The 57,671-nt window shown below is 44.0% G+C and carries 56 protein-coding genes (2 of these 56 running past the window's edge); 14 read left to right on the top strand and 42 right to left on the bottom strand.

Going from position 1 to position 57,671, the window contains the following annotated elements:
• The 7 genes from PPIS_RS21070 to PPIS_RS21040 all read right to left on the bottom strand — a co-directional run.
• Positions 1 to 66 carry the 5' end (the start) of a helix-turn-helix domain-containing protein gene (locus PPIS_RS21070; protein WP_019647302.1) on the bottom strand. It extends 207 nt beyond the left edge of the window, so the window shows 66 of its 273 coding nt (coding positions 1–66); its start codon is at positions 64 to 66; the stop codon falls past the left edge of the window.
• 237 nt (positions 67 to 303) lie between these two features.
• The gene (locus PPIS_RS21065; RefSeq protein WP_010370051.1) at positions 304 to 765 is read right to left on the bottom strand and encodes an NUDIX hydrolase; all 462 of its coding nucleotides are present in this window, start codon (positions 763 to 765) and stop codon (positions 304 to 306) included.
• Positions 766 to 842: 77 nt separating this feature from the next.
• Positions 843 to 1,910, bottom strand: a complete 1,068-nt coding sequence (locus PPIS_RS21060) for a hemin-degrading factor (RefSeq protein ID WP_010370053.1) — start codon at positions 1,908 to 1,910, stop codon at positions 843 to 845.
• A gap of 9 nt (positions 1,911 to 1,919) precedes the next feature.
• Positions 1,920 to 4,037: a TonB-dependent receptor domain-containing protein gene (locus tag PPIS_RS21055; protein ID WP_010370056.1), complete on the bottom strand. Its 2,118-nt coding sequence runs from the start codon at positions 4,035 to 4,037 to the stop codon at positions 1,920 to 1,922.
• Between the two features lie 164 nt (positions 4,038 to 4,201).
• On the bottom strand, positions 4,202 to 4,609 hold the full coding sequence (locus PPIS_RS21050) for a biopolymer transporter ExbD (RefSeq protein ID WP_010370058.1): 408 nt from the start codon (positions 4,607 to 4,609) through the stop codon (positions 4,202 to 4,204).
• On the bottom strand, positions 4,602 to 5,105 hold the full coding sequence (locus PPIS_RS21045; RefSeq protein ID WP_010370061.1) for a MotA/TolQ/ExbB proton channel family protein: 504 nt from the start codon (positions 5,103 to 5,105) through the stop codon (positions 4,602 to 4,604). Before PPIS_RS21045 ends, PPIS_RS21050 begins: the two co-directional genes overlap by 8 nt.
• A 14-nt stretch (positions 5,106 to 5,119) precedes the next feature.
• Positions 5,120 to 5,860, bottom strand: coding sequence for an energy transducer TonB (locus PPIS_RS21040; protein ID WP_010370064.1), 741 nt, complete (start codon positions 5,858 to 5,860; stop codon positions 5,120 to 5,122).
• Between the two features lie 63 nt (positions 5,861 to 5,923).
• Between PPIS_RS21040 and PPIS_RS21035 the strand changes: the two genes are divergently transcribed.
• Genes PPIS_RS21035 through PPIS_RS21025 form a run of 3 tightly spaced genes read left to right on the top strand, consistent with a single transcriptional unit; the run spans position 5,924 to position 8,704 of the window.
• Positions 5,924 to 6,841: a heme/hemin ABC transporter substrate-binding protein gene (locus tag PPIS_RS21035; protein WP_010370067.1), complete on the top strand. Its 918-nt coding sequence runs from the start codon at positions 5,924 to 5,926 to the stop codon at positions 6,839 to 6,841.
• Positions 6,841 to 7,896, top strand: coding sequence for a FecCD family ABC transporter permease (locus tag PPIS_RS21030; protein ID WP_010370070.1), 1,056 nt, complete (start codon positions 6,841 to 6,843; stop codon positions 7,894 to 7,896). The genes PPIS_RS21035 and PPIS_RS21030 overlap by 1 nt, the downstream gene beginning before the upstream one ends.
• 1 nt (position 7,897) lies before the next feature.
• Positions 7,898 to 8,704, top strand: coding sequence for a heme ABC transporter ATP-binding protein (locus PPIS_RS21025; RefSeq protein WP_010370073.1), 807 nt, complete (start codon positions 7,898 to 7,900; stop codon positions 8,702 to 8,704).
• Positions 8,705 to 8,811: 107 nt separating this feature from the next.
• Here PPIS_RS21025 and PPIS_RS21020 read toward each other — a convergent pair whose 3' ends face one another.
• From PPIS_RS21020 to PPIS_RS20990, 6 genes are all read right to left on the bottom strand, one after another.
• Positions 8,812 to 9,942 (bottom strand): MFS transporter, encoded by a 1,131-nt coding sequence (locus PPIS_RS21020; protein ID WP_010370075.1) that lies wholly within the window; start codon positions 9,940 to 9,942, stop codon positions 8,812 to 8,814.
• 519 nt (positions 9,943 to 10,461) lie between these two features.
• A complete protein-coding gene (locus PPIS_RS21015) occupies positions 10,462 to 11,121 on the bottom strand; it encodes a YoaK family protein (RefSeq protein WP_010370079.1) in 660 nt (219 codons plus the stop codon).
• Complete coding sequence (locus tag PPIS_RS21010; protein WP_010370080.1) at positions 11,118 to 11,534, bottom strand: VOC family protein; 417 nt, start codon at positions 11,532 to 11,534, stop codon at positions 11,118 to 11,120. Before PPIS_RS21010 ends, PPIS_RS21015 begins: the two co-directional genes overlap by 4 nt.
• Positions 11,531 to 11,971 (bottom strand): DUF2214 family protein, encoded by a 441-nt coding sequence (locus tag PPIS_RS21005; protein ID WP_010370082.1) that lies wholly within the window; start codon positions 11,969 to 11,971, stop codon positions 11,531 to 11,533. Before PPIS_RS21005 ends, PPIS_RS21010 begins: the two co-directional genes overlap by 4 nt.
• A 20-nt stretch (positions 11,972 to 11,991) precedes the next feature.
• Entirely contained in the window at positions 11,992 to 12,402 is a 411-nt protein-coding gene (locus PPIS_RS21000; RefSeq protein WP_010370086.1) for a nucleotide triphosphate diphosphatase NUDT15, read from the bottom strand.
• Positions 12,403 to 12,951: 549 nt separating this feature from the next.
• On the bottom strand, positions 12,952 to 13,944 hold the full coding sequence (locus PPIS_RS20990) for an LLM class flavin-dependent oxidoreductase (protein WP_010370091.1): 993 nt from the start codon (positions 13,942 to 13,944) through the stop codon (positions 12,952 to 12,954).
• 288 nt (positions 13,945 to 14,232) lie between these two features.
• Between PPIS_RS20990 and PPIS_RS20985 the strand changes: the two genes are divergently transcribed.
• Positions 14,233 to 14,697: a hypothetical protein gene (locus PPIS_RS20985; protein WP_010370094.1), complete on the top strand. Its 465-nt coding sequence runs from the start codon at positions 14,233 to 14,235 to the stop codon at positions 14,695 to 14,697.
• 27 nt (positions 14,698 to 14,724) lie between these two features.
• Positions 14,725 to 15,588 (top strand): LysR family transcriptional regulator, encoded by an 864-nt coding sequence (locus PPIS_RS20980; protein WP_010370098.1) that lies wholly within the window; start codon positions 14,725 to 14,727, stop codon positions 15,586 to 15,588.
• Between the two features lie 32 nt (positions 15,589 to 15,620).
• Here PPIS_RS20980 and PPIS_RS20975 read toward each other — a convergent pair whose 3' ends face one another.
• The 4 genes from PPIS_RS20975 to PPIS_RS20960 all read right to left on the bottom strand — a co-directional run bounded on the left by PPIS_RS20975 (position 15,621) and on the right by PPIS_RS20960 (position 18,292).
• Complete coding sequence (locus PPIS_RS20975; RefSeq protein ID WP_010370100.1) at positions 15,621 to 16,106, bottom strand: GNAT family N-acetyltransferase; 486 nt, start codon at positions 16,104 to 16,106, stop codon at positions 15,621 to 15,623.
• 140 nt (positions 16,107 to 16,246) lie between these two features.
• Positions 16,247 to 16,927 carry an RDD family protein gene (locus PPIS_RS20970; RefSeq protein WP_010370103.1) on the bottom strand — a complete coding sequence of 227 codons (681 nt, stop codon included), beginning with the start codon at positions 16,925 to 16,927 and terminating at the stop codon, positions 16,247 to 16,249.
• Between the two features lie 210 nt (positions 16,928 to 17,137).
• On the bottom strand, positions 17,138 to 17,434 hold the full coding sequence (locus PPIS_RS20965) for a DUF7674 family protein (RefSeq protein ID WP_010370106.1): 297 nt from the start codon (positions 17,432 to 17,434) through the stop codon (positions 17,138 to 17,140).
• 48 nt (positions 17,435 to 17,482) lie between these two features.
• Complete coding sequence (locus tag PPIS_RS20960) at positions 17,483 to 18,292, bottom strand: sulfite exporter TauE/SafE family protein (RefSeq protein WP_010370109.1); 810 nt, start codon at positions 18,290 to 18,292, stop codon at positions 17,483 to 17,485.
• A 465-nt stretch (positions 18,293 to 18,757) separates the two neighbouring features.
• Between PPIS_RS20960 and PPIS_RS20955 the strand changes: the two genes are divergently transcribed.
• From PPIS_RS20955 to PPIS_RS20945, 3 genes are all read left to right on the top strand, one after another.
• Complete coding sequence (locus PPIS_RS20955; RefSeq protein WP_010370111.1) at positions 18,758 to 19,735, top strand: DUF1852 domain-containing protein; 978 nt, start codon at positions 18,758 to 18,760, stop codon at positions 19,733 to 19,735.
• Positions 19,736 to 19,763: 28 nt separating this feature from the next.
• Entirely contained in the window at positions 19,764 to 20,804 is a 1,041-nt protein-coding gene (locus tag PPIS_RS20950) for a methionine synthase (RefSeq protein ID WP_010370114.1), read from the top strand.
• A 323-nt stretch (positions 20,805 to 21,127) separates the two neighbouring features.
• A complete protein-coding gene (locus tag PPIS_RS20945; protein WP_010370118.1) occupies positions 21,128 to 23,161 on the top strand; it encodes a S9 family peptidase in 2,034 nt (677 codons plus the stop codon).
• A 145-nt stretch (positions 23,162 to 23,306) separates the two neighbouring features.
• On the opposite strand, the gene PPIS_RS20940 is transcribed toward PPIS_RS20945, so the two are convergent.
• Both PPIS_RS20940 and PPIS_RS20935 read right to left on the bottom strand, forming a co-directional pair.
• Positions 23,307 to 25,343, bottom strand: a complete 2,037-nt coding sequence (locus PPIS_RS20940) for a serine hydrolase domain-containing protein (RefSeq protein WP_010370119.1) — start codon at positions 25,341 to 25,343, stop codon at positions 23,307 to 23,309.
• Between the two features lie 113 nt (positions 25,344 to 25,456).
• A complete protein-coding gene (locus PPIS_RS20935; RefSeq protein ID WP_010370122.1) occupies positions 25,457 to 26,002 on the bottom strand; it encodes a DUF4410 domain-containing protein in 546 nt (181 codons plus the stop codon).
• 308 nt (positions 26,003 to 26,310) lie between these two features.
• On the opposite strand from PPIS_RS20935, the gene PPIS_RS20930 reads away from it, so the two are divergent.
• Both PPIS_RS20930 and PPIS_RS20925 read left to right on the top strand, forming a co-directional pair.
• The gene (locus tag PPIS_RS20930; RefSeq protein WP_010370126.1) at positions 26,311 to 27,138 is read left to right on the top strand and encodes an AraC family transcriptional regulator; all 828 of its coding nucleotides are present in this window, start codon (positions 26,311 to 26,313) and stop codon (positions 27,136 to 27,138) included.
• 37 nt (positions 27,139 to 27,175) lie between these two features.
• On the top strand, positions 27,176 to 27,784 hold the full coding sequence (locus PPIS_RS20925) for a LysE family translocator (RefSeq protein ID WP_010370128.1): 609 nt from the start codon (positions 27,176 to 27,178) through the stop codon (positions 27,782 to 27,784).
• Positions 27,785 to 27,896: 112 nt separating this feature from the next.
• Here the strand turns inward: PPIS_RS20925 and PPIS_RS20920 are convergent, their stop codons facing one another.
• The 15 genes from PPIS_RS20920 to PPIS_RS20850 all read right to left on the bottom strand — a co-directional run bounded on the left by PPIS_RS20920 (position 27,897) and on the right by PPIS_RS20850 (position 41,762).
• On the bottom strand, positions 27,897 to 29,411 hold the full coding sequence (locus tag PPIS_RS20920) for a hypothetical protein (RefSeq protein ID WP_010370131.1): 1,515 nt from the start codon (positions 29,409 to 29,411) through the stop codon (positions 27,897 to 27,899).
• A 493-nt stretch (positions 29,412 to 29,904) separates the two neighbouring features.
• Positions 29,905 to 31,161 (bottom strand): sensor histidine kinase, encoded by a 1,257-nt coding sequence (locus PPIS_RS20915; RefSeq protein ID WP_010370135.1) that lies wholly within the window; start codon positions 31,159 to 31,161, stop codon positions 29,905 to 29,907.
• A gap of 13 nt (positions 31,162 to 31,174) precedes the next feature.
• The gene (locus PPIS_RS20910) at positions 31,175 to 32,557 is read right to left on the bottom strand and encodes a sigma-54-dependent transcriptional regulator (protein ID WP_010370138.1); all 1,383 of its coding nucleotides are present in this window, start codon (positions 32,555 to 32,557) and stop codon (positions 31,175 to 31,177) included.
• Positions 32,558 to 32,561: 4 nt separating this feature from the next.
• Positions 32,562 to 34,958 (bottom strand): ABC transporter permease, encoded by a 2,397-nt coding sequence (locus PPIS_RS20905; protein ID WP_010370142.1) that lies wholly within the window; start codon positions 34,956 to 34,958, stop codon positions 32,562 to 32,564.
• A gap of 1 nt (position 34,959) precedes the next feature.
• Positions 34,960 to 35,676 (bottom strand): ABC transporter ATP-binding protein, encoded by a 717-nt coding sequence (locus PPIS_RS20900; RefSeq protein WP_010370144.1) that lies wholly within the window; start codon positions 35,674 to 35,676, stop codon positions 34,960 to 34,962.
• A 12-nt stretch (positions 35,677 to 35,688) separates the two neighbouring features.
• Positions 35,689 to 36,939 (bottom strand): efflux RND transporter periplasmic adaptor subunit, encoded by a 1,251-nt coding sequence (locus tag PPIS_RS20895; protein WP_010370147.1) that lies wholly within the window; start codon positions 36,937 to 36,939, stop codon positions 35,689 to 35,691.
• A 137-nt stretch (positions 36,940 to 37,076) separates the two neighbouring features.
• Complete coding sequence (locus PPIS_RS20890) at positions 37,077 to 37,529, bottom strand: hypothetical protein (protein ID WP_010370151.1); 453 nt, start codon at positions 37,527 to 37,529, stop codon at positions 37,077 to 37,079.
• A 25-nt stretch (positions 37,530 to 37,554) separates the two neighbouring features.
• Positions 37,555 to 38,139, bottom strand: coding sequence for a glutathione S-transferase N-terminal domain-containing protein (locus tag PPIS_RS20885; protein WP_010370154.1), 585 nt, complete (start codon positions 38,137 to 38,139; stop codon positions 37,555 to 37,557).
• Positions 38,140 to 38,343 carry a DUF1289 domain-containing protein gene (locus tag PPIS_RS20880; protein ID WP_010370156.1) on the bottom strand — a complete coding sequence of 68 codons (204 nt, stop codon included), beginning with the start codon at positions 38,341 to 38,343 and terminating at the stop codon, positions 38,140 to 38,142.
• A gap of 20 nt (positions 38,344 to 38,363) precedes the next feature.
• The gene (locus PPIS_RS20875; protein WP_010370157.1) at positions 38,364 to 38,648 is read right to left on the bottom strand and encodes a hypothetical protein; all 285 of its coding nucleotides are present in this window, start codon (positions 38,646 to 38,648) and stop codon (positions 38,364 to 38,366) included.
• Between the two features lie 71 nt (positions 38,649 to 38,719).
• On the bottom strand, positions 38,720 to 38,887 hold the full coding sequence (locus PPIS_RS20870; protein ID WP_010370159.1) for an I78 family peptidase inhibitor: 168 nt from the start codon (positions 38,885 to 38,887) through the stop codon (positions 38,720 to 38,722).
• Positions 38,888 to 38,911: 24 nt separating this feature from the next.
• Complete coding sequence (locus PPIS_RS20865) at positions 38,912 to 39,358, bottom strand: methyltransferase family protein (protein ID WP_010370161.1); 447 nt, start codon at positions 39,356 to 39,358, stop codon at positions 38,912 to 38,914.
• A 70-nt stretch (positions 39,359 to 39,428) separates the two neighbouring features.
• Positions 39,429 to 40,028 carry a Crp/Fnr family transcriptional regulator gene (locus PPIS_RS20860; RefSeq protein WP_010370164.1) on the bottom strand — a complete coding sequence of 200 codons (600 nt, stop codon included), beginning with the start codon at positions 40,026 to 40,028 and terminating at the stop codon, positions 39,429 to 39,431.
• Entirely contained in the window at positions 40,028 to 40,471 is a 444-nt protein-coding gene (locus tag PPIS_RS20855) for a GNAT family N-acetyltransferase (RefSeq protein ID WP_010370166.1), read from the bottom strand. The genes PPIS_RS20860 and PPIS_RS20855 overlap by 1 nt, the downstream gene beginning before the upstream one ends.
• A 1-nt stretch (position 40,472) precedes the next feature.
• Positions 40,473 to 41,762 carry an SAM-dependent methyltransferase gene (locus tag PPIS_RS20850; protein WP_010370168.1) on the bottom strand — a complete coding sequence of 430 codons (1,290 nt, stop codon included), beginning with the start codon at positions 41,760 to 41,762 and terminating at the stop codon, positions 40,473 to 40,475.
• Between the two features lie 339 nt (positions 41,763 to 42,101).
• Between PPIS_RS20850 and PPIS_RS20845 the strand changes: the two genes are divergently transcribed.
• The 3 genes from PPIS_RS20845 to PPIS_RS20835 all read left to right on the top strand — a co-directional run bounded on the left by PPIS_RS20845 (position 42,102) and on the right by PPIS_RS20835 (position 48,744).
• Positions 42,102 to 45,605 carry a S8 family serine peptidase gene (locus PPIS_RS20845; protein WP_010370170.1) on the top strand — a complete coding sequence of 1,168 codons (3,504 nt, stop codon included), beginning with the start codon at positions 42,102 to 42,104 and terminating at the stop codon, positions 45,603 to 45,605.
• Positions 45,606 to 45,951: 346 nt separating this feature from the next.
• Entirely contained in the window at positions 45,952 to 46,965 is a 1,014-nt protein-coding gene (gene adhP, locus PPIS_RS20840; RefSeq protein WP_010370173.1) for an alcohol dehydrogenase AdhP, read from the top strand.
• Positions 46,966 to 47,142: 177 nt separating this feature from the next.
• Positions 47,143 to 48,744, top strand: a complete 1,602-nt coding sequence (locus tag PPIS_RS20835; RefSeq protein ID WP_010370176.1) for a sensor histidine kinase — start codon at positions 47,143 to 47,145, stop codon at positions 48,742 to 48,744.
• A 5-nt stretch (positions 48,745 to 48,749) separates the two neighbouring features.
• Here the strand turns inward: PPIS_RS20835 and PPIS_RS20830 are convergent, their stop codons facing one another.
• The 8 genes from PPIS_RS20830 to PPIS_RS20795 all read right to left on the bottom strand — a co-directional run bounded on the left by PPIS_RS20830 (position 48,750) and on the right by PPIS_RS20795 (position 57,174).
• The gene (locus PPIS_RS20830; protein ID WP_010370178.1) at positions 48,750 to 49,097 is read right to left on the bottom strand and encodes a hypothetical protein; all 348 of its coding nucleotides are present in this window, start codon (positions 49,095 to 49,097) and stop codon (positions 48,750 to 48,752) included.
• A gap of 24 nt (positions 49,098 to 49,121) precedes the next feature.
• Entirely contained in the window at positions 49,122 to 49,727 is a 606-nt protein-coding gene (locus PPIS_RS20825; RefSeq protein ID WP_248694128.1) for a GNAT family N-acetyltransferase, read from the bottom strand.
• Positions 49,728 to 49,811: 84 nt separating this feature from the next.
• Positions 49,812 to 50,411: a LysE family translocator gene (locus PPIS_RS20820; RefSeq protein WP_248694129.1), complete on the bottom strand. Its 600-nt coding sequence runs from the start codon at positions 50,409 to 50,411 to the stop codon at positions 49,812 to 49,814.
• A gap of 148 nt (positions 50,412 to 50,559) precedes the next feature.
• Entirely contained in the window at positions 50,560 to 51,735 is a 1,176-nt protein-coding gene (gene prpF / locus PPIS_RS20815; RefSeq protein ID WP_010370187.1) for a 2-methylaconitate cis-trans isomerase PrpF, read from the bottom strand.
• Between the two features lie 2 nt (positions 51,736 to 51,737).
• Complete coding sequence (acnD, locus tag PPIS_RS20810; RefSeq protein WP_010370190.1) at positions 51,738 to 54,332, bottom strand: Fe/S-dependent 2-methylisocitrate dehydratase AcnD; 2,595 nt, start codon at positions 54,330 to 54,332, stop codon at positions 51,738 to 51,740.
• Between the two features lie 74 nt (positions 54,333 to 54,406).
• Entirely contained in the window at positions 54,407 to 55,528 is a 1,122-nt protein-coding gene (prpC, locus tag PPIS_RS20805) for a bifunctional 2-methylcitrate synthase/citrate synthase (RefSeq protein ID WP_010370193.1), read from the bottom strand.
• 78 nt (positions 55,529 to 55,606) lie between these two features.
• Positions 55,607 to 56,485, bottom strand: coding sequence for a methylisocitrate lyase (gene prpB / locus PPIS_RS20800; protein ID WP_010370196.1), 879 nt, complete (start codon positions 56,483 to 56,485; stop codon positions 55,607 to 55,609).
• 14 nt (positions 56,486 to 56,499) lie between these two features.
• Positions 56,500 to 57,174 carry a GntR family transcriptional regulator gene (locus PPIS_RS20795; protein ID WP_010370199.1) on the bottom strand — a complete coding sequence of 225 codons (675 nt, stop codon included), beginning with the start codon at positions 57,172 to 57,174 and terminating at the stop codon, positions 56,500 to 56,502.
• 267 nt (positions 57,175 to 57,441) lie between these two features.
• Between PPIS_RS20795 and PPIS_RS20790 the strand changes: the two genes are divergently transcribed.
• Positions 57,442 to 57,671, top strand: partial view of a substrate-binding periplasmic protein gene (locus PPIS_RS20790; protein ID WP_010370201.1) — the start only. Its footprint extends 490 nt past the window's final position; the window shows 230 of its 720 coding nt (coding positions 1–230); the start codon lies at positions 57,442 to 57,444; the stop codon falls past the right edge of the window.

The following is a 57,671-nucleotide window of genomic DNA, read 5'->3' as shown; positions in this document are numbered from 1 at the left end:
TTTCCGAGCGGATTTGATAAACTCTTTGAGTTCCATCTGCATATCATAAGATGATTTTTTTGCCATTATGATAGCAGAAATTAAAGCAAGACTGACATCCTTCGGATATAGAAAAAGAGGTAGTGAGGCATGTTTCCCAATGTGCCAACTATTGAGAAAAAGGCGATTGAACTCTAGAGCATTAACATAAGTTAACAGTGACCTCCACCGTTATTTGTTCGCGTTAAAACCTATTCACGTAATGACTTAAACAGTACAAATACTTTAACCCACCTCTTGGTTAAAACATTTTAAAAAAGCAAGTTAAGATAGTTTTTCAGGTTTTTTATCGGTTAGCTCTCGAAGCAATTGTGGCAACCACTCAGGCTTAAATTGCGCTGGATTTACCTGCGTCATTGCGTTAAGGCTCCACCACTGCCATTGTTGAATTGTATCTTTTTCTTCTTCAGTCCAACGTGCCGCAAAGACCTCGTCGTTACTTGAGCATCGAATAAGATAGTACTTCTCTTGCCAAACCGCAGGGATGGAGCGAGCAACTGCATAAATAGCTTCACGCTCTTTCACTACGGGGCCTATTTCTTGCTCCAACCCTGTTTCTTCATAGAGCTCTCTAGCAGCGGCATCTAGGTAAGTCTCATTGCCTTGTAATTCGCCACCAGGCGTTGCCCAGAATGCTTCATGGTGATGTTCATCCTGATACTGAAATAGCAATAACTCTTGCTTTTCATTGACGATAATTAGTCTTGCACATTGTCTTTCTTTCATTATGTCTTTCTAGTACCTAGCGAGTAAAAATAAAAAAGCCCTGTGAGCAGGGCTTTGCTACTAACACGGTAAACTTATTACGCTGCAGCTTGTCCTTTATGGATCAATCGCTCACAGAGGGCTTGCCACTCGCTAGTTTGCTTTTTGCCTTCAATGCGGCGGCCAAATAGCGTTAATACCGTTTCGCGATTGGCATCAAAAAACTCAATAGAGGTGACCACCGTATTGCCGTTATCCGTGGGTTTTCTGACCACGAACGCGCGGGTCAAATCGTCTGCTTTTATATGTAGGTTAAACTCAGGATCTAAGACGTTAAACCAAGGGCCAACTTGCTTGAGGTTTTCAACCTTTCCAGAGAAGATCTGTACCGCACCTGGGTTGCCAACGAATACCATGATCTCTTGCTTAAACGTTTTTGCTTGTTGAAAAATATCAGCAAGGTCAAAGCTCTGTAGCTCAAAGCTCCATGGTGAGCCGACGAGCTCAAGGGCCTGCAAGCGTTCAAAGTTGTATGTCTCTAAAAGCTTTGGAAAATGATGGACATCTTCAAGCTCACTCCACTGACTCCTAAAGTTATCTAGTTGCTCAGCGCTCGGCGAGGTAATTACAGGCTCCACAAGTTCAAATGGCTTAACGCTAAAAGAGCGCTGTGATGTTAGTTGATAGCGCGCTTTAATATTCACCAGTTCATTAAAGTCCGACTCAGTCGTGGTGTAAACCTTATGTACCGCACGGCCATTTTCATCAAAAAACTGCAAGCTCGTATGACTTTCGGTTTCAACTAAAAATACGCTTTGCCAACGATACAAAAATAGCCGTAAGTCGATACCACCGGGATTGATTGCTATACCACTTAGTTTGCCATTATTGTCTGAAACATAGAGCTTTTCGTATAATCCTTTAATTTCATTGACCACGCTGCCGTTACGCGTCAACGCCATCACTTTACCGAGCTTTTTCAGGCTCTTGAGGATATCGGCAAGCTGCGTTTCATCTAAGCGCGTTACTGTGGCAGTCACCGCTTCTTCAAGTTGGGCATTCAATAATTCGGCCTCACTCACGCCCAGTTGCATTGCAGCATCAACGGGCCGTGTCCTTGGCTCACCCGCTAACAAGGTTTTATAGTCTTGAATTAATTGCTTCATGATCTCTCCTTAAAAACGCCAGCTGATCTGGGTTTTAATGTTGCGGCCAAAACCGTAATCGCCTATTCCACCACCGGTACCAGCCATCAGTTTGTATTCTTTGTTAAAAACATTATCGACAGCAACTCTTAGATTAAAGGCAGCATTAATATCCCAACTCGCATATAAATCAGTCAGGGTGTAGCTTTTTTGTGTTTGCGTTGAGTATTGCCTTGTTGCACTGTCCATCACCTGCACATCACGATCGCCACGCCTGACTATTTGCGTACCAACTTGAACGGCTTGATCAAATAACGAGGCACCTAAATCTAAAGCCATTTTGTCTGCAGGCAAATACCATAAAGGCTTGTTGTCTTGATCTTTGCCGTCTATGTCACTGTAAGAAAAGTTGCTGTAAAAGCGTGGTGTTGCAAAGTTTACTTCCAGCTCAATGCCATCTCTATCATTGCTAGCGCGATTCGCATAACGTGGTGCAGGTACGGGGTTGGTCACATTACTGGTGACCGACGTGATTTCATCGTCTACCGAGATATCAAAGTAGATAAAACGCGCAGTTAATGTGTCATTGTCAGTGAGTATGTTATTTGCCTGATAGGTCACGCCAACTTCGGTGTTGTTGCTATATTCTACGTCTAACGCTAATCCTGGCTGTCTGCCACCGTATTGATCGTATAACTCGTCAATGAGTGGCGCACGGAAACCTTCTTGGCGGTTTGCAAACACAGCCCACTGTGGTGTCAGTTGGTAATTTACACTCAAAGCACCCGCCCAATCACTGTGTGTCACTTTACTATCTAATGCTGCAAACGCCTGTTGAAATTTAGCTGTTGGTGAGGTGCTATAACGTTCATAGCGAAGCCCTGCGATCACAGTAAGTTGCTGCCAAGTAAATTCATCTTGGATATACACACCGGAGCGCTTTTGCGTACCACCCGGTTGGGATGTCATCTCAGCGGTGGTTGGAGTCGGACCGTATTGCTCACAAGCATAGGTCTCGTAGTTAAGTTTTAAGCATGGTAATGCTGTCTTTTCACCAATACGCTCTTTGTCGGTATATTGCACACCATAGGTCAAAGTATGTGAGTCCAATACGCTGGTATTCATTACATCCAGAGTGGTGATGTTGTATTCATAGTTTGATTCAATACCGATGTAGTCCTCAAGCATGCCGACACCATCAGATTCAGCCACTTGACTGCTGGTATAACCGGCCTTAGCGCTGAGGTTCAGGTAGGGATTATTTGCAGGGTTTAGTTCATAACTCAGATTAGTAACGGACTGCTCTACCTCACGGTACACCGTCCCCCATGCGCCCGGATCTGTTGTATTAAACTCGGTTCGCTGGTTATCTGTGGTCTCGGTGTAACTTGCCCCCACAATGGCATCATCACTTAAGAAGTATTCCCCTTTTAACAGAACAGAGCTGTTTTCAATTGCCGAGTTATCCAAAGTTTCATCGTTAGACAACTCCCAATCATCGCTATCGCGCTTTACAACACCAGCAAGTAGGTCAAGCGAATCATTCGGCCTTGCAAACGCGATCACTGAGGCATTCTTTTGAGCGTTGTTGCTGTCATAACCAAGTTTAATTTTAGCACCAGCGACTTCACCATCCTGTAAAAAATCAGCGGCGTCTTTTAGCTCAAACTGAACAACACCGCCGAGCGCACCACCGCCATGAAGCACAGTGCTCGTGCCTCGTTTAATGCTTATTGAGCGATATAATTCAGGATCAGTGAACAGGCTACCCATGCGATATTTTTCAAATGTTTGCAGCATACCATCAATCGTCACCATCACGTCTTCCGCGTCGCTAAAGCCACGAATATTGAACTTATGCCCAGCCGCTCTTGGCCCACCACTGGCAGAAACATTGGGAATGGTATCTAAAGTCTCAAATACACTGCTATCTAATTTGCGCTCTATTTGCTCCGACGAAATAACATTCACCGCTTGTGATGATTGCAATGCGGTTTTTGCTGTACGCGTTGCCGTTACAGTCACTGCATCTAAGTCTGTTTTTACCACTGTCGACTGAGAGCCATCGTTATTTGAAGAAGATGCGGCTTGTACCCAGGTGGCAGAAGTGGCAAGCGCGATAAAAAGAGTTAATTTAGATAAACGCATAAGAATACTCCGAGTGTCGTTATTTTTTACACGCACTTCAACTTTGCCCCTGATCTTCCCTAGTGTTCTAACATAGAGCCGGCCTTTAGTAGACAGGCTCCCCAAGATGAAATGCGATTGTCGTGGCGCAATATAACACACATAAATCTAAATGGTAATTGTTTTTATTCGCCTTTAACAATTAAATTTGCTACTTGAATATTGAGCGTACTAAGCTGTGCAAAAAGTGATACCAGTGCTTCACTGGGTACTTGTTTATCCACGGCGATATAAATCACCTCTGACTTGTCTAAATGGCCAAGCGCTTGTATCAGCGTGTTTTCCGCGCTAAACGGCTGCTCGTCTAAGGCATAGGCTATTTGACCATGATTGAACATGACACTTACAACCTTAGGTGTTTTTTCCAGCACAACCTCGCCATTTTTTCCCGCTGTTGGTAAGTTGACCTCCAAGACGTTGAGTTTTACGGCCACACTGAGCAGCAAAAATACAAGGACGATAAAAAGTACATCAAGTAACGCGGTTAAATCAGCGCCTAGGTGCTGTGGCTTGGGTGCCGGCAGCTCAAGCATTATCCGCCTCCACCAAGGTAAATTGGGTATTCATATAAAGCACAAGCTCGCTTTGAAACCGCTCAACCATCGCTTGCAAAACACCATAAATAAGTAAACATGGCATGGCTATCGCCAGTCCCGCCATGGTTGAGTACATGGCTTCCCATAATCCATCCGCTAATAACGCGGGCGTCACCGCTTGCTGAGTTTCGGCAATGGTTTTAAACATCAAGACCAACCCCCAGACGGTGCCAAAGAGTCCCATTAATGGGCTTAGCGTGCCGATAATGCTTAAGATCACTAACCGCTTACGCCACTCAAAAACATACCCTTGTAACCGCAAAGCGCCAACTGCTTTGCTACGAAAAAAATGGGGTTTACGCTTGATTTCATGAACGGTAAACCAAGCGCGGCTAAGCACCCAAAGCCGCTCAATGATCACCGCAAGCGCAATAACCGACAAACATAAAAATGGCCATTGCATTGGGCCAAGTTGGGAAAACCAAGACTGCATCGTAGTATTACTCTCTAAGAAAGGGAAAATTTAATGGGTACGGTAAATAAGGCTTTTACAGCATTACCGTTTTGGATAACTGGATGAAACTGCCATTGCTCAACGTTCTTGCGAGCAGCCACGTCCAAAGATTGATGACCGCTACTTTTAACCAAAGTTAAATTCACGATTTCACCTTTTTGATCCAGCTCAATTTCAAAAATTGTCACGCCTTCAAGTCCTCTTCGCTTGGCACGCAGTGGGTAGCTAAGCGCAGGTCTTGGTGCTTTGAATAAAGGTAAAGCATCTAATTTAACAGGAGAGTCATCGGTACTATTTGCTTCACTGAGATGCCTAGCTGAGGCCATTTGCGCCACCTCTTGCCGCGACGTATTTTCTCGTGTTGAGGTAGGCGCTGCCGCTTCGATAGTTTTTTTATTCTCAGTCTCTATGGCTTTGTTAAGCTTTTTAGGTTGTGGCTGTTCATTGGCCTGTTGCTTGGGTTTGGGTACAGGCTTGGCTTTCTGCTCTTGCTTCTGTGGTTTTTTAAGTAGGTGCGTAGTGCCATTAAAATCAGATGGCGCTTGCTCTGCTTCCACTTTTTGAGGCGGCTCTTGGGAAGGTTGCGCCGCAAACGAAATCATGAGTGGTTTGGTGACTTTACTCACTTCATTTGCAGCAACGCCTGAGTGCCACACCAGTGCTGAGCTTGCAGGAAATAACCACCACAAGCCATGCAGCAGAGCGGAGACTGTGATGCAGATAATTAATTTCATATTGATAAAAGCAAATGATAACTGTTATTATTCGCAATAAATACTAACAAGTTTGGATTTGTAATGAAAGCTCAAATTACGACACTGCTAACTTCTAGTTTGCTACTACTCACTTCTGTTCTTCAACCTACCTATGCTAATCAAGGTGCCAAAAATATCGTGGTTTCTGGTGGCTCTATCACAGAGATTATTTATGCACTTGGCGAGGAAAATCGTATTGTTGGCGTAGACAGTACTAGCGTCTTCCCTGTTGCTGCGACCGATAAACCACAAATCGGTTACGTAAGAAAAATCAACGTTGAAGGGATCCTTTCCTTGAATCCAGACTTGTTACTCGGCGAGGCCGACACCGGCCCTGACAAGGTATTAAAACAACTTCAGGAGACCGGACTCCCCACCTATATTTTCAGTGATAACGATGATCTTGCTGGTGTCGAAGAAAAAATAACAACAATCGCCGAATTACTGGCAGTTAAAGATAAAGGCCAAGCGCTAGTCGAATATATTCAAGCCGACAGAAAAGCCTTAACTCATGTCCTGAAACAAGTGAACAACAAACCTAAAGTATTATTTGTTTTGAGCCTGCGTAGTGGCCAACCAATTGTTGCGGGTGCTGGAAATTCTGCAGATGAGGTTATCAACGCAGCTGGCGGCGTTAATGTTGCAGCACAGCATTTTGACGGTTGGAAGCCGCTCGCAACCGAAGCGGCCATCGCCATGGATCCTGATGTCATCATTAGTATGGGCCGCCATGGCGAGCAAAAAGCGATGGATTTAAGCCAAGTCCCCCACTTTAAGTTCTCAAACGCCGTTAAAAACAACCGAGTTATACTTATCGATGGAACGTACTTACTTGGTATGGGCCCACGCACGCCACAAGCCGTAGTTGAGCTCGCTACCTTACTCCACCCAGACGCCACACTGCCTATGGGTTATCGATTTAGAGCAGCCCAGTCTGCATCAGAAAATGAGTCTCTATAATGCTAGCACTCGAGCAATCTTTAATTCCCGCTGAAGTGGCCAGAAAATGGATGTTGTTGGGACTGATTATTGGCTGTATCGTGGTGAGTTTTATTGGCCTTAGCAGCGGCGGAGTGAGCATTAGCTACAGTCGTCTGATGGATATTCTCTTTACAGGTCAATCGAGTAACTTAGAGCATGCGGTGATCTGGCAAATTAGATTACCAAGATTGGTGCTCGCAATTGTGGTGGGTGCCGGACTTGGTGCATGCGGCGCAGCAATGCAAGCAGTCTTTAGAAACCCGCTGGCAGATCCAGGGTTAATTGGGATCTCTAGTGGTGCCGCACTTGGTGCAATTAGTACCATCGTACTAGGCTCTACGTTACTCAGTGGATTTGCTGATTATTATGGAATTTACGCCGTGCCAATCGGTGCTTTTCTGGGCTGTCTTGGTGTGTGTAGTTTAATCTACCGTTTATCCAGCCAAGGTAATCGTTTCACAATTGTCAGTTTGTTGTTAGCAGGCATAGCAGTAAACGCCATTGTTGGTGCAGTCATCGGAATACTGACATTGATCAGCTCAGATCAACAGTTACGCGACCTAACCTTTTGGAGCATGGGATCACTTGCAGGCAATAGTTTCACAACTATCATACCATCGCTGTGTTTAATGTTGGCTTGCTGCTTTGGTTTTAGCCGCTTAGCTCAACCGCTCAACCTCTATTTACTTGGCGAGCAACAAGCTAGACACCTCGGGGTCGATGTCGTAGGTTTAAAAAAGAAGGTATTTGTTTATACGGCATTGTGCACCGGTGCGGCGGTTGCGCTAACTGGTATTATTGGTTTCGTTGGCTTTATTGTTCCTCACATAGTGCGCTTATTAATCGGCCCAGATCACCGCTATTTATTACCAGCTTCGATGTTGGGTGGGGCAATTTTACTGTGTTTGGCGGACTTACTCGCGCGCACACTCATTCTCCCATCAGAATTACCGATAGGCCTTATCACCAGCGCTTTAGGTGGCCCTTTTTTCCTGATCATGCTGGTGAAAATGTATCGTATAGAGGAGCTTTAGTATGTTAGAAGCGCATAACATCAGTGTCCAAGTGGGGCAAAAATTGTTGCTCAAAGACATTGATTTTTCAATCAACCCGGAGGAGTTTGCCGTTGTTCTTGGCCCCAACGGTGCTGGCAAGTCTACCCTACTCAAAGCTCTGTGCGGCGATACCTCACTAACACAGGGCGATGTCACCTATCATCAACAACGAGTGCAAGACTTAAGTGCCTTGGCACTCTCTCATATCCGCGCCGTACTCACGCAGCAATATGATTGTGAGTTCCCATTTAGCGTGCAAGAGATAGTGGATATGTCGCACTATGTACATCAGCACAATTGTACACCGTACTCGCTTCGTGAGTATTCACAGCAAGCGATGCAAACTTTATCAGTCGAGCATTTAGCAAAGCGCTGCTTTACTCAGCTATCAGGGGGAGAAAAGCAAAGGGTTCAGTTTGCGCGAGTACTTTGCCAGCTGCTACCCACCTTAGATGCGAACAACCCCTGCTACCTGATGATTGACGAGCCTACCGCAAGCCTAGATTTATATCATCAGTATCAAGTCATGAAGCTGGCTCAGCAAATAGCTAAACAGGGAGCGGGCGTGGTCGCAGTGGTACATGACTTGGCCCTCGCTGCAAGCTTTGCCGATAAGGTATATCTGCTACAACAGGGCGAGTTGGTTGCCACCGGTTCCCCAGAGGAAGTACTCAGTAACGCACAATTAATGAGTACCTATGGGATTGATGCAGAGATCACGCTTTCAGATATGTTTTTACCAACCCTGGGGGTTGCAAAGGCATTTGGACTTTCGGCAGAAAAATAACCTGCACTTAAACAGGCTAGCATACACCAGCCTGTTTAATCAGCTCGCTTAACTCAGCTCCCAACTTTGAAGCTAACATTAAGCAAGTTGCTAGTTACCTCCTAAATTCATGCGCCTTTTACGGGGCGCAAACACAAAATGGCAAGACTAAACAAAATAATAGCAAGCAGCGCCATCGCAGCTACACCAAGGCTGTAAGCAAAACCTGCGACGGCAGACCAAATCGCTACACCAATGTGCATCATGCTCATAGCCAGTGAGATGAGCACACCGCGATGTGCAGGCGAGAGCTCTGAAATATATGCCTGTAATGCCGGAGCACCAATGCCGCCAGCCAATGCCCAAAGTGTCATCAAAAAGTATAACGGTATAAGAGAGATACCTTGATACCAATAAAGACCGCTACTAGCGATGAGGCAAACGACCAATGACGCACGCATAACCTGCCGCCCACTTTCAAAGTGGGTTGCGAGTTTTGGCATCATCAGGTTTCCAGCAACACTCACTAAGCCTAATAAGGCATACAGTACACCAATAAACCACACTGACAGTGCTTGTGTATCTCGTAAATGCTGCCCAACCAAATTGAATAAACCAATACCACCACCTAAACCAATACACATGGTAAGTAACGCGCCAACAACCCCGGGGATTTGCCATAGCCTGTCAGACATTTTGGTGCCTTCTACAGCTTTGTCATTTGGGATCGCACGGCGGTTTACAGTAAGTAATAACGCCACAACCCAAGTGGCGATCCCGAGTGCAACAAAAGCCGCTCGCCACGACATTAAATGCGTTAAAAATGCGCCAAACGCAGGACTTGAGATCATGCCAAGAGTTAAGCCTGCTTGCACCCAACCGATCCGCTTTAGCGCATCTCCACCAGAGCTTGCCGCGATGGCAAATGCGATCGGTAGCATGCCAGCACTGGCAATACCTGTGATCATACGAGCAACCGACCCCCACTCAAATGAAGTGACAAGCCCTGTCGCGATAGAGGCACCACCAAAAACCACGATTGCAGGCAAGATAATAACGCGACGTCCTACTTTATCCGAGAGCGCCCCAAATAGCGGAGCCACAATCGCTAGGGCAACGCTGTAAGTGGTAATAAACAGTGTAACTCGCTCAGGCTTTACACCTAATTCGAGTCCAATAGGTTCAAGAATAGGCCCAAGCATCAGCTCATCGGCGCCAACTAAAAATGCAATAAAGGCGAGTAATAAAGTCAATAACATCTCATTACCCCTTTTTTGCGCAGCAAACGTTTACCTTGCAAGTGTTCAGCAAAGCAAAAGAAGTAAAGCCAATATTAAGTTGGTCTTTGTTTAGGTTACTGCCTGACATTATCAGGCCTTTTAAAATCAAGTTCATTAAATTACATCCATAAAAACGGGAGATCGACTGTGATACCGACCTCCCGTTTCAAAAAAATTCGAAAACGTGTGCCACTGAATTTCGGGCACAAAAAAGCCGGCGATGAAGTATCATCGCCGGCTTCGTCTTTCCAATCATCAGATACACTGCCGCCGCCCACCTTTATTCAGGTAGTCGCCAATGTCTCTGATGAAGATTTAGAAAGTAAGCTCCGAGCAACACTTCATCGTGTTAATGCGCGGAGCAAAGCCTTCTAACAAAATTCTTAAATAGGATGTAAAACATCGTGGAAAGATCCAAATTAAAATCGCGCGCCAATTTATACGATGTCGATTAAGTAGTCAATAATCCAAACTAAGATACATCAACGCAGCGGTGTGCTACCCCTTATCCCTAAGCGCAAAACGGTAAACACCAGCAATTAGCAAACAAATGGTTATGGGCAACCACAGCGCCTGAAAGTAAAACTTGTTATAAAGCCAAGCGCCCAACAGGCCACCTGACACAAACCCTGAGATTATCAACACAAAGAGTTTTGCTTTTCTGGTATCCAGTGGCTCGCCTCTACATAGCGCCCCAATCATTAGTCCTAAGTCGGTGAATATTCCTGTTACATGGGTTGTCCTCACCACAGCTCCACTGTACGTGGTGGCTAATGCGTTTTGTAGTCCACAAGCTGCAGAGGCAAAAAAGTGACCATAAAATGAGCCTTGCATCAGTAATACGAGAGACACGGTAAGCAACATAGCTTCGATCACCAACGCGGTATCGTAATGTTTGCCAAGCCTTAACGCAGTGCCATGCAGCAAAAACCCCGCAAGTACAGAACCAAGCAAGAACGCGAGTAACACACCAAATAAGTGCAGGGTTTCTTTAAGATTGTCACCTAAAAAACTGGTTCCGAGCATAGTCGCAGTGCCGGATAAGTGAGAAACGGATTGGTGCTCGAAGCTAAGTAGGCCGATTGCATTCACAAATCCTGCGACGAGCGCCAATATAAAAGCGCCTATCTCAACCCATTTTGGTAACTTAGAGATCATCTCTTTGCCATGGGATGATCAGGGTTTAATTGCAATAAGTCCCAGCGGTTGCCATAGAGATCTTCAAATACAGCAACCGTGCCATAATCTTGCTCTTGTGGCTCGCGAATAAACTGAATACCAATAGACTTCATGCGCTCATAATCACGCCAGAAATCATCTGTATTTAAAAATAAAAATACCCGCCCACCAGCTTGATCGCCAATAAACTTCTGCTGCTCTGGTGTAGAAGCTCTTGCAAGTAGTAACGCCGTACCATGAGAATTAGGCGGTGCCACCACCACCCAGCGTTTATCTTGCTCAGGTTGATAGGTGTCTTCTATTAATTCAAAACCTAGTTTATTGACGTAGAAGTCGATGGCCTCATCGTAGTCTTTGACGACGAGCGCAATATTGACAATATTTTGTTTCATGATGAGGGCAACCCATAGCCTCTTGCCATAAGCGCAGCAAGTAACGGTAAAACTAAAAGTAACAGCATTTCTAGCCTTTTAATGACGATGATGCGCTGGGGCACAGACAAATTAGCTGCTGTTGTCTTACGGTGCTTCAATAAAAACACAGTCGGAATGATAGATAGTAAAGCGATTAACAAAAATAGTCCGACTTTGGCATGGAAAATCGGATTTTTAGTGTAGAACTCACTGGGCTTGCCAACTGCAAACCATAGCGTTAACCCTGCGCCAAGGGTTACAAGCGCACTGACACCATACAAACCATCAATTACTGCTAATCGCTTAATGCTCTGACTACTCATTGATTTGGAGAGTAGTATGTTTTCAATCGCGAGCGTTGATGCCAAAAATAAAATACCGATAAAGTGAATATATCTAACGACTATCTCTTCCATGCTATGCCCCAATTGTTATTTTAGTTCTGATAAAGTGTGTTGTTTTCTTCTAAAAAGTTCACCAAAGGTAAAAACAGAGGCTGCGGCAATTTATCAAGCGAAAACCACTGCCATTGTTTGCATTTATTTGGCTCTTTAACTTCTGCATTATGAGTATCGCACCTTGCCATGACAAACAGAGTGACATAATGTTTCTGCTCATCGGAAAAATAATCATTAGTAAAACCCAGCTTTTCAACGTTTACAACATCTAGCCCCGTTTCTTCATGCACCTCTCTTATTGCGCATGCCTCAATGTCCTCTCCATACTCTAAATGGCCACCCGGCGTTGCCCAAGTATGTGCGCCATGAGCACCGATGCGCTCACCAAGCAAAATTTTATTATCGTGCATTATGACCACGCCAACCCCGACGCGTACAACTTGATCCATCATTTTTCCTTTAGGGCCTGTTTACCTTTCAAGTTTGTTTTTGCAGCAGTTTGATTGGTATTTGTACAAGGCAGAGCCTGCGTAGCATAGTTATTCTATGTGAGTCAGGCGAGAACACAGTAGAAATGCTAATCAAGCGCTGCCCTTTGGGTTCACCTGAGTGCGCTCTGTTCATTGTTGCTCAACTTTTGCCTAGATTACTAGGCGGCAAGTCGAGCGTCGCGACCAAAACACACTCAGAAGAACAAAAATCAAACAGCAAAGATCAACAGGCCCTAGTTGTTACTGCAAATATTGTCTCGCTAAACTTATTATTCAGGGTGATTTAAACACCTCTAGCTCAGCAAGTTTAGCTTCTAGTACCTTAGTGTTTTCATTTTCATGACGGAGCGTTATTTCTTTCGCCCCGACATAAAAGGCAGAATAAGTAGAGAAAGGATACGCAACCAAATCGTTTTCAACTTTCGTTCCTTGTAAATTTTTAACTCACAGTGTACCGCAAACCTTCTCTTAAGTACTCTCTTAAGTACTACCTTCACACTCCGACTTTTACGTTAAGCTCGCCAAGATTTCAAGCGCATGTTTTCTATCACTTAGCTCGTATAAATCGTTGGTAAAAATAAACTCATCGACCGCTAACTCACGTTTAATCATGCTGAGTTTATGATGAACCGTCGCGGGACTACCAACAACAGATAGCCCTAAAAAGCTTTCGACTTGCATTTGCTCCTGGGCATTCCATAGACCCTCCATCGAGTCAACGGGGGGTTTCAACCATAACGCCTGACCTCGCATCAATGCTAGGATACGTTGCTTTGACGTGGTAGCTAAATACTGCGCTTGCTCGTCGGTATCGGCTGCAACTACCGGTAAACCAAGCATTACATAAGGTTTATCTAACACCTTTGATGGTTGGAAATCGCGGCGATAAAGCGCGATAGCATCATGCACGAATCGTGGCGCAAAATGACCCGCAAATGCATAAGGTAGACCTCGCTTTGCGGCGAGCTGGGCACTATAAAGGCTCGAACCAAGCAACCAAATCGGTACATTGGTATTTTCGCCCGGAATGGCACGCACCGAGGATTTACCATCATAAGGCCCGAGCAAGGTTTGTAATTCAGCGACTTCATCGTCAAATTGCTCCGCACGTCTGTCATCGCGACGCAATGCTCGGCTGGTAATAGGATCGCTACCAGGCGCGCGCCCTAATCCCAAATCAATACGCCCTGGATAGAGGCTTTCTAAGGTGCCAAACTGCTCAGCGACAACTAACGGTGGATGATTTGGCAACATCACGCCACCCGCGCCCACCCGAATATTGTGAGTGTGTCCGGCAATATGCCCTATCAATACGGAGGTTGCTGCGCAGACAATGCCACGCATATTATGATGCTCAGCCATCCAAAAGCGTTTAAAGCCAAGTTCATCCGCTTTTTGCGCATAAACCACACTGTTAGCGAGGGTTTGTGAAACAGTATCTCGCTCTTTCATCGGGCTTAATTCGAGCAAAGAAAATGGCATGTTAGCAAGTGAAGTCATAACAATCCTTAACGGTTTGAGTTACACCATAGAGTAAGGGTTGCAGCATCCATTTCAATCCGAAATCCCGCACTACATTGTTGCTGATTTTCGACTATCGCTATGTTGCAGATAAGAAGCCTGCTTCACCTGTAATTTGATGACTAGGCAATTAGGCTAACCCTGTATTTGAGGTAAAATTCTTTAGTTTCGTGGTGCGTAAGCGCAACATAGCAAGCACATAATAATCCACATAAAACCAGCTTTTGCCTGCTAGACTCATAAAAAAATGACTTGGAGCAACATCTTATGAGAACCGCAATCCTGTTTATTTTATTTACTTTTAGTAGCCAGTTATTAGCAGAAACGGACACAACTAAAATCAATAAACTGTTCGACAGCTACATGAGTAAATACAACCATTATCTGCAAACTGGTGATTTACCAACCAGCCCTCAACTGTACACAGATACGCTTATGTTAATGTCATCACGTTCAAAGCCGAGCGTGATCACGCAAACGCAAATGAATAAACAGGTGCAAGTATTCTTAACACGCCTAAAAGAACAAGGTGTCAGTCACGTAAAATGGAGCAAGGTCAGTATTCATTTTCTTGATAAAAATATTGCGTTGGTGAGCAACATCGCTGAGCGATACACCCAATCAGGCGCACTTTTTAATAAAGTAGGCGCAAGCTATTACGTCTATTTAGTTGATGGTGAATGGAAAATATCTGCGTTCGCTGTACATGATGCGAAAAACACTTTACTTTAATTGCATCTAAACTTTGGTGTTGTAGGCATGGAAAACTGGGATGACTTTCAATTACTGCTTGCCTTAAAGCGCGCCAATACACTCAGAGGTGCAGCCAAAGTTCTCGGCGTAAACCACACGACGGTATCTCGCAGGCTACATGTTTTAAATCAACGCTTTAGTCTTGATATATGCATGCTTTCGCAAGGCAAAGTCACGTTTTCTGAATTGGGACTGCAGCTGCTCAGTGCCGCTGAAAATATGGAAGCCTGCCTTGCCCCTCACTTAAGCCAAATTAACACTTCGGTTAAGCAGTTAAAGCAACAAATAAACCTATCTATCCCCCCAGCGATTTTGCAGTTTGTCTTGTTAGACGAATTACATGAATTTCAGCAAAACAATCCTTACCTCACGCTGTCGATAAATACTACTTATGCACTTTCCGATCTAGAGAAATCAGAGGCCGACGTTGTGATCCGAGCTTCTCACGTTCCGGATGAGCACTTAGTTGGTCACCGGCTATTTCCGATTTCACTTGGCTACTTCATGCATAAAGACTATCTCGATAAACGCACGAGTGAAAACGTTTCTTGGATAACCGCCAGCGTAACAGAAAGACCGACTTGGCTACTTGATACGCCCTATCCAAACGCCCCAATTTCTCTATCAATCGAAGATTTAGTGCTGCGTCATCAGGCTGCATCCAAAGGGCTTGGTATGATCAGAGGGGCGCATTATATTGCAAGGCATTTTCCTAATTTAATCGAATTTGCACCAGCGAGTGAACACTATGCAGATTTATGGATCTTAACCCATCCAACAAAAAAATCCTTACCCAACGTCAAGCGGCTTATCAGCTTTTTACTTAAGGCTATGCGCAGTAAACAAATACTGATCGACTGCGCAAAATAACATTTTCCACGTTAGTTTAGAGCCTGTCCACTTTATTCAGCCAACCATTTGTACATAACATAGCTATCGACCAAACCCAGCCTAGGATGCTTGTAAGCCTTGGGAATAGTGCCCACAATGGTAAAACCAAGCTTTTGCCAAAGTTTAATCGCCAGTTCATTGGTCGATACCACGCTATTAAATTGCATGGCTTCGAACCCCAGCGCTAACGCTTGTTGCTGGGAATGTTCACACATCAGCCGTGCAATTCCTTTACCACGAGCCAAACTCGACACCATGTAACCACAGTTACATATATGACTGCTCGGGCCCTGTGCATTTTGTTTTAAGTAGTAAGTGCCAAGTACCTCACCGTGTTCAACAAATACATAGGCTTTGAGCGGCGTTTCGCACCAAAGTAAAAATGCCTGCTCCATACTCATGGTTGAGTCAAATGCATACGTTTCTTGCGCTTGGATCACTTCTGAAAATGTTGGCCAAAATGACTCAAAATCATCCCGAGTTATCTCTCTTATCATATTGTGCCCTCAAATTTGCTCGTCTTGTTAAGTTCTGTAAACCAAACAAAGAGTAGTATTGAATCAAACCTCATCGCGGAATATTGCAAAGGTGAGGCGAAGTTTGGTTTTGCCTGCTTTCGTTATTATTTTTAGAACATTTAATCGACTCGCACCACCACTGTCTTACCTATGTAATCATGAAGCGCTCTAGACTTATCATTTAATATTACGCTGCCAAGTTCCGCTAAGAACCAACATAACAGTACCGCCTCAATACCTGACAAAAGATGCAACATGGCAGGTGGAACAGTATTGTTCATTAATAATACAACACTCAAAGCCATGACGAGTGCCAAAAACAACATATAAAGCACCAGCTCAACGGATTCGCGACGAAGCGACTGCTTAATATTGATTTTTTGTTCTGTATCGTGATCAACCACCTTAATTCTTGTAATCATCTTACCAAGCGTTTGACCATAACAACCGTGCATAAATAGGTTATAAAGCGACATTTGAATGCAACCAACCGTCGTGAGTAACAAGTTACTGCCGTGGTAATTGAATCCAAAAATTAAACACTCAATATAGATGACAACAGAAAGAATGAGACCATCAATAAATATAGCCCCAACTCTTGGCCAAAATGTCGCATATTTACAAGGTTTGATATACGCTTCGGTGCGCGTCTCACCTTGTCTGTTGTGACCATTGAACTTGTCGTTAAGTAACGTTACCACAGTTTCGTAACGCTCAGGGTACTTATCCCTATCGATATGTTTTTTTACTTCTAGTAGTTCTTCGTACGAATACTCTGAAAAGGGTGGTACTTCAAACACTTTTGATTTTTCCTAAATTGACAAACAGGTATGCAGACAAAGCAAGCCGTGTAAAACGTGCCCACGGCCTTTACCCAACTGTGACCAGTAATTTAAATTCGAGCCGTTTATACCAAATAATGGTACATACCTAAAGTACATAAGATAGAAATTGGTAACCATGCACCAATTGCGTATTTGCTATGTTGTAGGGTAATGACACTTCGCAAGTTAAGGAGTTGGCGTCGGTTCTGAGCCATGGAAGTCGAGATATAAGGCTTTTAAATTAGTTGGGATCAGAGGCCAACCAAAATCAATACCTTGCTGCGTTGCACACCAAAAAATGTGCTCCACATAATACGCATCAATAAAATTGCACAGTGGCGGACTTGCGTTAGTTAGCTTGTTGTTTATATAGTCTAGATGTGCCGCTGCGGCCTCTAACTCACCGTTGTTAAAGGCATAAGTAGTCAGGTTTGCAAATGCTTCCATGCGAAAGCTTGTTGCGCAATTTTCATGCTCAGCCATCAAAGGAACAACTTTACCAAAAAAGAACGCATTAACAGCGCCAGCTTTTTAATTCACCGCCATATTCACAGCCATCACTAACAGCAGCACCGCAAATACCTTTTTAATCGTGGCAACAGGCAAGTGATGCGTGGCTTTAGCCCCCATTGGAGCCGTAAACCAAGACGTGCACACAATCCCAAAAAGGGCTGGTAAATAAACAAATCCGGCGAAACCATCCGAAAGTGCAAAGTGCGCACTGCCCGAGCTAATGTAGCCAACAGAACCAAAGAGTGCGATAACAATGCCACATGCAGAGGCGCATCCTATGGCCTTTTTCATATCAACAGAGAAAAACGTCAACAGCGGTACCAAAAGCGCTCCACCACCAATACCTATCATGGCAGACAAACCACCGGTGATCGTCGTTAATACCGTAAGTATGCCTTTATTTGGCAGCTGCCTTTGGGTTGAGCTCTCATTTTTACTGCTATAAAACATTTTTATTGCTATCAATACCACACTTACTGCAAATACAATGCGCACTGCGTTTTCGGGTAATAGCGCTGCCAAAAAACCACTGATAAGCGCGCCTAGTGCAACGCCTGTCATTATCCACGGCGCTAAATCCCATGGTACATTGCCATTTTTATGATGCGCGATTGCCGATGAGGTAGAAGTAAATAAAATGGATGCCAGCGATGTCGCTACAGCGGCTATGACCACTTGCTCCGGCGGTAACACGTTAAAGTACAATAAAATACTGCTCAGCACCGGAACAATAACCAGCCCACCACCAATACCTAACAACCCGGCTAAAAAGCCGACAACACTACCGAGTAGTGCACAATACACAAACAACAAAATCAACTCACTCATTCCACTTATCTCTTCTTTTAATTGAGGCGCAATCACCTAAGTGAGCAATATGGGCGTTGCTTTTAGCCTTTGTGCCACCTAAGCGCTGGCGAGTATAACAACATTACGCTTTGCCATTGGTGCTTTTGACTTAGATAAGCCTTGAATATTCCTCACGTTTTACTTGAAACAAATGCAACTTAGACATTTAGCAGTCTAGACTTTCAGATTTCCAGTGAGTTTCATTCTACAATTGCTCATATTTTCTGCATATGCGACTCAATAAGCGGCATCTATTTTTGTAACTCATGAATCAGACTCATGTTTTATGTGAAATAAAACCGTTTTTCTTCATCTTATGATCCACGTATAAATCTCACATCACTTAATGTTCGGCACTGTCACTGCGTCCCCGTGGATACCTGTTTACCGCAGTGAAACGTAATTACCGAGCGCGTTAGCATTAGAATTGGATACCTGAAGAACATGAATAACGAGTTTACTTTCACTATTAAGAGCATTCGTCTTGACGAAAATTACCATCCGTCAAACAGCACGCGGATCACCACTAACTTTGCTAACTTAGCAAGAGGCGAAAGCCGCCAGCAAAACTTACGCAATGCCCTAAAGATGATTGATAATCGCTTTAACGCGTTAGCTAACTGGGATAACCCAAAAGGCGATCGTTATTCTGTTGAGCTTGAGATAGTCTCAGTTGATATGGATATTGCAGGTAGTGGACAAACTTTCCCGTCAATTGAGGTGTTAAAAACCAATATCGTTGACCACAAAACCAATGAACGCATTGAGGGAATTGTTGGTAACAACTTCTCATCTTACGTACGTGACTACGACTTTAGTGTGCTATTGCTTGATCATAATAAAGATCAACCTAAATTCAGCATCCCAGCTAACTTTGGCGACTTACACGGTAAGCTATTTAAATACTTTGTCGATTCAGAAGCTTACAAGAGTCACTTTAGTAAGCCACCGGTGATTTGCCTAAGTGTATCGGATAACAAAACCTATCACCGCACTGAAAATCAGCACCCGGTACTTGGCTTTGAATATCAGCCAAATGAGTCATCATTAACTGAGCAATATTTTAAAAAGATGGGCTTACAGGTGCGCTACTTTATGCCACCAAATAGCGTTGCACCTTTGGCTTTTTACTTCTTTGGTGACTTACTGAATGACTACACCAATCTGGAGTTGATCAGCACCATCAGCACCATGGAAACATTCCAAAAGATCTACCGCCCTGAGATTTACAACGCCAATGCGGTTGCAGGCAAGTGCTATCAGCCAAACTTGAAAAACCTAGATCACTCATTAACACAGATTGTTTATGACCGCGAAGAGCGCAGCCAGTTGGCGATTGCACAAGGTCGATTTGCCGAAGAGCATTTTATCAAGCCTTACCAAAACGTGCTTGAACAGTGGTCTGCAAATTACGCTTTATAATCAACGGGAATATGGAACAGCATTTATTATGAAAACACTATTACCAACGTCTACTGCTGGCAGTTTACCTAAGCCCGCTTGGCTTGCTCAACCAGAAACCCTGTGGTCACCTTGGAAACTAGAGGGCGATGAGCTTATTGATGGCAAAAACGATGCGCTACGTATTGCTTTGCAAGAACAACAACTTGCAGGGATTGATATCGTGAGTGACGGCGAGCAAACCCGTCAACACTTTGTAACCACTTTTATTGAACACCTAAGCGGTGTGGACTTTGAGAAGCGTCAAACGGTAAAAATTCGCGACCGCTATGATGCCAGTGTTCCAACCGTGGTTGGCCCAGTATCTCGCCAAAAGCCGGTTTTTGTTGAAGATGCCAAGTTTCTACGCAGCCAAACAGACAAACCTATCAAATGGGCATTGCCAGGTCCTATGACGATGATAGATACGCTGTATGATGACCACTACAAAAGCCGTGAAAAGCTAGCGTGGGAATTTGCTAAGATCCTTAATCAAGAAGCCAAAGAGCTGGAAGCCGCTGGAGTCGATATCATTCAGTTCGACGAACCTGCTTTTAATGTATTTTTTGACGAGGTCAACGACTGGGGCATTGCGGCGCTTGAACGTGCCATTGAAGGACTCAAATGCGAAACCGCAGTGCATATCTGTTACGGCTACGGCATTAAAGCCAACACCGATTGGAAAAAGACCTTAGGATCAGAATGGCGTCAATATGAAGAGGCGTTTCCTAAGCTACAAAAATCCAATATCGATATCATCTCTTTAGAGTGCCATAACTCTCACGTGCCAATCGACTTGTTAGCGTTGATCCGTGGTAAAAAAGTGATGGTTGGTGCGATTGATGTTGCAACCAACACCATCGAAACGCCAGAAGAAGTTGCCAACACACTACGCAAAGCGCTTGAGTTTGTTGACGCCGACAAACTCTACCCGTGTACTAACTGCGGTATGGCGCCACTTTCTCGTGAGGTGGCAAGAGGTAAGCTCGCTGCATTGAGCGCAGGGGCTGAACTCGTGCGCCAAGAGCTATTAGCCAAAAAATCAGCTTAATCAAGCTAGATTAATAATAACGCTAGCAGCTAAATAAAACTTAAATTATGTGCCGCCTTCAAGGAATGATAGCGGCGCAGCTTGAGCGGCTTTCCATCATTGGTGAACACTCATTTTTTCAGATAACTTGCGCGCAGATAACTTACGGACACTCACTTCAAACATCCGCAACTTTCACCTGATTTCACACAACAAACAGCCAGTCACTCCCATTTTATTTGACACATCGAGTTTTTATTTCGTTCCATCGCGTATTAGGTGACATTGAATTGCACCTGAATAACTATGTAGCCCTAAATAAAAATTATATAGAGGGTGGCATTATGCCTTTTGGATTGAAACGGACGCTCATTTGCACTTTACTGGCTTGCGCTGCATTGCCAACAGTCGCACAGACTGAGGTGGGATTACAGGCTAGAGACATTTTTGAGCTGGAATATGCAAACGACCCGCAAATATCACCAGATGGTACTCAAGTGGTATATGTGCGTAACAGCAATGATGTAATGAAGGATGCTAAGCGACAAAACCTGTGGCTGGTCGATACTAAGTCAGGCGCACAATCGCCACTCTTTTCTGATGAAAACAATTACAGTCAGCCTCGTTGGTCGCCAGATGGTAGCAAAATCGCCTTTGTGAGCAATGTATCTGGTAGCACACAAATTCATGTATATTATCTTGCTCAAAACCGTACGGCACTACTTACACAGTTACAATCTGGGATCAGTGGCTTAACTTGGTCACCAGATGGCAAATGGCTGGCTTTTAGCCAAAAGGTTGCTGAAAAGCCTGCGGTCATTGCCAAAATGCCAGAAAAACCAAAAGGCGCGAAGTGGTCCGATTCTGCCATTGTTATCGACAAAGCCTACTACCAAGCAGATGGCCGAGGCCTTATCAAACCTGGCTATCGCCAGATCTTCGTGTTACCGAGTGAAGGCGGCACGCCACGCCAATTAACCTCTGGTAATTATCACCATAGTGGGAAGCTCGCTTGGCGAACAGATGCAAAGGCGATTGTGTTTTCAGCAAACCGTATTGCAGACTGGGAATACAAGCGCCTAGAGGGCGACTTATTCGAAGTTGATTTTAACCGTAATATCACCCAGCTTACGTCGGCTCCTGGTCGTGAGTACGCGCCTAGTTTTTCCGAAAATGGTAAAAAACTGGCTTACCTTAGTGCATCGAACGCGCTAAACCCTTACCGTAATAGCAAACTGAATATTATGGATTGGCAGGACAAAACCTCCCACATGATTGCCAAAGACTTCGACCGCTCAATCCAAGACCCAACTTGGATTGGTAGTGATAGACTGGCGATGACTTACGATGACCACGGAAAGCGAAAGCTCGCGAGCATCACCACAAAAGGCAAAATTACCGACATCACAGATACGCTCTCAGGCACAACCCTTGGTCGCCCTTATCTAAGCGGTGAATTTAGTGCTAACTTTGATGGAGAAATTGCCTTTACTCAAGGTTCGAGTGAGCGCCCTGCAGACATCGCTATCACAACAAGAAAAGGCAAAGTAACGCAATTAACCCACCTTAACGAAGACCTACTTGCACATAAAACCCTTGGTAAAGTGCATGAGATCACGTATAGCTCGTCGTTCGACGGGGAGAAAATTCAGGGCTGGTATATTACGCCACCGAACTTTGACCCGAACAAACAATACCCATTACTACTAGAAATTCACGGTGGCCCACACTTAGCCTACGGCCCCCATTTCTCAGCAGAATTACAGCGTTATGCCGCTGAAGGTTACGTTGTATTTTATGACAATCACAGAGGCAGCAGCTCTTACGGCGAGCGCTTTGCGATGTTACTCAAGTACAAATACAGCTCGAAAGAAGACTTTGCCGATCATAACTCAGGGGTAGACGCTATGCTTGAGAAAGGCTTTATCGACAAAGATAATCTGTTTATTGCTGGCGGCTCTGCAGGTGGTATCGCAACAGCCTACGCGATTGGCTTAACTAACCGCTTTAACGCTGCTGTTGTCGTAAAGCCAGTGATCAACTGGCTGAGTAAAGTGCTTACCGCTGACAGTGGCCTTGGTCAAATTCCAACGCAATTCCCAGGTATGCCATGGGAGCATATGGAACACTATTGGCAGCGCTCACCGCTTTCGCTCGTTGGCAACGTAACCACACCAACCATGCTAATGACGGGTGAAGAAGACTTGCGCACGCCAATGGCCGAAACTGAACAGTTCTACCAAGCGCTTAAGCTACGTAAAATTGACTCTGTACTGGTCAAAATTCCAGGTGCGCCACATGGAATTGCAGGCCGTCCTTCTCGGATGATCAGCAAAATCGAGCACACGCTCGCTTGGTTTGAAAAGTACAAGAAGTAAGGAAAAAAGCCGCGTAAAGCGGCTTTTTTCATAAATCGACTCATTTTCGATCTGAAGCTGAAGTTTAGCTTAAAAAGCTAACTCAATGTTTTTAAAATTAGCGAGAGCGGGTCTGTAATTTCGACTAACTGATAACTTTATAAATCTAGCCAAAATAGTTAAATCCAACCGCATTCCAAATCCAAAATGCATAAATAAAACTTAAGCAACTCAGTGTAAAAATCACATAGTGTATTTTATAAAACCAATACAAATCACTCATGCGCAACATGATTGGAAGACTTAGCACTTTCAAAAAGGTCGTGAGAACGATTGCTATCACCAAAGACAGTAGCAGCTTTACCTCTACGGTGGGAAAGCTTGCGTGAAATTGATATTCATCAAACACAATACCGGCATTCATTAAAATAAAGCCCAGCACCGCTGCAAGTATCATACTTGAGCTAAAACATGCCAACTTTTCAAGTTGGTCAAGCCTTTTGCTTTTGCGAGCTCGAACAAAACTGAACAGCAAAGTGGATAGCGATAACAACGAAGATATCGCCAACGCCAAGTTGAAGAAAAGTGGGCTTTGTAAGAAGCTTACTCGTTCATAATCGCCAGACCACATACTCGCCGAAAAACGATTTACCGTCCCTGTCCCATCGCGATAAAAGTAAAAAATAGGCGCGTCTCGAGCTCCGGCTTGAAAGACGTCCGCTTCAAGGTGCTTCAGTTTTATTTTATTCCCTGCAACCATCATAACTAACCTATTTTGGTCATCAATGGCTATCTCAGCCGCCGCATCTAATGCGGCCAGTTTTTCCAGTTGAGTATACGAACGACGAGTACTCAGAAATGTTCCCGTATAATCTTCAAGGTTTGGTTGGCTAACTTGCTGTTTTAAAACCTGCGTGTAGATGTTTGCTTGGGAAGATGTGCTGAGCTGCGACGGCTTTACAAGATTTATCGGCTTGTTTCGATAAAATTTATTCAATATCGCAGTCGGTAAAGCCTCAACAAAGTGTGCCCCGCTTCCCATAACGTTAGTTGAAACAAAAATACCTAATTGAACTTCAGGAAAGATCACCATGTTGGCGGCAAACGTCTGTGTGGCACCAGAGTGATAACGCTGCTCATAACCCTTAAGCTTGCCATTAAACATGCCATGAGCAATCCCTGTCGCCAGCGGTCTATCGTCGTAAAGTCGATGTATCATTGTTTTTTGGGTAGTTGGCTGCACGAACAGGTTGTTATCACCCATCAGAGCTGACATATAAAGCGCCATATCATGTGCAGTTGCAGAAATGGCCCCCGCACCACCTACATGCCCAATAAATTCAAAAGGTTTGGCGATATTATTGCCTTGTCTATCCCTAAAATACCCCGTTGCAAGCTGTTGTTGTAGCTCAGGTTTCATCGCAGTTAAGGCTGCACTGGTTTTTACTGGCTCTCGTAATGTCGTGTTTTGCATACCCAGTACAGAAAAAATATGTTGCTCCATATAAGTCGCTAAATCCATACCCGACTGCAACTCGACCAGATAACCAAGCAAAGCAAAACCATAGTTGGAATAGGATACATTAACACCCGGTGGCCAAATTCTCTTGGGCATATGTGTTGCGAGATATCGCTCTGTACTGAGCATTTCTGAGGCATTTTCAACGAACAAGTTACCGGCATCCGCTTCTTCAAAACCCGCCCGATGACTTAATAGGGCACGGATTGTAATAGGCGCTTTAAAGGTGTCAGGTATTTTAAATTCGCTCAGATATTCATTTATATCAGTATCTATAGATAGCTTACCCTGCTCCACCAGCTGCATCACTGCAAGTGCAGTCATTGTTTTGGTGATAGAACCGATGCGAAATAGTGTTTTATTCGGTTTAGCCATAGCTTGGCTGTATACATCAGCAAATCCATAGCCTTTGAGTAATACAATTTCACCGTCTTTGACGATAGTAACCGCAACTCCAGGCAGATTATATTGCCCCCTTGCCTTTTTGACCCAGTCATCAACATAAGTCCGTAGTCCTTTTAAATCTGGATTTTCCAAGGGCGCTTGTACATCGCTAACTGCGCTATCACGCAACAGCTGTGGGCTGTTATCACCCCACGCTTTCGCGTTAAAAAATACGCCAATCGCGACAGTTAACATCAAGGCTCTTAAAACAAGTGCAATATCAACAAACTTCGTTTTCATATTGGCTTCACGTCCCTTTGTTTGTAATGCGCATCAGTGGGGCTCAAAAAGGTATACAGGAGCCCCATCGTCAAAAACTAGGTTTCTTTGACTATTTGGAACTTCAATATCGACTAAGAGTTAGCGGTATTATCAGTTTTACCTTCGCGCTCCACCGTGCCAATCATACTCACCACTTTCTTAGATACTGCTTCAAGCTGCCTAGAAGTAGTTGCACCAAAAATGCCTTCGATAAACTCAGATCGAGTATCTAGTATCGACTCACCAACCACCTCGTTAGTGTCAGTGTTTATTAGCTTTACATTGAGCTTCAGCTCGGCATCACCCGCCATTACACCTACCATAAAGCGGCCAAATCCAGACACATAACGAAAGTGCTCGATGGTGATCTCGACTGATAAAGGTGCTTGAGCTGCACTTCCAGACTCAACAATACTGCCATTAAAGTCTTTGGCTATTAGCGCTTTTAGCTCATTAATGCTGTTAGAAAGTGACTTACTTTTAGAAACTGAGTGCGATGGAGTAATATCCAAAAATACACTTTGTGGCGTGTTCACTGCAGCTCTATTCGCTGTTTTACTTGTCTCTTGAATGTGGGCGGCGCAGCCACTGAAAATGAGCACTGAGATTATTACGGCAAATATTTTAAAATGTTTCATTAGGGGTAAATTTCCGACCTTCAATATATATTCGGCTAACGGCATGCTAACCTTCGTTGGCAGCTATGGTATCAAATATTTTCCCGTAATAGGTAAGCAGTTGAGTCACCTATGTTCTTTGGCTTTGCATCGATTATGATTTATTTGATAGGTTAAATGACCAAAGCTCAGGTTAACTAAGTTTCCTTGTGAAGAGTATTAAGCAAACTCTGTAGTGGATATCAGCAATTTCGTTCAATTTTTTTATTGATAGCTTGAATATATTGACTTGGTAGTTTTGCTAAAGTGCTCAAACAGAAGGAGGGAGTGTGAGTAAAAATAATCACTTTATATATACCCATAGTGCTCAGCAGGATGATGTATCCATGCTGTGCGCAACCATGAGTGATTTCTCCTACAACAAACATGCTCATGAAGAATACTCAATAGGTCTCACTTTAAAAGGCAGACAAGACTTTTTCTGTCGCCGTGCTTTTTATAAAAGCCAGCCTGGCTGCATAATGCTTTTCAATCCCGAAGATATTCATGACGGCCACTCTGGGGGCGAACACAGCTTAGAGTATGTGATGCTTTACGTACACCCAAGAGAATTGCAACCACTGTTTCGCTCTCTTGGTTATAAACAAGAAACAGTGCTAAGACTTAACGACACCTTGTTCAATGATCCACTGTTGCGCTATCAAGTTCTTACCATATCTCAGCAACTTTTGGGACGGTCCTACTCCAAAATTGAGCACGAAGCCGCTTTGTTTCAGTTGGCTCAATCATTGGTTCGTTTGCATGGCTGTTTAGAGTTACCACTTCGTAAAACAAGGGCTGAAACCTTAGTACTCAGGGCTAAAGACTATATATTGGCTAATCTTGCCAACGATATTTCGGTTGATGACATCGCTGATGTCGCCAATATGTCTAAATATCACTTTATTCGAGCTTTTCGAGAACACTTTTGCATTACTCCACACCAGTATGTTTTGAATTGTCGAATCAACTATGCTCGCAAACAGCTACTTGTAGGCTCTAGCGCCACCACCGCAGCGATAGAGTCCGGCTTTGCTGATGCCAGTCACTTAAATCGTAACTTTAAACGCGTATTTGGCATGACACCAAAACAATTTCAGTTGCAGCTGGGCCGTTAAGTTAGCTCATTAACTGCTTATATCGGAGTAGTAAATCATGTCAGAAATTTTCGCCTATGCTATCGGGGTAATGTATACCCCTGGGCCTATCAACTTGCTAGGTCTACATAGTGGTCTAAACAAACAGACGCGTGTTCATCTCGGTTTTTTCGCCGGCGTTGGAATGGCAATGTTCATCTTATTCGTTATCTTAGGGATTGTCGGGCTCAAGTTTATTAATCCACAGCTACTGCCTTTTATCAGCTTGGCAGGGTGCCTTTATATTCTATATATTGCTTGGAAAGTGGCGCATGCTAATGTCAAGCTATCTGATAAGCAAAGTGCGGCCAAATCGTTGAGCTTTCGAGACGGACTTTTCATGCAGCTACTCAACCCCAAAGCGCTAATCGCTACGTTGCCGGTTTCTACCATTCAGTTTCCAAGCGTTGGCATTACCGGCAGCGCCGTTGTCATATGGTCAATACTCCTTGCTGTACTTGCATTCGGAGCTCCCACTAGCTATTCGATAGTGGGTTCAATGATGGGTAAACAGATTTCCGATCCCAAGTATTTTAAAGCTTTTAACTTAGTAATGGCTGCGCTATTAGTCTATGTGTCTTTAAGCATTGGTTATGACCATGTCATAGTGCCTTGGATAGTGAAATAACAAATGAGTAGGCAGTGATGGTAACGGCTGACACCCACGACAAACTTTAACCGTCTTTTCTCTATCTTTGAGGTAGGTGTCTGAATCTTCTTTGGTCTACTATTGTTATTTTTTAGCGCGCTTGCACCCGATATCGAACCTTATTGCTCGCTCCAACATTATTCGTTAATTGTAATATGCCTTTTGTTATACCGGTTGGTATCGTAAATGTAAGGCTTGATGGTGTATGAGTTGAAGGAACAAGTGTTTTATTTCCCATTACGATGCGGGTTTTACCATCGAACCCCATTCCCTTAAGCTCATATTGCTCACCTTCTTGAACTTTGATTGAGGCATATCCAAATATTAACGGTGAACCCGCTTTGTATGGGCTTAACCGCACTTCATTAGAACGCTTATTTCGAGTGTAAATAAATGCCTTATATTTGCGAAGTGGCAGATTGAGTTCAAAGATTAGCGCTGAGTTGGTGTGCGATGTTGGCGCGATATTATAAATTTCTTCACCGTTATAGATAACCACTTTTGGGTTCTCCAGCCCGGCAAAGTCATCACCAGTAAATACAACACTATCGCCGATACGATAAATTCGAGGTAATGAATAGCCATCGTAATAACCAGCTTGAGAGGATATTTGTACACTCGGTGAATCACTTAATCTAAAGCCTCGCACTCGCTCATACGGCTCGGCGTCATAAATATCTAAAACTTTGTCGCCATCATTATCTAGGTCGATAAAATCCTCAACACCGTCTTTGTCAGAGTCTTCAGGCCATCCTTTCGCGCTGAGTTTCTCGTCGGCATCCGCTATGCCGTCATTATCAGAATCAAGATCCAAAAAGTTTAATTTATCATCTTGATCTGCATTTCCTGAGCCTTCGCGCTCATCACTAATGCCGTCGCCATCACTGTCTAAGTCCAATAAATTAATTACCCCATTGTTGTCCTCATCGAGTGTAGTACCTTGCTTTACATAATACTCATAGAAGTCATGAATAGAGTCTCTATCGGTATCTATACGAGTTGGTTCAACACCAATTGCATATTCGGCATGATCATCAATTCCATCGGTGTCATTATCTTTAAATACGTAAATTTCATAGGAATACTCCGGCGCGCCACCCGACAAATCATCAATGACGCTCAAATTGAATTTTCCGTCATGGGGTATTTTAGTCAGGATATGCGCCATGTTGAGTGCGCTATGGGTATGGATCTGCGATGAGTTGATCACAACACCTCCTTGCTCGGAAAAGTACACTTTGGGCTTAAAATTATCTGAGCTATAGATAATGCGAGCTGAGATATAGTCGCCCTTGTTTGCACTAAACTGGTACAAATCACCATTATCACCCGCATTCGAAATCACCCCCTTTACTTTAAACGGAAGTTGATGCGCAACTTTTACTGCATTGCTGGGGTTATCATTAGGTTCAATCTCGGCAATTTCGGGATAACGAGCGCGTTGACCATCAAATGGAAACTCATCATGCTCATCTAACACACCATCACCATCTTCATCTTTGTTTTGCCAAGTTCCCTTAGCAGGATCGAGCAAGCCATTATGTGGAGCTGCAAACACAATTGTACTAGCCAGTGTAAGTGCCAATAAAATGCATCGTGATATCATAAACAATCCTTATTAATGTTGTTTTTTAATTAGGGCCTGTTGACCTTTGCTGTTTGATTTTTGTTCTCCTGAGTGTGTTTTGGTCGCGACGCTCGACTTGCCGCCTAGTGATCTAGGCAAAAGTTGAGCAACAATGAACAAAGCGCACTCAGGTGAACCCAAAGGGCAGCGCTTGACTGGCATTTTCTCTGTGTTGCCCCACAAGGATGTGGGGTAAGGTGACTTTGCAGGAGCACAAAGTCTTTATCGCCTGACTCACATAGAACAACTATGCTACGCAGGCTCTGCCTTGTATAAATACCAATCAAACTGCTGCAAAAATAAACTTGAAAGATAAACAGGCCCTAAAATCTTTCAAATTTCTCACCCTGTAACCTACTTCATACTTAAGCTCTTTAACTCATGATTTTGAATATATTACACTGGGTGCCTTCGTTACTTTTTTCGTTATTTTTGCTCAGGGTCTCTTTGATATTTTTGCTACTTTCAGCACTCAACCTCCCCCCCGCTCTACGCTAAAACTGACTTTTGCACCACCGCTTGGGTTATTGCCTAGTTTGAGTTGTCCGCCGTGGTTTTCAATAATGATGCGAGAAAGCATTAGGCCTATGCCGTTGCCATCAGCTTTGGTAGTGTAAAATGCTTCAGCGGCTTCGCTTAGGTTGGAAAAACCGGGGCCTGTGTCTGTGACCGAAAACGCTAATTTGTCAGCATCTGGGATGATGTTGAGTGTGACTTGTGGCGAAGGCGTGCACGCTTCTTGGGCATTATTAATAAGATGACAAAGCACCTGTTTGATTTGGCTCGTATCAAAAAAACCGAGCAGGTCAGCTGTGCTTTCTACCTTTAGTTGAGGGTAGATACTTTGTAGCTGAGCGCAAAACTCACTGAGCACGACAATTTGCTTGTGCGCAGGAGGCAGTTTGGCAAGAGAGGCATAGTTGCCCATAAAAGATTTAAGGTAATTGGCGCGCTCGTTGATAAGTGACAGGCCACTGTTAAACCTTTCTATATCTAACTCACCATTTAAACGCTTGGTAAGGCTGCGCGCTACCGTGCCGATCGGCGCTAAAGTGTTATTGATCTCGTGACTTAAAATACGAACAAAACGCTGTAAGGCGTCTTTTTCTTGTTGATATAAAATACTATCAAGCTGTTTTAAAACCAGTAAAGTGTGAGGTTTATTGGCAATGTAGCAGCTGTCGTGTTCAAGCAAAAAAGCATGCTCGGTACCGTCAAGCATCACCGAAACCTTTCCTTGCTTTTGCTGAGCTTGTAGTGATTGAAACCAGCGCCAGGCATCGTCTTTATAGCAATCAAAAAAGGTGCGCTCAGCGTAGCTGTTGGCAAATGCAACGCTTTCGCTGTCAAACACGATAAGTGCACAATCAAGCTTTTCAATGATTTGCTTTAGCAAGTTGCTTTGCTCGGCCAGCGCACGCTGATCTGCTTGCATGGTTTGCGCAAGCGCATTTAAGTGTTCCACCGTTGAACGTAATTGTGTGTCTTTGCCGTGTACCGCTCGTACCGCATAATCGCCTTGGCGAAGTGATATCAACAAGGTATCAATGAGGTTAATGGTGTTTTGTCTAGTCGCACCATATTGATAAGTGAGCAAAGCAAAACATAGTGCGAATACTAAGTCTATCAACATAATAAGTGTTGCAGGATAGTCGTGCGCAAGCAGTAAAACGTTAACAAATATAAGTAGTAATGCACTTAACAACCAGTGTCCAAATCGATAAAACATGTTTGCTTATCTCCTACTCATATTTGTCCATTTTGCGATACCACGCACTGCGCGATAGTCCCAAGCTCTTCGCCGCTTTTGATACGTTACCACCGTGAAATTCCAATCTTTTAAAGAGTGCTTGCTCAATAATTTCATCCAGTGTTAAATCATGATTTTCTGGCGCGCTCACTGTAGCAGTATTCATCGATTGCAACGCTGAGTGCGGTGTAGCGTTGAGCGCCAAATCACTGGCAAATACCTGAGCATTTGAACAAGTAAATACCGCGCGCTCCATCATATGTTTAAGCTCTCTTACATTGCCAGGAAAGTCATAAGCACTCAGTGCGTTAGCAGCACAGGGCATAATGCTCGGTGGTGGTTTTTTATAATCATGACTAAAGCGCATTAAAAAGCGCTCTGCTAATGGTAAGATATCCTCTGGACACGCTCTTAATGGCGGTATTTCTACTTCTATAGTATTTAATCGATAATATAAGTCTTGGCGAAACTGATTATTGGCAATCGCTTCATTGAGTTGACAGTTAGTAGCAGAAATAATCCTCGCAGTATTGTCCAAGACTTTGTGACTGCCAACCGCTGCGTACTTTCGCTCTTCTAGCACTTGAAGCAATTTTGCTTGAGACTGCAAAGATAAATTGGCAATTTCATCTAAAAACAACGAGCCATTACTGGCGAGTGTAAATGCACCCACGCGATCTGCTTTCGCATCAGTAAATGCCCCCTTTTTATGGCCAAATAACTCAGAGTTAAATAGCTCGTCGCTCACCGCCCCCATATTAATCGAGATAAAACTGCCATCAGCACGACTTGAATGCTCGTGTATATACTGCGCGTAATAGCTCTTTCCTGTGCCATTTTCACCGGTTAGCAAGATGTTCATATCGCTTTGTGCCAACTGGGTGAGCTGTGTCAGTACACGCTGCTTTTTCTCACTTTGCGTAACGAAATTGACCGTTTGTTGGGGCTTTTTAAGGCGTTCGTTTTCAGCAGATAGCCGCGCTAAATGTTGTCTGTCAGCTCGCTTCTCGATTTGTACTTTGATGCTATGAGCAAGGCGCTCATCATCCCATGGCTTTTCAATGAAATCGGCCGCTCCTTGCTTTAGCGCAGCGACGGCAAGGTCTAACGTCGCCCAACCAGTCATCACCACAATGGGTAAAAGTGGATCGATTTGAATAAGCTTAGCAATCGCCATCAGCCCTTCTTTACCACTGGTAGTGTCTTGGGTAAAGTTCATATCCAATAACACCAAGTCCACTTCTTGTGTACTGACATAATCAAATGCCGCCTCAGGTGTCACCACACCGTGGCAAGCGTAGCCTTCATCCTCAAGTAAAAACTTCAGACTCGCTTGAATATCAAGCGAGTCGTCTACTATTAGCACCTTTTTCAAATTATTATTCCATTCTTAAGCTAACCGCAGGTTGGACTTTTATGCTGCGTTTCACCGGGATATAAAGCGCAAGGCATACCGCAGCAAATACCAGTAGTAAAGTGATACTACCCGCACCAAACATAACACTAAATGGCACAATACCGCGGAAAAAGTCTACAGCAAGATAACACAAGATATAGAAAATTAATGCAGAAATAGTCAGCCCTGTAACAGTATGGGTTAGATTTTTCTTGATAAATAACAACATGATCTGGCGATCTTTGGAGCCAAGCGCACGGCGAATGCCTATTTCATAGCTAGATTTGTTGATATTACTCAGGCCCATGGCATAAATACCAATTAAAGAAAGCGTCAAGGCAAATCCACCCACAATCAAAAACACATAAATGATACTGGTGAACGCCCCCATCATAGAGCGATGGTTGTCGTAGTGATCAAAAATATAGCTGGTTTCGAGCTTGCTTGAGAGCCTACCTAGCACGCGATAGAAGGCTTCGTAACTTTGGCTTGGCGGCAACTCAGTAATGAACTTAACCGCCATTGCGTTTTCCTTTGGCGCATATTGACGAAAACTAAAATAGACTTCGTGACGACGATCGCTGGCGACAACGCTCATCTCATCCACTGCAATACCAACTATTTTAGCGCTAGGCCATTTTGCATCACGTAACATCAGTGAGCGCCCTAATACATCCTCACTGCCAAACAACGCGTGTGCGAGAGACTGGCTAATGATCACTACGGGCGCAGCTTCTGTGTTGTCTTGTGCCGTGAAGTTCCGACCGCTTTGCAGTTCGCGCTCAAAAAGATGAGACACCGCTTCAATATTTATGATTTTATCGGTATAAACTTCGCCCTCGCTTGTTAGCACATCAAGCTCCATCTCCCGTTGATACACGCGCCCTTCTTTAAAGGCAGGATCCAATGTCATTCCCACGACCAATGCGCTTGCCATTTCGACCGCTTTATCACTCGAAAACTCGCTTTCAGTTTGAAATTGCAGCTCAGTTGAGTACACCCCTTTGAGGGTCTCGCCGTCAATATTTCCCGCCATAGAATACATCACATAGCCTATGGTGCTCGACGCCATCAGCATAAAGCTCACTAAGGTCACCTGCAAAGACAGTAGGCGTTTTGACATCAATCCCGCTTGTTTTCCGGTTGCGCCTCGTGTGCCGTCTCGCAATACATCATTGATGTTAAAGTTAGCGGTTTTCACCGCAGGTAACAGCACAGCAATAGCAAATACCAAGCTTATCAGCAATAGTGACACCAAAATGGTGATTGTATTTAGCTGCCAATACCACCAGTACGGCATTTTGCCACCAAACATCATATTCATAAAAAAGTTCAGCGCTCGCAAACCGAGATCCGTTAGCAATAGCGCCACGACCCAACTGCTAACGCAGTAAACCAAGCCCTCACAAGCATGCTGCTGAACCACCCTTAATTTTTTCGCGCCAATCGCGGCACGAATAGCCGACTCTTTTTGTCTCTCGATGATTTTGGCAAAAAGTAAGTTACCAATGTTAATTGAAGAAATAAGCAAAATAAGTACGATACCAGCCATAAACAGGGTAAATATAAATACCGCTTCACCGTCGGTGTTATATTCCACCAAGGTCATAGATTCAACATGAACCGTTTTATCTACCTCAAGTGCTGACTGACTAACTCGTTGCTGTGCATAATCAGTGAAAAATAAACTTAAACGCTGCTCAAGCCTTGCCTCTACTATCTCATTTGGCATCTTATAAATAATATCTATGGTATCAGCAGGTGCTGTGTTATTGCCTTTAAGTGGCAGCCAAAGTTTAGAAAATATCGGGAAGTTATTGTGTTTGGGCATCACACCGATTATCTCGTAAGGCTTTTGATCAATGACCATTGTGCGCCCTATGACGTCTTTGCTACCTTGGAATAGATGCAACCAGAGATAGTCTGAAATCACGACCACATTTTGGGCTGCTCCCACAAAGTCCTCAGCAGTATAAAATCGCCCAAGTGCAGGTTTAATGTCCAGAAACTGAAAAAAGCGTTCATCAACATAGGAGCCTCGATAATGATTGCCTCGTTCAGCGTCACTTACCCAAACACTCGCTGGCGCAATATAAAGCCACTCTTCAAGTTGTTTAACTTCATCAAGTTCTCGTAGCTGTGGCAACATGCTGTATTCAAACCGATTTTGCATGCTGATAGGGTTACGAACCTTAAAGATCCTGATTTCTGGGCTGCCACTACCCACTTGGCTATGTGAAAATGCCACCGTATAAATATAGTTAAAACCAATCAAAGATATGGTCAAACTGCCAACCATGATAAACATCATCAATAACGTAAACCGCATTGATTTGGCGATGTTTCTCAGGGCGTAACGAAAGTCTAGAAGTAATCCCATACTAAGCTCCTACGACTTTACTTGCGTGCTCAAGCTGCTTTTTGTCTCTTAAAATTGTGCCATCTAGCATAGAGATAACACGGCTAGCGTAAGTCGTAGATTCGATATCATGCGTTACCATACAAATCGTTTTGCCAGCAGCATGAAGCTCGCTTAACAGCCCAAGCACTTGCTGCGCATTATGTGAGTCCAAGTTACCGGTCGGCTCATCGGCGAGGATGAGGTCTGGGGAGTTAATCAAGGCTCTTGCAACTGCAGCGCGCTGCTGCTGACCGCCTGAAAGCTGAGAAGGAAAATGATTGATGCGATTTTCTAATCCCACCATCGCCAGCGCGTCTTTGGCTTTTTGCTCCATTTCTTTTTGGCTAATGCCGCCGATATAAGTCAGCGGTAACATGACATTTTCAAGCACGTTTAAATCACTGATAAGGTTAAAGGCCTGAAAAATAAAACCAATATGATTAGCACGAATGTGAGCACGCTCGTCCGAGCTTAAATTAAATGCTTGGTTACCACTGATAAAGTACTCACCGTTACTTGGTTCATCAATCAAGCCCAAAATTGACAATAACGTTGATTTGCCGCACCCTGACGGTCCCGTGATAGCCACAAACTCGCCGGGCTCTACTACGAGATTAATGCCGTCTAGCGCTTGAGTTGCAATTTCGTCCGTCTGAAACCGCTTTTCGATATTATTAAGTTGAATGACTGAGTTCATAATGATGTCCTGTTAACGCACTAGCACTTGGCTATCTTGAGTATACTTTTCCATATCGGAAATAATGATAGTTTGATTTTTATTAAGTCCTTCAAGCACTTCGATGTAGTTTACCGAACGCTGACCAAACTTAACCGTTTTTTTCGTGGCGAGGTGTTCATCAACAACAAACACGCTCGCTTGATTATTTGCAACAGCATTGGCTGGCATTGCGACGAATATCGCCTCGGGCTTATGGCTCGTTACAATAACCCCTTCAATGTTGAGTTTATCTCTGGCTTCTCTTGGCAAAGTGCCTTCAATGCTCAGCTCTACCTCAACTTGGCTATTGGTAACTTTTGGGGAAACGCGTTTTACGATGGCGTTAAAACGCGAGGTGTAAGTATCGATTGTAGCCGACTGCCCCACTTGTACATGCGGCGCATCTAGTTCCGCGATGTTTATCTTAGCAACCAGCAAACGTGGATCTGCCACCTCTGCAACCGAGCTGGTATTAGACAATTGCATGCCCACTTCAATCAGCACATCCTGAATTTGTCCAGTAATTGGCGAGCGCACATCAAGCGCTGCGATATTCTCTTCAAGTAGCTTTATTTCGGAACGTAGACTTGCTTGCTCAGCCAGCTGCGCTTTGGCTTTTGCTTGTTGCACTTCTTGCTGAGTGGCAACCCTCGCTTGCTGTAACTCCACTTGCTTTTGACTACGCTGCATTGCAAACTCGCTGCGTTGATGGTCAAGCATAGAGATAGTGCTATTGCCCTTTTCTATTAAGGTTTTTTGCGCCTGCCACTGAATTTTGTCGGCTTTATAAGCCAGCAAAGCATCATGATGTGCGGTGTGCGCCTCTTGCACTTTTGCCTTTAATTCTGCAAGTTCGGCCTCATGTTGCGCTGAAATTTTGGTAAGTTGGCTATGTTTTTGAATGAGCGCTTCGCGCAGTGATGGGTTTTCAAGCCGGGCAAGTAGCGTACCTTGAGTGACCATTTCACCCGGTTTAACCAACACTTCAACGACTTTCCCGCCACTACTACTGGTAACCAAATGGCGTTTTTCCAATGCAAGACTGCCAAGTCCCTTAACACTGAGTTCAAACTCGCCCTGTTGGACTTTAGCAACGATTAACTCTTCTTGGAAAACCACGTTTGATGCACTTTGGGTATATGCTTTGGCAAAAAGTACCAAACCGACCACAAATAGCACAATAACAAGCAATGCGAGCTTCTTAAGCGGCATGCGCTTTGTTTTCGCCAGTTTTATATCCATACTCTGTACTCCACTTTGAGAATACAGATGATGAATCAAATTTCAGGCCAAATGTTTTTCATTTAAAAATCAATGCAATACAATAGGATTGAGTTCGTACTCGATAAAATATGTGTCGAAATCGAGACACTAAAAACTTAATAACTGTGTCGGAAGCGAAACATTTGTATTTGCTGATAATCGTAGAGCGAAATTCCATATTTTTTTAATGGAAACATCACCGTAGTATTCAAGCCTGAACTCTGTACGTGCAACGCTGTTTGGTCGTCGCTCAATGTCAGCTCACGCACGCCGAGCCAGTTGCAAAAGGTTTCACCAGAGACAGGACCGCCAAAGGTAATACCTTGGTTATCAAACCGGACAAACTGTTGCTCCGCCACACCAATAATAATGCTATAAACCAATGCAATAACTGGCCCCATCCCCACGGCAGCCATCAGTTTTCCAGCACCATTAATGTTTGCTTGGAGTAAGTCTGGCAGGTAGACAAAACCAAGTGCAGTGGCTGGTAATAACACACTATTAAGCAGTATTACTTTGCGTAACTTGGCACTTCGACTTTTGCTTAGTTCTTTAAATTCAAGATTCATACGGTACTTCGCATACACTATAAAACTACGAATGCACTAAGTGCAATACGTTACGAGCTTCAAGCCATGCAACTAATCCATTCTGATATTCCGTTGCAGGTTGCGCCAATTGAATACCGTAGCTAAATAAACGATAAGCAAGCACAGCATAAAATGCATCGACCATAGTTGGCTTTGCAAACATAAATGGGGAGTGAGCCGCAGCAAAAAGAGTTTCTACCCTTTTTAGCTCGCACTTTGCCGCATCCGACAAATTTATTGACGTATTTGGCGTGAAAGAAAAAGGTAATTCACAGCGTAGCGCAGTGAAGCCAGCGTGCATCTCAGCGACAAGACTACGTGCCTGTGCACACTCATAAGGGTCTTGTGGTAGCAAACCGCCTTCACTAAGGTCGTTGAAGAACTCTGCAATCGCGAGTGAGTCAGCAATGACATGACCTTCCACGAGCAAAGCTGGTACTTGTTTAGTCGGCGATACATTGGCCAACTTTGCTTTGTCAACACAAGAGGTCAAATCGATAAGTTCAATGTCTAACTCAATATCTAAGATAGACGCACATAACAGCGCTCTTAATGACCAAGTTGATTCGGTCCCAATCACCAATTTCATTTAATTTCCTTGATATTTCTGAGTATGTTGCTGTTTGCGCCTCGTACAGTACGCCAAGACTTTGAGCTTTTCATCTTCGCTGTAACTTGTCCAACTGGTGATTTCATTCAACGTTCTAAAGCAACCTAAGCACACATCTTTATCATCCAAACAACACTTTCTGATGCAAGGGGATTGGACTAAATTACAACTTGAGTGTGACATCGCAGCTCCTTTAAATAGATTTACTCAAAATAACTTGCCGGAAAACAAGACTCTCTCTTTTTGCCTTTAAAATGATGGCAGACCTCTCCCGTCTCAGTATTAATCAAAAAAGAGTGGTCAATATCCTTAAAGTAAAACCAAATAAATTCCATACCTTCTTCTAAGAAGTACTGTTCAAAAGTGGGCTCATCAAAATGCGCCGCTAGCGCATCAATATCTGTAATTTCATCGTAGCTAACGGCATAAACAGCTAGGCTCGTGAACGTAGCTACAACAAAAAATACTTTAACGAGGTCAATGTGCATCTTAATACCTTTAATGATTTGATTAGACGAAATACACCATCTTCATCAATCAATATACAAACTGGGTGGGGCTATCCCCACCACATACGCACGACCTGTTGCGCGTCGTTTAACTCAATATTGAGTCGCTGAGGTTGGTGATCTTGGGTAAGCATATCTCCAGATTGGTAAACTCTAACCACCTTACCAACGATTGTTTGTAAGGATTTTGAATAATCAATATCTTGCACCATTTTCATTTTATCCTCATTTATGCTTGGAATTTAAAGCCAACGACGCACTCTCCTTTGATAGCGTAAATAGGCATCTCCAAAAGTTTGTTCCATCATTTTTTCTTCAAACCGAATGTGCCATCTGTCAGTAATAAGTAAAAAAGCAATCACAAATAAAAATGACACGAGTGCACCACCGATTAATACAGCATAGCCCAGTAATGCAATGACAAAGCCTAGGTACATGGGATTACGGGTATATTGAAATATCCCAGCTTCTACTAATTTATCAGGCTTATTGAAAGTCATAATATTGGTTTCTTCCTTCGCGAATATCGTGCTGCCCGACTTGGCCAGTGCAAGCCCCAAAGCAATCGGTACTAACCCTAAAAAATTGAAAGGGTAATAAATTAAATGTGGTGCAGCAACCAACCAACACACCACAGGCATCAATATGACAAATAAAAATAGTAAAATAGGAGGCAGTAGCTTTTTCATGATGTTATTCCTTACCATTAAGACAAAATGTAGAGATAAGGTAAATCGAATTTTGTTGCTGCGCCTTAACCTATGTTAAGCCAAGCTCTTTTCTAATTCTCGACAGCGATACATCCGTGATCCCGAGATACATCGCGATATGGCGCAATGCAACCGAGCGACATAATGCTTGATTTTCTATGGTAAAGCGTAAGTATCTTTCCTTTGCACTTAACTGAAGTAACGCCGCTTCGCGTTTCTCTTTTTTAAGCGCCAACTGTTCATACATTTTGCGTACAAACCGCCCCCAGTTGAGGTTTTGCTCAGATGCAGTGACTAAGTCAGCATAGCGAATTTCGGCAATCACACAGTCTGTTAGCGCTTGCGTTGAAAATGGACTTGGCTGATCTTCCAGATAACAAGATAAACAAGAGAATGCCCCGCCCTTTTGTAGCAGAGATTTATTCCGTTCACTACCCTTTTCATCTAGGTAGAAATATCGTCCATATCCCGCTAATAAAAAGTAAACACTCGAGATTTTCTCGCCTTGCGCGAATAGTATCGTATCGGCTGTGATATGACCGATTTTTATATGTGGAGCCATAAGTAGCCAGTCATCGTGTGAGAAGTCAACTAACCGCCCATATACAGCTAACCATTTTTGATAATTTTCGTTACTTGATTTAGCCATTAGTGTAAGTGCTTTTCGAATAGTAACAGGATTTTATTGTCGTAAGGCATCGTATCGAACTGCTGATATCCAAGCTTTTGGTATATGTGCTGCGCTCGCGTATTATCTGCAAAAACATCTAGCCAAATGCGCGTAATACGCAACTCCTTTAACACGTATTTTTCCATCTGTTTTATCGCTTCTTGCCCTATTCCCAATCCCTTTTTAGCAACCACAATCCGGCGAAATTCAACACTTTCCAGTTTTGTTTCAACGGCTAAAATAATAAAGCCAACTATTTCACTGCCTGAGTGGATTGTTAAATAGTGTATGTTGGATTCAGAAAATAACTGCTGATGAGCAAGCAGCGAATTGCTCAAGATAAATTCTTTATTATCATCCGCATTCTCCATTTTGCTCAAAGCTGGAAGTTGTGTAAAAACACCTCGAACTAATGTGACCATCTCATTCGCTTTTATACTTAAGTAGAAGTTTTGAATTAAGTTCACTAATAAAAAGGCTATCCTGTAATCTCGATTCTTGTTCCATTAGCCACTCCTCAAAAGCCTCTAAAGTAACTGATTGATAGAGTTTCGCTAGCCAATCTTGAAGCGAAACATTAAAAACATCACATAAAGCTTGCTGACATAACCAAAGGTTTTCAGGCATAGCCATATTCTTACCATACTTGATGAGCTGAGAATGCTGAAAAACACTTTTTATTCCAACTAGGCCAAGCTTTCCCTGTTCATCTATGGGTGCAAGGCAATTATCTTGCACGAAACTCGGCGGTGATGGGAAGTCAAACACGAACTCGGGAGATTCATAATTGACGTATGCATATTTGACAATAGCGCCAGCTGATAAATTAGTTGCTTCACATGGGATGGTAAATGGAATATTGAGACTGCATTCATTTTCACCGAGTCCGTAGCGATCATAAACGACGATATCCGTTTGCAACTTAAAGCCATCTCCTGGCTGGTGGCTATCTGGGATAACCAGCTTCCCACTTAATAGCGTATCGTCACCACCACTGAGTTTCTGTACCGAAGATTTCTGTAGGTTAAAAAATTCTCCAATGTGTATTTGCTCCCCTTTTCTATTTAATGTTGCCGATAATGCGATAGACTCAGGGATCAAAATACCGTCTTCTTTGAGGTAGGGAAATAGATGCTTGAAGATCCAAACTTGTGGCTCTCTTTTTAGTAGTGCCGTCATCGTCTCGGAAATCACGATATCAAAGCTACATTTTTCTTCACCCTGCCATTTTAATGCATCACAACAAACCAGCTGTTCGATACAGTGCTCGACATCAAAAGTATCAATTAACTTTTTCACCGCTACGACATTTTCTGGGTGTATATCTATTAGGGTAGCTTTTATAGGAAGACTGGGGTGTAGTGCTAACAATGGAAGCAATAGCGTGGCGTAGGGACCGGTGCCTGCGTATAAAATACGCACTTCGGATAAGCCTTCACTCAATTTATCTTCAATCGCTGCCTTTACGCCCTGCATAAAAACCAAACTACGCAGCTGTTCTTGAGAACATTTAGCGGCCTGAACAGGGGAAATGGCTACACCATACTCAGTGTGAACACTACTCCAATCATTCATATCAAACTGAGTATCAACGCCACTCAATTTACCAAAACATTGCACGAACTCGTCAAACAATACAGTCAATTCAGGAGACTGCTTATTTGCGGAAAAAATTCCTGCTAAACATCCGAGGTTAAAGCTATTAAGATCCATTTGCTTTCCTGTGATATATAAGACTTATTGGGCTAAGGACTTCTTTTTAATGAACTATTATTTAAGAATAGCGTGGAGATATTAGCAATAAAAATATCCAATTAACTTGCTGTATTGCTAATACACTTTGTTCGAGCCAATGAGAAAAGACGTATTCCCATTTTATGATCCTACATCATGAAATTGTTAATAAGAAAAGAATTAAAAAAGTAAAAAAATCCCACTTTTCGTAACAAAAAGTTGAAATGCCACCCAAAAAGGAACTATATTTGTTCAAATCCTGAAATGGGATGTAAATAAAACAATTAAAAACCATAACAAGTATGATGGGGAAATCCGATGTCAACTCTAAATAAGTCAGCACTCACAATCGCTGTAGTGACTGCTTTGTCGTCTTCTACAGTTGCTGCTGCGACGTACAATCAATATAACTTTGAAAATAAACCATCTCTAAAAAGTCAATATCCAGAATTAAAGAATAAACAGACAAGGAAATCTACACAGAACGTTGTAACATGGTTAGTTAAATTAACAACTCCCTCAGTAGCTGAACAAAATCTCGCCGGCATTAACTTCAAAAGTGCAACATCAAGTATTCAGCAAACTCAACAAAGTGTAGAGGCTGCAATCGCTAACACTAGTCCAACACTTCAAGTTGTGGCGAAAACATCTAAGCTATCCAATGCAATTATCGTCAATGGCGAAGAAGCAGAGGTTAACAAGCTGCTGAACAACCCATTAGTACATTCAGTGTTACCTGTATTTGATTATAAATTGAATGTGGCTGACAGTGCCGATTACATAAAAGCAACGCCTTTAGTTTCAACAGGTGAAGTTACAGGTGCAGGAATTCGTGTTGCAGTACTTGATACGGGTATTGATTACACTCACCAAGCATTTGGCGGAGCTGGTACAGCCGAAGCGTATGAAGCTGCAGCAAGTAACCCTTCAGACACTCCAGCTTGGCCACAAGGCAAAGTGCTAGGCGGTTATGACTTTATTAATAACGATCCAGACCCAATTGACGTAGGTACTAGCCACGGTACTCACGTATCTCATTCAGTAACCGGTATCGCACCGAATGTTGAGCTATTTGTCTACTCCGTCTGTGCTGAAGGTTGTCCAGGCTTAGCGCAGTTATTAGCACTAGAGTCTGCCATGGATCCAAATGGAGACGGTGATATTTCAGACCGCGTAGATGTTATAAATATGTCACTAGGCGGAGACTTTGGTGATAACCGTGCAGGGGCGGTACAAGAACTTATTGATAAAGCCGTGATGCTAGGTACTAACGTTGTTATCTCAGCAGGTAATGATGGCCCTACACCATTTATTGTTGGTGGTCCTAGTACAACAGATAATGCACTTTCTGTTGGTGCGATGGAGCACTCAGTCATTAAAGGTCAGCACATTTTAGCAACCTTGATGGGGGAAACGACTGTAGCAGGTGCGGCAAGTTTTAACCCTGAGGGCTTTGAAGAATTTGAGTTTAGTAGTGACACAACCCCGCTAGCATTTATTGAGACTGAAAAGAATAACCTAGGAGATGCCACATCTATTGCTTGCGAACCTTTTGCAGACGACGTCGACTTTACGGGCAAAGCGGTCCTTGTTGACCGAGGCGGCTGTAACTTCACTCAAAAAGTGCTAAATGCCCAAGCGAAAGGCGCGAAGTTGGTGATGATCGCCAATAATGTTAAAGGTGGTGGTCCAACTGAACCAGGTGGCAGTGCATCAGGTATTGAGATCCCGACAATTGGTTTGAGCTACAGCCAAGGTAAAGCACTTAAACAACAGTTACTAGCTGGAAACAATGTTGCCTATAATGTGAATGCCACAATCATTCTAAAAGAAGGCATGATCGCGTCATTCACCTCTCGCGGACCTTCTATCAGCGGAAGATTAAAACCTGAAATCACAGCGCCAGGTGTTAGCATTATGACTGCACATCCAGGCCTTGGTGATGGACTTACTCCAGCAAGTGGAACTTCATTCTCTGGCCCTATTACAGCTGGTGCCATGAGTATGCTTAAAGAAGCACTACCAAATCGCAATGGTTTTGAGCTAAAAGCAACATTAATGAACGCGGCTAACTTAGATGTTACCATGGAACCTCGCTCGCAAAACCCAAATGCAGCGCTTGCACCAATCAGCTTTATTGGTTCAGGTCTTGTAGATGTTGAAAAAGCGGCAAACCTTCCGGTTGCAGCATGGGCTGAAGATACGATGCAAGCGGCGCTATCATTTGGCTTGGTTTCACTATCTGAAACTTCATCTATCACCAAAAAGGTAGTCGTTAAAAACTTCTCGAATCAAGAGCAGACCTATACATTGGCATATGAGCAGCGATTTGCTGACGACGCTGAGCGTGGCGCACTTAGTATGGCCTTTCCTGAGTCGATCACCGTTCCTGCAGGACAAACCATTTCGTTTGACGTAACAGCAACTATAGATCCAACTAAACTGCCTGAATGGACATTAACTTCTGCCAACATGGCATTCTTGGATGCAACACACGACCTTACAACATTAGAGCTTGATGGTGCATTGAACTTTATGTCTGGCGACGAAAAAGCGCTGCACTTGGTTTATCATGTGCTACCAAAAGCTGCTGCTAACGCGAAAGTTATGCCTGTCGTTGATGACCAAGGTGCTAGACACGTATTAACCAATACTGGCGCTGCGACTTTAAAGCCATTTTTTGCTTCAACGGTTGCAAAAGATGAAGCGGGTGACAGCGAACGTTTGGATATAGTTGGTGCTGCTGTAGAAACAACATCCGTCTCAACTGACGTTTGTGATACGGGTTACATGCTATTGACGACCATGGTTACTAATCAACCTATTATCCACACTTATCAAGGTGGCTTTATGGCTGATTTCGATTTGCCAGCTGAAGGTGGGACATCGCCAGATGGCACTTATGATGTAACTGTTCAAAACGGCAAGCAAGAATGGTTTGGCGATTTCCTATCTGGTAGCGCTATCTCATTTACTCATGGTTATGGCTCAGGAACCGGCTTTCCTTCCAATATTCAATTTGCATCTGGTAATAATTTCGTCACCATGACCAGTTGTGCTGATGCATTTGGACTTACAGCCGAGCAGGTCGCAACTGGAGTGGAAGCTAAAATTCGCTTCCGCACGGAAGAAGAGACTTGGATGCCTATCCCTTCTAACTCATTAGATGAAGCTTTCGCGAATAGCTTTATGATAAAAGCACCAGCAATGGAAGTAGCTACAGCTGAAGCGGAAGGTTTAGCTATGCTCGTTGATGATGCTGGTAATGAAGTAACAGAGCTTGCACCTGGTGAGTCAGCAAACCTAACTTTCTCCGACAATGATTTCATGATTCTATCAAGTAACGGGGCGGTGCCAGTTGTTGTTTCTCCGTCAGAAGAATCTGCGAAAGCGCCAATCATTACTGCTGATCAGTCATTCTCAGTCGAGGAAAATACAGCGGTAGATACCGTTATTGGCCAGCTAGAGGTTGAATACGCATCTGACTTTGCGAACCCAGTTTCTGAGTTTATTGTTATTGCTTCAACTTCTTCAGCTATCACTGTTAATTCATCAGGACAGGTCATTGTCGCCAGCAGCGAGCAACTAGACTTCGACTCAGGACTAGAAAGCGTTGAGCTTGAAGTCGTGGCGACTGATATCGGTGGCAATGTATCTGAACCTGCGAAAATTATGGTCGAGGTAACAAACTTAATGGATGAAGAGTCAGAACAGCCGACTCCAGATCCAACACCTACACCGACACCATCAAAATCTTCAAGTGGTTCGCTATTTTGGTTACTACTAGCTGCACCACTGGCGCTGCTACGTAGAAGAAAATAACACCCTACTTTTTTGTAATTAAGTAATGAAATGGCGAGCATTGTGCTCGCCATTTTTATTTAACCTGAGGTTTGGATAAGGAATGTTCCAACTCATTGTTGCTAAAGCACAACTTAGTTTTTTCCTTGTCTAGCCAGCAAGTTTTAGGGAAAACAAGGCGAATTTACGCACCAATAGCTGGCTATTGGAAGTGAATTCAACGCAGTTAGCGCTAAAACTGGCTGCTAGAAAGGCATTAATTATCCGCAGCTCAGGTTATTTACTCTCACCTTATTCATTGTTTCGGATCAAATTGCTCCTAGTTATAGCTGCTAAGCTACTATCGACTCAATCAAGGAGCAAAAAGATGAAAGCAGCGTTAGTGCACCAATTTAAACAACCGTTAGAAATTCAAGAAATTGAAAAACCGCAACTTACTCAAGGATCGGTCATCGTTGAAATAGCCGCCTGTGGTGTTTGCCACACCGACTTACACGCCTGTCATGGCGACTGGCCTGTTAAGCCTAAATTACCACTAGTGCCTGGTCACGAAGGTGTGGGTACCGTTATCGCAAAAGCTGACGATGTTAAACATTTAGCCGTTGGTGATAGAGTGGGTGTACCTTGGCTTCACAGCGCCTGCGGTCATTGTGAACACTGCCTAAAAGGGGACGAAAACTTATGTCCAGAGCAGTTAAATAGTGGCTATTCCGTCGACGGCGGTTACGCACAATACTGTAAAGCCGATGCCAACTACGTGGTAAAAATCCCCGAAGGCTTGTCATTTGTCGATGCCGCACCTCTATTCTGCGCGGGCGTCACCACCTATAAAGCACTAAAAGTATCGAAAGCTAAACCCGGTGAATGGGTTGCCATTATTGGTGTAGGGGGCCTTGGTCACTTAGCAGTGCAATACGCCAAAGCAATGGGGCTGAATGTAGTTGCGGTTGACACTGGCGAATCAAAGTTAGCACTGGCAAAAGATCTTGGCGCCGATTTATGTATCGACTTTAAGCACAATGATCCCGCAGAGTTAATGCAAAATAAGCTAGGTGGAGTCCAAGCCGTAGTTTGTACCGCGGTCTCAAAGCCAGCCTTTACGACATCATTTAACAGCGTAAAGCGCGGCGGTACTTGTGTGCTCGTTGGCTTACCACCTGAAGAAATGCCTATTCCTATATTTGATACCGTTCTTAAAGGTATCAGTGTTGTTGGCAGTATTGTTGGTACTCGTCAAGACCTCACTGAATGCTTGCAGTTTGCTGCTAAGGGCAAGGTAAAAGCCATTATTGAAACCAAGCCACTCGAGCAAATCAACGATATATTTGACGATATGCTCAATAGTGACATTAACGGCAGGATCGTGCTTACTTTCGACTAGACCCATCGAGCAGCCAAATACTTGTTATCCATTTGGCTGCTTTCTCACTTCGGCAAAGTGACAAAAGCCTAGAACGATCAACCAGAGCGCAGAATGACAACGGCCAGAGAACAAATTGTTATTCCGAGCTTAGGTTAACTATACTTTGTGTATTCGAGTCTTAACAACGTTGAATACATGGCAGCCAGTCAAAGCAACATACTTCATCCAAGTCAGTCATTTAGCTTTAAGTACTTCTACCATATATCAGCGCTCTCCATGCTGCTTTTTTTTCTTTCTGTGGTGTTCACATTTTTGGCATTCGTCAATAAGGAAGCGCAAGAGCAAGAAATAGAAAGGAATTTTAATCTTGTTCGTTTATCCCAAGAGTTGAGACTCAGCTCAGATCAACTCACCATGATGGCTCGGGCTTATGCCGCCACGGGCAACCCCAAATTTAAGCAATTTTTTGATGAGATCTTAACGATCCGTAACGGCACTTCCCCCCGCCCTAAGCATTTGCACCGCGTCTATTGGGACATGTTGCTGGTCAAAGAGGGTCAAGCACCATTTGAAAAAGAAGCACCAAAAGCGCTGCTGACATTATTATTAGAAAATGGGGTTTCTACGGATGAATTAACTATGTTGCGAAATACAGAGGATAAAAGTGAAGCACTCGTGTCACTTGAGCGCGAAGCCTTTGAACTCGTGGCAGCAGGGAAAAATCAGCAGGCCCTCAAGATTTTGTACAGCGAGGCTTACCTCCAAAGTAAAGTACAAATAATGACGCACATCAATGCCTTTTTAGAACGCAGAGAGCAGGATTTCAGCTCACTCCTTGCAAGCAGCAATAAAAAGGTAAAATCCTATTATGGTGCCGCGTTTGTTTGCTTTATCTTGCTATTACTTAGCCTCATCGCGTTGTACAACTCTCGTTCGGCCATCCGTAAAAGTATTATTGATTATCTAAATACGGAAGTAAAAAGCCAAACCGAAGAGTTAGTAGAAAAAAACAAAGCACTTAATCACGCGATCAGTGAACTCAGTGAGACTCAAAAACGCCTGATAAACGCCGAAAAGTCAGCAACGCTGGTGCGATTGATCCCAGGACTTGCCCACGAGATTAACACGCCGATTGGCGTCGCCATGACCGCTTCCAGTAACCAATTATTGCTTGTCGAAGGAGTAAGGCAAAGGGTCAATAAAAATGAAATCGCCAAGTCTGCTTTATTGCACTCGATAGAAAATATTGAAAGCTGTGCCAAGCTCGTCGTCAATAGTACCGAGCGGATCACCGGTATTATCGACAAGCTCAAAATCATCACCAATACTGGATTTGAAGGAGAAGTAAAGCCTATTTACTTACAGCCACTTATCACACGATGTGTGAGTGAGCTTGCCAATCAACACCCACATATTGATATTACCTTAGATATTCCCGAGGCACTTGCTATCACCGCGCCTGAAAGGTTGTTACAGCAGGTTTTCCAACCTGTAATAGAAAATGCGTTTTACCACGCCTTTGCTGATAACTCAGTGCAAACCCCGTGTGTGATTATATCGGCTCAAGCCTCAAAACTTGGATATACGATTAAAGTCACGGACAACGGCGGCGGTATTCCAAATGAAATCAAAGATAAAGTATTTGATCCTTTTGTCGTCGGTAATCGCACCCAAAAAGGCTTGGGTTTAGGGCTAAGTGTTGCGCTCGCGATTGTCACTCAGTATTTTAATGGCGTAATTGAGTGTGAAACAGAATCTAACTCCGGAACAAGTATCATTATCAAGTTGCCGAGCTAGTCGCGCTAACGGACCCAACCGATACTTAACAATACTCGAGTACCAGCTTCTACTTTAGAAACGGAATGCTCTGATTTATCGGGTCTAAAAAGTTTGATGCGACTGCTGCTATAAAGCGGATCTTTACACTTAAATTCACCGCCTAACTTAGCCCGCTTTAAAACAATATTTAGCCTGAAATGTTTCCCTGAAACGACTTTATCGGTGTGCGGTGGTACTTCGCATCCAGTCGGAAACTTCAGTAAATACATATCAAACTTAACTGGCCACATCGCGGTTGCTAGTAACATTTTTTGATAACCCGACTGTTGTCTGCCAAGTTGCCAGCGAAAATATTTTGGTTTACTTTCCATAAATGCACACTTTAAGCTTCCCTATTATTGCGGTAGCGCTTTGTAAATAGAATACAAGGGAACAACACACTGCCACTCTTCCTGAGAAATAGAGTACACAGCAAGGTTGAAGCACTCGTTCCGATAAACACCTTCATGACGTAATATGCCATCAAAGTGAGCACCAAGTTGCTCAACCCACCGGCGTACTACATCATTACGCTCGTCGACTCTAAATTCAACCAAAGCAAAGCCTAGCGTATTCAAATACTCTGTCACCAGTACACAAAACACCTTGTCATACAGGGCATCGTGAATAAACCAACTCTCTTCTACTAATACTTTTTTCGCCGCTGAGTCATCGACTGTAATTAAGATCATGCCAAGCATTTCGCGCGTTTGAGTTTGTCGCACACAAATACAGTGCTTTGATTTATCTTCAGTAGCTTGTAAAAAAGGTACTAGCACTCTTTGTTGTCGTAACTTTAATAACTCTTCGACATCGTACTCATCACCATATCTAAGCGAAAACAGACGCTCCAACCGTTTATATTCCCCTATTCTTAACGTTCTCAAAGCAAACGCTGAGTCCGAAAACTCAACACAGATATCACTTATGGGGATGTCTTTTTCACCTGGTGGAACGATCATTGGCTTTTTTGAGTGGCGGATACATAACTTAGATTATTACACCTATTTAAGCCTAAAAGCTATGCCAGTGACTTCCCATCAAACTCAAACGACAAATAGCCCGTAAAGAACAAGTACAACTAAAGTTAACGCAAAGCTAACTCGGATCCGCTTGAGCACGGTTTCATCTTTCAGCGTTTTAAAAATCACACCACCTAATACCAGCCATATTGTGTCGACCACTATCGCCACTACGTAGCACACGCTAGCGGCAAGTAACGTAGCAACTAGATTTGAGCTTGCCGGCACCGAAGCCGTCGCAAAAATAGCGATACACGCGGCGTAGGCTTTGGGGTTGAGGAGGTTAAGAATAAACCCATCTTTAAAGCTCGGTAGCTGCGCACCTGCACTGCCAAGCGCCGCGTTGTTTGCTGCAATTTTGTAGGCTACATAAATTAAGTAGGCGGCTGCAAGCCATTTGAGCATGAGTGTCACTTGGGGATGACTAACCAGTAACCCTGCAGCCCCAGTGGCAGCAAAGATCACCGCGACAAGCAGTCCTGCCAAAATACCAGCTAAGAACGGGAAACCTTTTTTAACACCTTGACTCGCCCCCGTCGCAGCCAGTGCAAGTGGCGCAGGACCGGGTGAGCCAAGTAATACCGCGGTTGTGATTGCCACAGAAAGTAAAGCTTCAAACATCATATCGTCCTTATGAATTACAAGTCTGCATGGTGGAAATCAAAGAAGAAGCCGAATGGCAGGCACACTTTCACGACCAAGCAACAACTCGGGAGTTTTCTTATCTTGAAAATAAGGCTCCTGGGAATAGAGCCTTTAATTTAGTATGCTGCTACGCCTCTGGGACGCAAACTCGGCCTTCCATTAGCACGCGAGCGCTGCGGCTCATGACGGCTTTTTTAGCTTGCCAACGGCCAGACTCTTGTAGTGCTTCAGCGCCAACCTTTAAGGTGCCTGACGGATGTCCAAAGGTCACGGAGTTAAGATCACCACCACCAGCGGCTTCGTTAACTAGGGTGCCAGGAATTGCCGCCGCGGTTGCTATCGCCACTGCGGCAGTTCCCATCATCGCATGGTGCAACTTACCCATAGATAAGGCGCGAACGTTTAAGTCGATGGTATTGGCTTCCACCGCTTTACCGCTCGATGCTGCATAAGATTTAGCAGGTGCAACGAAGGCAATTTTTGGGGTATGTTGGCGAACTTTCGCTTCGTCAATATGACCTATTAAACCCATTTTAACTGCGCCATAAGCACGGATCTTTTCAAATCGCTCGAGTGCACCTGAGTCTCCATTAATCGCTTCTTGTAACTCTGTACCTTCATAACCTAAATCGGAAGCACGGAAGAAAAGCGTTGGGATCCCGGCACTTATCATGGTCACTTCAAAGGTGCCTTCATCAGGCACAGTTAACGTATCGACGAGATTGCCCGACGGAAACATATCAACATCTGGGTCGCTTGGATCCATAAACTCAACCACCACTTCTGCTGCTGGGAAAGTTACGCCATCCAGTTCAAAGTCGCCCGTCTCTTGCACTTCTCCATTGCTGATTGGAACATACGCCACTATGGTTTTGCTAATATTCACCTGCCAGATTTTAACGACGGCGACGCCGTTCTCTGGCACTTTATTCGCGTCGACTAAGCCATTACTAATCGCAAACGCGCCAACTGCAGCCGTTAAATTGCCGCAATTTCCGCTCCAATCAATAAATGGTTTGTCGATAGCAACCTGACCAAAAAGATAATTCACGTCATGGTCGGCTTTGTCACTTTTACTTAAAATCACCGTTTTGCTGGTACTGGAAGTTGCGCCGCCCATGCCATCGGTATGTTTACCATAGGGATCTGGGCTGCCAATCACACGTAACAGCAAATTATCTCGCGCTTCACCCGGTTGCTGAGCATACTCGGGTAAATCCGTTAAATTAAAGAACACCCCTTTAGAGGTGCCGCCACGCATATAGGTGGCGGGAATTTTAATTTGCGGCTTAAATTGGCTCATGGTTATACGCCTTCTGCTTCGAGGAAGTCTTGAGCAAAGCGTTGTAACACGCCGCCAGCAGAGTAAATAGACACTTCTTCAAAGGTATCTAAGCGACAAGTCACAGGCACCTCTACACGCTCACCACTTTGACGATTAATCACGAGAGTTAATGTAGCGCCTGGTGCAGGTTCACCCTCAACGTCATAGGTTTCTGTACCATCGAGTTCAAGCGTTTTACGAGTCGTGCCCGCTCTAAACTCAAGTGGCAGTACACCCATACCGATTAAGTTGGTACGGTGAATACGCTCAAACCCTTCCGCTGCGATAACTTCAACTCCAGCCAAACGTACACCTTTTGCAGCCCAGTCACGAGACGAACCTTGGCCGTAATCTGCGCCGGCAACGATGATCAGCGGTTGTTTACGCTCCATATAGGCTTCGATGGCTTCCCACATTCTGGTGACTTTGCCTTCAGGCTCAACACGCGCCAGTGAACCCTGTACCACTTCGCCGTTTTCAACCACCATTTCGTTTAATAGTTTGGGGTTAGCGAATGTCGCACGCTGCGCCGTTAAGTGATCACCTCGGTGTGTCGCGTATGAGTTGAAATCTTCCTCTGGTAAGCCCATTTTGGCCAGATACTCACCCGCCGCACTGCTTGCCAAAATCGCATTCGATGGCGATAAATGGTCAGTGGTGATGTTGTCACCTAAAATCGCTAATGGACGCATGCCTTTCATGGTACGCTCGCTCGCGAGTGCCCCTTCCCAATAAGGAGGGCGACGAATATAGGTACTCGTTGGACGCCACTGATAAAGTGGGTCGTTGTCTTCACCATAATCTACCGTAAGGTCAAACATTGGTTCATAAACGGCGCGGAACTGCTCTGGTTTAACACTTTCTTTGATCACCGCATCGATTTCTTCATCGCTTGGCCAGATATCTTTAAGCGTGACCGGATTGCCCTCTTGGTCGCGACCTAAAACACCATTTTCAATATCAAAACGCACGGTGCCTGCAATTGCATAAGCCACAACCAGCGGTGGTGAAGCTAAGAAGGCTTGTTTCGCGTAAGGATGAATTCGACCGTCAAAGTTACGGTTACCCGATAACACTGCCGTTGAGTATAAATCACGGTCAATCACTTCTTGTTGAATTTTCGGATCAAGTGCGCCACTCATGCCATTACAAGTCGTACAAGCGAAGGCAACGACACCGAAACCGAGCTGCTCAAGCTCAGGTAGGAGCTTTGCCTCTTCCATATAAGAACGTACCGCTTTTGACCCTGGTGTAAAAGACGTTTTCACCCAAGGCTTACGAGCAAGACCTAATTTATTGGCATTACGCGCCAGTAAGCCTGCGGCAACGACGTTGCGTGGGTTACTGGTATTAGTACAGCTGGTGATCGCAGCGATGATCACCGCACCATCTGGCATCAAGCCATCTTGTGGCGCTTCAATCTCTTTAACGATACCTTGATTGACAAGGTCGTTAGTTGCAACGCGGCGATGCGGATTTGAAGGACCTGCAATATTACGCGTCACCGTAGACAAATCGAACTTAAGTACACGCTCGTACTGTACGTTTTGTAAAGAATCAGCCCAAAGCCCTGTTAGCTTAGCGTATTTTTCCACCAGCTTAATTTGCTCATCGTCACGGCCGGTGAGCTTCAAATAATCAATGGTTTGCTCATCGATATAGAACATGGCCGCGGTTGCACCGTACTCTGGTGTCATGTTTGAAATTGTCGCACGGTCACCTAAATTAAGATCTTGCGTACCTTCACCAAAGAATTCTAAGTAGCTCGAAACGACGCGCTCTTTACGTAAAAACTCAGTGATCGCCAGTACGATATCTGTTGCGGTGATCCCCGGTTGGCGTTTACCAATGATTTCAACACCAACAATATCAGGCAATCGCATGTAAGACGCACGACCAAGCATCACGCTTTCCGCTTCAAGGCCACCCACACCAACGGCGATAACACCGAGTGCATCAACGTGTGGCGTGTGGCTGTCGGTGCCAACAAGCGTATCAGGGAAGGCAACACCGTCGCGCGCTTGAATAACTGGCGACATTTTTTCCAAATTGATTTGGTGCAAAATACCGTTGCCTGGCGGGATCACATCAACGTTTTTAAATGCCGTTTTGGTCCAGTTGATAAAGTGAAAACGGTCGTCATTTCGACGGTCTTCAATCGCGCGGTTTTTCTCAAATGCATCTTCTTCATAACCGGCGTGCTCTACAGCTAAGCTGTGATCGACAATCAGCTGAGTCGGTACGACTGGATTGACTTTAGCCGGATCGCCGCCTTTTTCAGCGATAGCATCACGCAGACCCGCAAGGTCGACTAAAGCAGTTTGGCCCAAAATATCGTGGCACACTACGCGAGCAGGAAACCACGGGAAGTCCAAATCGCGACGACGCTCGATGATCTGTTCAAGATAATCATTGAGTTTTCCAGGCTCAGCGCGGCGTACTAAGTTTTCAGCAAGCACACGCGAGGTATAAGGTAAAGTCTCGTAGCTACCTGGTTTGATGGCTTCTACCGCTTCTTTTGTATCGTAATAGCAAAGCTCAGAATCAGGTAAACGTTTACGGAATTGAGTATTCATAACAACTTCCAACAATCGGTGACGGAAAACAGGCGGCCATGGCGACCGCCAGAATAGATTCGAACAGTGTTCGATTAACGCTCAGAAATGGCAGGAACTGGGCGTAGCTCCTCGCCAGTGTATTCCGCCGATGGGCGAATGATACGGTTATCTGCGCGCTGCTCCATAACGTGTGCAGCCCAACCTGTCAGACGTGACATAACAAAGATTGGCGTGAACAATTTAGTTGGGATCTTCATGAAGTTATAAGCTGAAGCATGGAAGAAATCGGCATTGCAGAATAGCTTTTTCTCGCGCCACATGACTTCTTCACAGCGCACAGATACAGGGTAAAGTACTGTATCCCCCACATCTGCCGCTAGTTTTTCAGACCAACGTTTGATGATTTCGTTACGAGGATCACATTCTGAATAGATAGCGTGACCAAAGCCCATGATCTTCTCTTTACGCTCAAGCATACCCATCATTTCTTGCTCTGCGTGATCCGCAGATTCAAAGCGCTCAATCATTTCCATTGCCGCTTCGTTTGCGCCACCGTGAAGTGGACCACGTAGAGAACCAATCGCACCAGTAATACATGAGTGCATGTCAGAAAGCGTTGAGGCACAAACACGCGCTGTAAAGGTTGATGCGTTAAACTCATGCTCTGCATAAAGGATAAGTGATACGTGCATCACACGCTCATGTAGCTCACTTGGTTTTTCGCCGTGCAATAAGTGTAAGAAATGTGCACCGATTGAATCGTCATCTGTCTCCACATCGACACGAACGCCATCATGGCTAAAGCGATACCAGTAACAAATAATGCTTGGGAAACTTGCAAGCATGCGATCGGTTACTTTACCTTGTTCATCAAAACTTGCTTCACCTTCAAGGTTACCAAGCATTGAACAACCCGTACGTAATACGTCCATTGGGTGTGCATCAGCAGGAATACGTTCTAATACTTCTTTTAATGCCTGCGGTAAACCGCGCATTGCTTTTAGCTCGCTTTTATAAGCGTCTAGTTCAGCTTGGTTTGGTAAGTTACCTTTAAGGATAAGGTGAGCCACCTCTTCAAACTGACAATTTTCAGCTAGATCCTTTACATCGTAGCCACGATAAGTCAAACCTGAGCCCGACTTACCTACCGTTGATAGTGCTGTTTTTCCTGCTACTTGACCACGAAGGCCCGCGCCACTTAGTACTTTAGCCATATTATTGTCTCCTGAATTTTTTACCTGCTGGGTATTGATATTTTGTGCTGCTGAGCAACCCTCAACAGCTTTAATTTTTTACTTATTTTTACCTTCGGCGAATAATGCATCGAGCTTTTGCTCATAATCGTGATAACCAAGGTAATCATACAAATCCATTCGGGTTTGCATGGTATCGAGTACCGATTTCTGATCCCCATTTTCTAAAATAGACTGATACACCAGCTCCGCCGCTTTGTTCATCGCTCTGAACGCACTCAATGGGTAAAGCACCATATCTACGCCCCACTCACCCAGCTCAGCTTTGTTCCAAAGTTCTGTCTTACCAAACTCAGTGATATTCGCAAGGATGGGCACATCAAGTGCTTCGCTGAATGCGCGATAGTGCTCTTCAGTTTGTACCGCTTCTGCAAAAATGCCATCAGCGCCTGCTGCAACATAGGCTTTCGCGCGCTCAATTGCCGCTTCTAGCCCTTCTTGTGCAAACGAATCTGTTCTTGCCATAATGAAAAAGTCAGGATCGGTGCGCGCATCAACTGCTGCTTTAATACGATCAACCATTTCTTCTGTCGACACGATTTCTTTATTTGGACGGTGACCACAACGCTTTTGCGCTACTTGATCTTCCATATGTACCGCAGCGGCACCTGCTTTTTCCATATCTCGGATGGTTTTTGCGATATTGAAAGCGCCGCCCCATCCAGTATCAATGTCGACCATTAAAGGTAGATCACAAGCCGAGGTAATGCGACTTACATCTGCAATTACATCATTTAGAGATGTCATTCCTAAGTCAGGTAAACCATAAGATGCATTAGCAACGCCACCACCAGAAAGATAGATAGCTTGATGACCGATTTTCTTTGCCATCATCGCGCTATATGCGTTGATAGTGCCGACGATTTGAAGCGGTTTATTGGCTTTTAATGCTTCACGAAATTTTTTTCCTGCGCTCATGATGATGCTCTCTCTTAAAAGTGTGATTGATTGCTTGCTAACTTGGTTGCGATATTATTTTTAGAATATTGAATATGTCGACGCATCAGTATTTCTGCCAGTTCAGGATCGCGGTTACTGATCGCACGAACGATATGTTTATGCTCGTCAAATGCCGTGGTGACGCGGGGACCGGCCATCCCTAACTGCACACGATACATACGCACCAAGTGGTACAGCCCATTGACTAGCATAGAGATAAGACTCGCATTTTTACTGCCAAGAATAATGCGGTAATGAAAATCGAGATCGCCCGCTTCTTGATAATAAGAATGTTGGTTTTTGACTTCATCGAATTGACTCGACAACAAACCTTCTAGGTCTTGAATTTCAGTGTCAGTCATGTGCTGCGCTGCAAGCCTTGCCGCCATACCTTCTAGTGCTTCACGGATCTGATAAAGCTCCATTAACCCTTCCGGTGTGAGAGTAACAACGCGCGCCCCGACATTGGCTTTACGTTCAACTAAGTGACATGACTCCAAGCGATTAATTGCCTCGCGAACAACCGCTCTGCTGACTTCATACTTTGTCGACAATTCCATTTCACTGAGCTTAGAACCTGCCGTTATTTCACCTTCTACAATTTCCTTTCGCATACGAAAGAATGCTTTATCAGAAGAAGTAACCGCTTGCTCGTCAAAAAAGCTCATCATTAGTTAGCCAGTCTTAGTAATTTAAGTTGTAGACAATATAGTGCTGGTTGACGCGCACGTCAACCAGCCCCGCTGTAAATTGTCGACAATTTTCAATATAAGCAGTATTCACCATATTTATAGTTTGTGACAAATAATCAGTCTCATGTATTTATCTCGATACGGTATCAGGAAAGGAGTAATTGCATCGCTTAAAAATCATGCATATTATGAAGATACCTTTACTTTAGCCTGAAGATTACGATGCGGTGTTTTCAAATAGTAATGCTTTCTCTGCTGCTAATAACCGGATTAGCGCAGGCGAAAACCTATACCGTACTGGTCTATCACGGTGCCAATCCTCCTTACTATTTTGAAGAGCAAGGAAAACCCAAAGGTATTTTTGTCGACATTTTTCAAGAGTTGGCAAAACTGACTTCATACCAATTTGAGTTTATGCCGCTCTCTGTCGCCAGAGGACAGCGCTATTTCGACCAAGGTAAAATAGATATTGA

Origin of the sequence: Pseudoalteromonas piscicida, from assembly GCF_000238315.3 — a bacterium.
GTDB lineage: Bacteria > Pseudomonadota > Gammaproteobacteria > Enterobacterales > Alteromonadaceae > Pseudoalteromonas > Pseudoalteromonas piscicida.
This window is presented reverse-complemented; position numbering and strand designations above follow the sequence as displayed.

What these genes read in the sequence shown, in the direction of transcription:
- PPIS_RS21020 (WP_010370075.1), bottom strand. Translation starts at nt 9,942, where the DNA reads ATGTTATTGACTTTATTACTCGCCTTTATTGCATTTTTAGTTGGCGCC.
- PPIS_RS20795 (WP_010370199.1), bottom strand. Translation starts at nt 57,174, where the DNA reads ATGAGCTTTTTTGACGAGCAAGCGGTTACTTCTTCTGATAAAGCATTC.
- PPIS_RS20845 (WP_010370170.1), top strand. Translation starts at nt 42,102, where the DNA reads ATGTCAACTCTAAATAAGTCAGCACTCACAATCGCTGTAGTGACTGCT.
- PPIS_RS21025 (WP_010370073.1), top strand. Translation starts at nt 7,898, where the DNA reads ATGTTAGAAGCGCATAACATCAGTGTCCAAGTGGGGCAAAAATTGTTG.
- PPIS_RS21055 (WP_010370056.1), bottom strand. Translation starts at nt 4,037, where the DNA reads ATGCGTTTATCTAAATTAACTCTTTTTATCGCGCTTGCCACTTCTGCC.
- PPIS_RS20925 (WP_010370128.1), top strand. Translation starts at nt 27,176, where the DNA reads ATGTCAGAAATTTTCGCCTATGCTATCGGGGTAATGTATACCCCTGGG.
- PPIS_RS20935 (WP_010370122.1), bottom strand. Translation starts at nt 26,002, where the DNA reads ATGAAACATTTTAAAATATTTGCCGTAATAATCTCAGTGCTCATTTTC.
- PPIS_RS21005 (WP_010370082.1), bottom strand. Translation starts at nt 11,971, where the DNA reads ATGGAAGAGATAGTCGTTAGATATATTCACTTTATCGGTATTTTATTT.
- PPIS_RS20890 (WP_010370151.1), bottom strand. Translation starts at nt 37,529, where the DNA reads ATGAATCTTGAATTTAAAGAACTAAGCAAAAGTCGAAGTGCCAAGTTA.
- PPIS_RS20895 (WP_010370147.1), bottom strand. Translation starts at nt 36,939, where the DNA reads ATGGATATAAAACTGGCGAAAACAAAGCGCATGCCGCTTAAGAAGCTC.
- PPIS_RS20875 (WP_010370157.1), bottom strand. Translation starts at nt 38,648, where the DNA reads ATGCACATTGACCTCGTTAAAGTATTTTTTGTTGTAGCTACGTTCACG.
- PPIS_RS20950 (WP_010370114.1), top strand. Translation starts at nt 19,764, where the DNA reads ATGAAAACACTATTACCAACGTCTACTGCTGGCAGTTTACCTAAGCCC.
- PPIS_RS21035 (WP_010370067.1), top strand. Translation starts at nt 5,924, where the DNA reads ATGAAAGCTCAAATTACGACACTGCTAACTTCTAGTTTGCTACTACTC.
- PPIS_RS20965 (WP_010370106.1), bottom strand. Translation starts at nt 17,434, where the DNA reads ATGGCTGAGCATGAAAATTGCGCAACAAGCTTTCGCATGGAAGCATTT.
- PPIS_RS20985 (WP_010370094.1), top strand. Translation starts at nt 14,233, where the DNA reads ATGAGAACCGCAATCCTGTTTATTTTATTTACTTTTAGTAGCCAGTTA.
- PPIS_RS20945 (WP_010370118.1), top strand. Translation starts at nt 21,128, where the DNA reads ATGCCTTTTGGATTGAAACGGACGCTCATTTGCACTTTACTGGCTTGC.
- PPIS_RS20825 (WP_248694128.1), bottom strand. Translation starts at nt 49,727, where the DNA reads ATGATCGTTCCACCAGGTGAAAAAGACATCCCCATAAGTGATATCTGT.
- PPIS_RS20905 (WP_010370142.1), bottom strand. Translation starts at nt 34,958, where the DNA reads ATGGGATTACTTCTAGACTTTCGTTACGCCCTGAGAAACATCGCCAAA.
- PPIS_RS21065 (WP_010370051.1), bottom strand. Translation starts at nt 765, where the DNA reads ATGAAAGAAAGACAATGTGCAAGACTAATTATCGTCAATGAAAAGCAA.
- prpB (WP_010370196.1), bottom strand. Translation starts at nt 56,485, where the DNA reads ATGAGCGCAGGAAAAAAATTTCGTGAAGCATTAAAAGCCAATAAACCG.
- PPIS_RS20885 (WP_010370154.1), bottom strand. Translation starts at nt 38,139, where the DNA reads ATGAAATTGGTGATTGGGACCGAATCAACTTGGTCATTAAGAGCGCTG.
- PPIS_RS21015 (WP_010370079.1), bottom strand. Translation starts at nt 11,121, where the DNA reads ATGATCTCTAAGTTACCAAAATGGGTTGAGATAGGCGCTTTTATATTG.
- PPIS_RS20870 (WP_010370159.1), bottom strand. Translation starts at nt 38,887, where the DNA reads ATGAAAATGGTGCAAGATATTGATTATTCAAAATCCTTACAAACAATC.
- PPIS_RS20820 (WP_248694129.1), bottom strand. Translation starts at nt 50,411, where the DNA reads ATGATGTTTGAAGCTTTACTTTCTGTGGCAATCACAACCGCGGTATTA.
- prpF (WP_010370187.1), bottom strand. Translation starts at nt 51,735, where the DNA reads ATGAGCCAATTTAAGCCGCAAATTAAAATTCCCGCCACCTATATGCGT.
- PPIS_RS20865 (WP_010370161.1), bottom strand. Translation starts at nt 39,358, where the DNA reads ATGAAAAAGCTACTGCCTCCTATTTTACTATTTTTATTTGTCATATTG.
- PPIS_RS20855 (WP_010370166.1), bottom strand. Translation starts at nt 40,471, where the DNA reads ATGGTCACATTAGTTCGAGGTGTTTTTACACAACTTCCAGCTTTGAGC.
- PPIS_RS20850 (WP_010370168.1), bottom strand. Translation starts at nt 41,762, where the DNA reads ATGGATCTTAATAGCTTTAACCTCGGATGTTTAGCAGGAATTTTTTCC.
- PPIS_RS20920 (WP_010370131.1), bottom strand. Translation starts at nt 29,411, where the DNA reads ATGATATCACGATGCATTTTATTGGCACTTACACTGGCTAGTACAATT.
- PPIS_RS20990 (WP_010370091.1), bottom strand. Translation starts at nt 13,944, where the DNA reads ATGACTTCACTTGCTAACATGCCATTTTCTTTGCTCGAATTAAGCCCG.
- PPIS_RS21030 (WP_010370070.1), top strand. Translation starts at nt 6,841, where the DNA reads ATGCTAGCACTCGAGCAATCTTTAATTCCCGCTGAAGTGGCCAGAAAA.
- PPIS_RS21000 (WP_010370086.1), bottom strand. Translation starts at nt 12,402, where the DNA reads ATGGATCAAGTTGTACGCGTCGGGGTTGGCGTGGTCATAATGCACGAT.
- acnD (WP_010370190.1), bottom strand. Translation starts at nt 54,332, where the DNA reads ATGAATACTCAATTCCGTAAACGTTTACCTGATTCTGAGCTTTGCTAT.
- PPIS_RS21050 (WP_010370058.1), bottom strand. Translation starts at nt 4,609, where the DNA reads ATGCTTGAGCTGCCGGCACCCAAGCCACAGCACCTAGGCGCTGATTTA.
- PPIS_RS20975 (WP_010370100.1), bottom strand. Translation starts at nt 16,106, where the DNA reads ATGATAAGAGAGATAACTCGGGATGATTTTGAGTCATTTTGGCCAACA.
- PPIS_RS21045 (WP_010370061.1), bottom strand. Translation starts at nt 5,105, where the DNA reads ATGCAGTCTTGGTTTTCCCAACTTGGCCCAATGCAATGGCCATTTTTA.
- PPIS_RS20900 (WP_010370144.1), bottom strand. Translation starts at nt 35,676, where the DNA reads ATGAACTCAGTCATTCAACTTAATAATATCGAAAAGCGGTTTCAGACG.
- PPIS_RS20980 (WP_010370098.1), top strand. Translation starts at nt 14,725, where the DNA reads ATGGAAAACTGGGATGACTTTCAATTACTGCTTGCCTTAAAGCGCGCC.
- adhP (WP_010370173.1), top strand. Translation starts at nt 45,952, where the DNA reads ATGAAAGCAGCGTTAGTGCACCAATTTAAACAACCGTTAGAAATTCAA.
- PPIS_RS21060 (WP_010370053.1), bottom strand. Translation starts at nt 1,910, where the DNA reads ATGAAGCAATTAATTCAAGACTATAAAACCTTGTTAGCGGGTGAGCCA.
- PPIS_RS20830 (WP_010370178.1), bottom strand. Translation starts at nt 49,097, where the DNA reads ATGGAAAGTAAACCAAAATATTTTCGCTGGCAACTTGGCAGACAACAG.
- PPIS_RS20915 (WP_010370135.1), bottom strand. Translation starts at nt 31,161, where the DNA reads ATGTTTTATCGATTTGGACACTGGTTGTTAAGTGCATTACTACTTATA.
- PPIS_RS21010 (WP_010370080.1), bottom strand. Translation starts at nt 11,534, where the DNA reads ATGAAACAAAATATTGTCAATATTGCGCTCGTCGTCAAAGACTACGAT.
- PPIS_RS20940 (WP_010370119.1), bottom strand. Translation starts at nt 25,343, where the DNA reads ATGAAAACGAAGTTTGTTGATATTGCACTTGTTTTAAGAGCCTTGATG.
- PPIS_RS20955 (WP_010370111.1), top strand. Translation starts at nt 18,758, where the DNA reads ATGAATAACGAGTTTACTTTCACTATTAAGAGCATTCGTCTTGACGAA.
- PPIS_RS20960 (WP_010370109.1), bottom strand. Translation starts at nt 18,292, where the DNA reads ATGAGTGAGTTGATTTTGTTGTTTGTGTATTGTGCACTACTCGGTAGT.
- PPIS_RS20880 (WP_010370156.1), bottom strand. Translation starts at nt 38,343, where the DNA reads ATGTCACACTCAAGTTGTAATTTAGTCCAATCCCCTTGCATCAGAAAG.
- prpC (WP_010370193.1), bottom strand. Translation starts at nt 55,528, where the DNA reads ATGGCTAAAGTACTAAGTGGCGCGGGCCTTCGTGGTCAAGTAGCAGGA.
- PPIS_RS20835 (WP_010370176.1), top strand. Translation starts at nt 47,143, where the DNA reads ATGGCAGCCAGTCAAAGCAACATACTTCATCCAAGTCAGTCATTTAGC.
- PPIS_RS21040 (WP_010370064.1), bottom strand. Translation starts at nt 5,860, where the DNA reads ATGAAATTAATTATCTGCATCACAGTCTCCGCTCTGCTGCATGGCTTG.
- PPIS_RS20860 (WP_010370164.1), bottom strand. Translation starts at nt 40,028, where the DNA reads ATGGCTAAATCAAGTAACGAAAATTATCAAAAATGGTTAGCTGTATAT.